52 protein-coding genes and 4 pseudogenes (1 of these 56 running past the window's edge) are annotated in these 56,723 nt (G+C 69.0%); 39 read left to right on the top strand and 17 right to left on the bottom strand.

Annotated elements, in window-relative coordinates:
* From ACFWP5_RS20255 to ACFWP5_RS20245, 3 genes are all read left to right on the top strand, one after another.
* Positions 1–117: the 3' portion of an STAS domain-containing protein gene (locus tag ACFWP5_RS20255; protein WP_384158008.1), read on the top strand. The gene continues 276 nt to the left of window position 1, outside the view; the window shows 117 of its 393 coding nt (coding positions 277–393); its start codon lies off the left edge, out of view; its stop codon occupies positions 115–117.
* 182 nt (positions 118–299) lie between these two features.
* On the top strand, positions 300–620 hold the full coding sequence (locus ACFWP5_RS20250) for a hypothetical protein (RefSeq protein ID WP_384158005.1): 321 nt from the start codon (positions 300–302) through the stop codon (positions 618–620).
* Between the two features lie 466 nt (positions 621–1,086).
* Positions 1,087–1,620 (top strand): hypothetical protein, encoded by a 534-nt coding sequence (locus ACFWP5_RS20245; RefSeq protein ID WP_384158002.1) that lies wholly within the window; start codon positions 1,087–1,089, stop codon positions 1,618–1,620.
* 23 nt (positions 1,621–1,643) lie between these two features.
* Here the strand turns inward: ACFWP5_RS20245 and ACFWP5_RS20240 are convergent, their stop codons facing one another.
* Positions 1,644–1,910 (bottom strand): hypothetical protein, encoded by a 267-nt coding sequence (locus ACFWP5_RS20240; RefSeq protein ID WP_384157999.1) that lies wholly within the window; start codon positions 1,908–1,910, stop codon positions 1,644–1,646.
* Positions 1,911–2,190: 280 nt separating this feature from the next.
* Here ACFWP5_RS20240 and ACFWP5_RS20235 point away from each other — a divergent pair, with 280 nt between their 5' ends.
* From ACFWP5_RS20235 to ACFWP5_RS20220, 4 genes are all read left to right on the top strand, one after another.
* Entirely contained in the window at positions 2,191–2,457 is a 267-nt protein-coding gene (locus ACFWP5_RS20235) for a transposase family protein (protein ID WP_384158035.1), read from the top strand.
* Positions 2,458–3,493: 1,036 nt separating this feature from the next.
* Positions 3,494–4,714: an ice-binding family protein gene (locus tag ACFWP5_RS20230; RefSeq protein WP_384157996.1), complete on the top strand. Its 1,221-nt coding sequence runs from the start codon at positions 3,494–3,496 to the stop codon at positions 4,712–4,714.
* Positions 4,715–4,806: 92 nt separating this feature from the next.
* A complete protein-coding gene (locus ACFWP5_RS20225; RefSeq protein ID WP_384157993.1) occupies positions 4,807–5,586 on the top strand; it encodes a DUF5819 family protein in 780 nt (259 codons plus the stop codon).
* Complete coding sequence (locus ACFWP5_RS20220) at positions 5,576–6,715, top strand: HTTM domain-containing protein (protein WP_384157990.1); 1,140 nt, start codon at positions 5,576–5,578, stop codon at positions 6,713–6,715. Before ACFWP5_RS20225 ends, ACFWP5_RS20220 begins: the two co-directional genes overlap by 11 nt.
* 284 nt (positions 6,716–6,999) lie before the next feature.
* On the opposite strand, the gene ACFWP5_RS20215 is transcribed toward ACFWP5_RS20220, so the two are convergent.
* The gene (locus ACFWP5_RS20215; RefSeq protein ID WP_384158038.1) at positions 7,000–7,857 is read right to left on the bottom strand and encodes a hypothetical protein; all 858 of its coding nucleotides are present in this window, start codon (positions 7,855–7,857) and stop codon (positions 7,000–7,002) included.
* On the opposite strand from ACFWP5_RS20215, the gene ACFWP5_RS20210 reads away from it, so the two are divergent.
* Positions 7,822–8,043, top strand: coding sequence for an STAS domain-containing protein (locus tag ACFWP5_RS20210; RefSeq protein WP_384158032.1), 222 nt, complete (start codon positions 7,822–7,824; stop codon positions 8,041–8,043). The genes ACFWP5_RS20215 and ACFWP5_RS20210 overlap by 36 nt on opposite strands.
* Here the strand turns inward: ACFWP5_RS20210 and ACFWP5_RS20205 are convergent.
* Both ACFWP5_RS20205 and ACFWP5_RS20200 read right to left on the bottom strand, forming a co-directional pair.
* Positions 7,986–8,333 (bottom strand): helix-turn-helix transcriptional regulator, encoded by a 348-nt coding sequence (locus ACFWP5_RS20205; RefSeq protein ID WP_384157987.1) that lies wholly within the window; start codon positions 8,331–8,333, stop codon positions 7,986–7,988. The two genes, ACFWP5_RS20210 and ACFWP5_RS20205, sit on opposite strands and share 58 nt — an antisense overlap.
* Before the next feature lie 339 nt (positions 8,334–8,672).
* On the bottom strand, positions 8,673–11,522 hold the full coding sequence (locus ACFWP5_RS20200) for a cation-translocating P-type ATPase (RefSeq protein ID WP_384157984.1): 2,850 nt from the start codon (positions 11,520–11,522) through the stop codon (positions 8,673–8,675).
* Positions 11,523–12,127: 605 nt separating this feature from the next.
* Between ACFWP5_RS20200 and ACFWP5_RS20195 the strand changes: the two genes are divergently transcribed.
* The 5 genes and pseudogenes from ACFWP5_RS20195 to ACFWP5_RS20175 all read left to right on the top strand — a co-directional run.
* Complete coding sequence (locus tag ACFWP5_RS20195; protein WP_384157981.1) at positions 12,128–12,979, top strand: slipin family protein; 852 nt, start codon at positions 12,128–12,130, stop codon at positions 12,977–12,979.
* A 166-nt stretch (positions 12,980–13,145) separates the two neighbouring features.
* A pseudogene (locus tag ACFWP5_RS20190) lies at positions 13,146–13,543 on the top strand (sensor histidine kinase); the annotation flags it as partial.
* Between the two features lie 424 nt (positions 13,544–13,967).
* A complete protein-coding gene (locus ACFWP5_RS20185) occupies positions 13,968–14,138 on the top strand; it encodes a Tn3 family transposase (RefSeq protein WP_384157978.1) in 171 nt (56 codons plus the stop codon).
* A gap of 251 nt (positions 14,139–14,389) precedes the next feature.
* Complete coding sequence (locus tag ACFWP5_RS20180) at positions 14,390–14,851, top strand: hypothetical protein (protein ID WP_384157975.1); 462 nt, start codon at positions 14,390–14,392, stop codon at positions 14,849–14,851.
* Positions 14,852–14,970: 119 nt separating this feature from the next.
* Positions 14,971–15,315, top strand: a pseudogene (locus tag ACFWP5_RS20175) (nuclear transport factor 2 family protein); the annotation flags it as partial.
* 422 nt (positions 15,316–15,737) lie between these two features.
* On the opposite strand, the gene ACFWP5_RS20170 reads toward ACFWP5_RS20175, so the two are convergent.
* Positions 15,738–16,211, bottom strand: a complete 474-nt coding sequence (locus tag ACFWP5_RS20170; RefSeq protein WP_384157972.1) for a MarR family winged helix-turn-helix transcriptional regulator — start codon at positions 16,209–16,211, stop codon at positions 15,738–15,740.
* Between the two features lie 72 nt (positions 16,212–16,283).
* Between ACFWP5_RS20170 and ACFWP5_RS20165 the strand changes: the two genes are divergently transcribed.
* A complete protein-coding gene (locus tag ACFWP5_RS20165) occupies positions 16,284–17,162 on the top strand; it encodes an alpha/beta fold hydrolase (protein ID WP_384157969.1) in 879 nt (292 codons plus the stop codon).
* A gap of 99 nt (positions 17,163–17,261) precedes the next feature.
* On the top strand, positions 17,262–18,167 hold the full coding sequence (locus tag ACFWP5_RS20160) for an NAD-dependent epimerase/dehydratase family protein (protein ID WP_384157966.1): 906 nt from the start codon (positions 17,262–17,264) through the stop codon (positions 18,165–18,167).
* Positions 18,168–18,343: 176 nt separating this feature from the next.
* Here the strand turns inward: ACFWP5_RS20160 and ACFWP5_RS20155 are convergent, their stop codons facing one another.
* Positions 18,344–19,612: a recombinase family protein gene (locus tag ACFWP5_RS20155; protein WP_384157963.1), complete on the bottom strand. Its 1,269-nt coding sequence runs from the start codon at positions 19,610–19,612 to the stop codon at positions 18,344–18,346.
* A 165-nt stretch (positions 19,613–19,777) separates the two neighbouring features.
* Between ACFWP5_RS20155 and ACFWP5_RS20150 the strand changes: the two genes are divergently transcribed.
* The 15 genes and pseudogenes from ACFWP5_RS20150 (at position 19,778) to ACFWP5_RS20080 (ending at position 36,390) form a co-directional block, all read left to right on the top strand.
* Positions 19,778–20,128, top strand: coding sequence for a DUF4326 domain-containing protein (locus tag ACFWP5_RS20150; protein ID WP_384157960.1), 351 nt, complete (start codon positions 19,778–19,780; stop codon positions 20,126–20,128).
* 140 nt (positions 20,129–20,268) lie between these two features.
* Positions 20,269–21,711 (top strand): adenylosuccinate lyase, encoded by a 1,443-nt coding sequence (purB, locus tag ACFWP5_RS20145; RefSeq protein ID WP_033283481.1) that lies wholly within the window; start codon positions 20,269–20,271, stop codon positions 21,709–21,711.
* Positions 21,708–21,806, top strand: a pseudogene (locus ACFWP5_RS20140) (mismatch-specific DNA-glycosylase); the annotation flags it as partial. The gene purB and the pseudogene ACFWP5_RS20140, both read left to right, overlap by 4 nt.
* Positions 21,807–22,161: 355 nt before the next feature.
* Positions 22,162–23,253 carry an integrase core domain-containing protein gene (locus ACFWP5_RS20135; protein ID WP_384157957.1) on the top strand — a complete coding sequence of 364 codons (1,092 nt, stop codon included), beginning with the start codon at positions 22,162–22,164 and terminating at the stop codon, positions 23,251–23,253.
* A gap of 1,065 nt (positions 23,254–24,318) precedes the next feature.
* Positions 24,319–25,185, top strand: a complete 867-nt coding sequence (locus tag ACFWP5_RS20130) for a phytanoyl-CoA dioxygenase family protein (RefSeq protein ID WP_384157954.1) — start codon at positions 24,319–24,321, stop codon at positions 25,183–25,185.
* A 51-nt stretch (positions 25,186–25,236) separates the two neighbouring features.
* Positions 25,237–25,857 (top strand): hypothetical protein, encoded by a 621-nt coding sequence (locus tag ACFWP5_RS20125; protein ID WP_384157951.1) that lies wholly within the window; start codon positions 25,237–25,239, stop codon positions 25,855–25,857.
* Complete coding sequence (locus ACFWP5_RS20120) at positions 25,850–27,205, top strand: glutamine synthetase family protein (RefSeq protein ID WP_384157948.1); 1,356 nt, start codon at positions 25,850–25,852, stop codon at positions 27,203–27,205. Before ACFWP5_RS20125 ends, ACFWP5_RS20120 begins: the two co-directional genes overlap by 8 nt.
* On the top strand, positions 27,205–28,311 hold the full coding sequence (locus ACFWP5_RS20115; protein WP_384157945.1) for a Zn-dependent alcohol dehydrogenase: 1,107 nt from the start codon (positions 27,205–27,207) through the stop codon (positions 28,309–28,311). Before ACFWP5_RS20120 ends, ACFWP5_RS20115 begins: the two co-directional genes overlap by 1 nt.
* The gene (locus ACFWP5_RS20110; RefSeq protein WP_384157942.1) at positions 28,311–29,084 is read left to right on the top strand and encodes a gamma-glutamyl-gamma-aminobutyrate hydrolase family protein; all 774 of its coding nucleotides are present in this window, start codon (positions 28,311–28,313) and stop codon (positions 29,082–29,084) included. Before ACFWP5_RS20115 ends, ACFWP5_RS20110 begins: the two co-directional genes overlap by 1 nt.
* 16 nt (positions 29,085–29,100) lie before the next feature.
* Positions 29,101–30,609, top strand: coding sequence for an aldehyde dehydrogenase family protein (locus ACFWP5_RS20105; RefSeq protein WP_384157939.1), 1,509 nt, complete (start codon positions 29,101–29,103; stop codon positions 30,607–30,609).
* Between the two features lie 31 nt (positions 30,610–30,640).
* A complete protein-coding gene (locus ACFWP5_RS20100; RefSeq protein ID WP_384157936.1) occupies positions 30,641–31,513 on the top strand; it encodes an NAD(P)-dependent oxidoreductase in 873 nt (290 codons plus the stop codon).
* Positions 31,510–32,520 (top strand): NADP-dependent oxidoreductase, encoded by a 1,011-nt coding sequence (locus ACFWP5_RS20095; RefSeq protein ID WP_384157933.1) that lies wholly within the window; start codon positions 31,510–31,512, stop codon positions 32,518–32,520. The genes ACFWP5_RS20100 and ACFWP5_RS20095 overlap by 4 nt, the downstream gene beginning before the upstream one ends.
* Positions 32,521–32,570: 50 nt before the next feature.
* Positions 32,571–33,608 carry a dihydrodipicolinate reductase gene (locus ACFWP5_RS20090; RefSeq protein WP_384157930.1) on the top strand — a complete coding sequence of 346 codons (1,038 nt, stop codon included), beginning with the start codon at positions 32,571–32,573 and terminating at the stop codon, positions 33,606–33,608.
* Between the two features lie 53 nt (positions 33,609–33,661).
* On the top strand, positions 33,662–34,810 hold the full coding sequence (locus ACFWP5_RS20085; RefSeq protein WP_384157927.1) for a saccharopine dehydrogenase family protein: 1,149 nt from the start codon (positions 33,662–33,664) through the stop codon (positions 34,808–34,810).
* A 20-nt stretch (positions 34,811–34,830) separates the two neighbouring features.
* Positions 34,831–36,390 carry a class I adenylate-forming enzyme family protein gene (locus ACFWP5_RS20080; protein WP_384157924.1) on the top strand — a complete coding sequence of 520 codons (1,560 nt, stop codon included), beginning with the start codon at positions 34,831–34,833 and terminating at the stop codon, positions 36,388–36,390.
* Between the two features lie 298 nt (positions 36,391–36,688).
* On the opposite strand, the gene ACFWP5_RS20075 is transcribed toward ACFWP5_RS20080, so the two are convergent.
* The 3 genes and pseudogenes from ACFWP5_RS20075 to ACFWP5_RS20065 form a co-directional block, all read right to left on the bottom strand.
* Positions 36,689–37,561, bottom strand: a complete 873-nt coding sequence (locus tag ACFWP5_RS20075) for a carbohydrate ABC transporter permease (RefSeq protein ID WP_384157921.1) — start codon at positions 37,559–37,561, stop codon at positions 36,689–36,691.
* Positions 37,558–37,923, bottom strand: a pseudogene (locus tag ACFWP5_RS20070) (carbohydrate ABC transporter permease); the annotation flags it as partial. The gene ACFWP5_RS20075 and the pseudogene ACFWP5_RS20070, both read right to left, overlap by 4 nt.
* A gap of 46 nt (positions 37,924–37,969) precedes the next feature.
* Positions 37,970–38,797 (bottom strand): SDR family NAD(P)-dependent oxidoreductase, encoded by an 828-nt coding sequence (locus tag ACFWP5_RS20065; protein WP_384157918.1) that lies wholly within the window; start codon positions 38,795–38,797, stop codon positions 37,970–37,972.
* Positions 38,798–39,080: 283 nt separating this feature from the next.
* Between ACFWP5_RS20065 and ACFWP5_RS20060 the strand changes: the two genes are divergently transcribed.
* Positions 39,081–39,410, top strand: coding sequence for a hypothetical protein (locus ACFWP5_RS20060; protein ID WP_384157915.1), 330 nt, complete (start codon positions 39,081–39,083; stop codon positions 39,408–39,410).
* A 94-nt stretch (positions 39,411–39,504) separates the two neighbouring features.
* Positions 39,505–40,296, top strand: coding sequence for an enoyl-CoA hydratase/isomerase family protein (locus ACFWP5_RS20055; protein ID WP_384157912.1), 792 nt, complete (start codon positions 39,505–39,507; stop codon positions 40,294–40,296).
* Positions 40,297–40,350: 54 nt separating this feature from the next.
* Here ACFWP5_RS20055 and ACFWP5_RS20050 read toward each other — a convergent pair whose 3' ends face one another.
* Positions 40,351–41,280 (bottom strand): acyl-CoA thioesterase, encoded by a 930-nt coding sequence (locus ACFWP5_RS20050; protein ID WP_384157909.1) that lies wholly within the window; start codon positions 41,278–41,280, stop codon positions 40,351–40,353.
* Positions 41,281–41,769: 489 nt separating this feature from the next.
* Between ACFWP5_RS20050 and ACFWP5_RS20045 the strand changes: the two genes are divergently transcribed.
* Positions 41,770–43,236, top strand: coding sequence for an MFS transporter (locus tag ACFWP5_RS20045; RefSeq protein WP_384157906.1), 1,467 nt, complete (start codon positions 41,770–41,772; stop codon positions 43,234–43,236).
* A gap of 205 nt (positions 43,237–43,441) precedes the next feature.
* Complete coding sequence (locus tag ACFWP5_RS20040; RefSeq protein ID WP_384157903.1) at positions 43,442–44,524, top strand: MBL fold metallo-hydrolase; 1,083 nt, start codon at positions 43,442–43,444, stop codon at positions 44,522–44,524.
* A gap of 44 nt (positions 44,525–44,568) precedes the next feature.
* Here the strand turns inward: ACFWP5_RS20040 and ACFWP5_RS20035 are convergent, their stop codons facing one another.
* Positions 44,569–44,961 carry an ArsR/SmtB family transcription factor gene (locus ACFWP5_RS20035; protein WP_384157900.1) on the bottom strand — a complete coding sequence of 131 codons (393 nt, stop codon included), beginning with the start codon at positions 44,959–44,961 and terminating at the stop codon, positions 44,569–44,571.
* A gap of 183 nt (positions 44,962–45,144) precedes the next feature.
* Here ACFWP5_RS20035 and ACFWP5_RS20030 point away from each other — a divergent pair, with 183 nt between their 5' ends.
* A complete protein-coding gene (locus ACFWP5_RS20030; protein WP_384157897.1) occupies positions 45,145–46,605 on the top strand; it encodes an NAD-dependent succinate-semialdehyde dehydrogenase in 1,461 nt (486 codons plus the stop codon).
* 79 nt (positions 46,606–46,684) lie between these two features.
* Here the strand turns inward: ACFWP5_RS20030 and ACFWP5_RS20025 are convergent, their stop codons facing one another.
* From ACFWP5_RS20025 to ACFWP5_RS20000, 6 genes are read right to left on the bottom strand one after another with little or no spacing between them, the layout of a single operon-like run.
* Positions 46,685–47,191: a DoxX family protein gene (locus tag ACFWP5_RS20025; RefSeq protein ID WP_384157894.1), complete on the bottom strand. Its 507-nt coding sequence runs from the start codon at positions 47,189–47,191 to the stop codon at positions 46,685–46,687.
* Positions 47,192–47,193: 2 nt separating this feature from the next.
* A complete protein-coding gene (locus ACFWP5_RS20020) occupies positions 47,194–48,372 on the bottom strand; it encodes an acyl-CoA dehydrogenase family protein (RefSeq protein ID WP_384157891.1) in 1,179 nt (392 codons plus the stop codon).
* 44 nt (positions 48,373–48,416) lie between these two features.
* Entirely contained in the window at positions 48,417–49,526 is a 1,110-nt protein-coding gene (locus tag ACFWP5_RS20015) for an acyl-CoA dehydrogenase family protein (protein ID WP_384157888.1), read from the bottom strand.
* Positions 49,523–50,593 carry a DUF2889 domain-containing protein gene (locus ACFWP5_RS20010; RefSeq protein ID WP_384157885.1) on the bottom strand — a complete coding sequence of 357 codons (1,071 nt, stop codon included), beginning with the start codon at positions 50,591–50,593 and terminating at the stop codon, positions 49,523–49,525. Before ACFWP5_RS20010 ends, ACFWP5_RS20015 begins: the two co-directional genes overlap by 4 nt.
* 29 nt (positions 50,594–50,622) lie before the next feature.
* Positions 50,623–51,771 (bottom strand): thiolase family protein, encoded by a 1,149-nt coding sequence (locus ACFWP5_RS20005; RefSeq protein ID WP_384157882.1) that lies wholly within the window; start codon positions 51,769–51,771, stop codon positions 50,623–50,625.
* A 3-nt stretch (positions 51,772–51,774) separates the two neighbouring features.
* The gene (locus ACFWP5_RS20000; RefSeq protein WP_384157879.1) at positions 51,775–52,194 is read right to left on the bottom strand and encodes a Zn-ribbon domain-containing OB-fold protein; all 420 of its coding nucleotides are present in this window, start codon (positions 52,192–52,194) and stop codon (positions 51,775–51,777) included.
* A 282-nt stretch (positions 52,195–52,476) separates the two neighbouring features.
* Between ACFWP5_RS20000 and ACFWP5_RS19995 the strand changes: the two genes are divergently transcribed.
* From ACFWP5_RS19995 to ACFWP5_RS19980, 4 genes are all read left to right on the top strand, one after another.
* Complete coding sequence (locus ACFWP5_RS19995) at positions 52,477–53,697, top strand: CaiB/BaiF CoA transferase family protein (RefSeq protein WP_384157876.1); 1,221 nt, start codon at positions 52,477–52,479, stop codon at positions 53,695–53,697.
* A gap of 229 nt (positions 53,698–53,926) precedes the next feature.
* Positions 53,927–54,226 (top strand): hypothetical protein, encoded by a 300-nt coding sequence (locus ACFWP5_RS19990; protein ID WP_384157873.1) that lies wholly within the window; start codon positions 53,927–53,929, stop codon positions 54,224–54,226.
* Positions 54,227–54,238: 12 nt separating this feature from the next.
* Positions 54,239–55,735 (top strand): class I adenylate-forming enzyme family protein, encoded by a 1,497-nt coding sequence (locus tag ACFWP5_RS19985; protein WP_384157870.1) that lies wholly within the window; start codon positions 54,239–54,241, stop codon positions 55,733–55,735.
* A 129-nt stretch (positions 55,736–55,864) separates the two neighbouring features.
* Entirely contained in the window at positions 55,865–56,647 is a 783-nt protein-coding gene (locus tag ACFWP5_RS19980; protein WP_384157867.1) for a TetR/AcrR family transcriptional regulator, read from the top strand.
* Positions 56,648–56,723 lie beyond the last annotated feature (76 nt).

Here is a 56,723-nt window from a genome sequence, read left to right as displayed (position 1 = left end):
TTCCTGCGGATCCTGCGCCACGCCGTTCTCGGCGGCGTCTTCGAGATCCATACGCGGCTGTCGCACGCCCTGGCCTCCACGCCCGAGCCCGACGACGTCTGCGCCACAGCTGGCTGAACGGCCCATCAGGGCCCGGGACGCGGTGCCGACGTGGCACCCTGCAAAGCCTGTTCGGCCGCCCATGCCACGCCGCGTTCCCGACTGACACCTTCGTGGTGGTGACCACGACGAGGAGATGCGGATCTCTGAGCAACGGCAGGCATGTGAAGAAGCGGCTGTGGCGGCTGCGGAGCAACCCGTTGCTCCGACACGACGACATCGTCGAAGCCTGGATCGTCCTCGTCGTGTGGGCGGTCGTCGCAGTGGGTCGCGCACTCGCTGGCCTGGTGACGTCGCACGCCTCCGACGAGGTGTTCGCGACGCAGCGCGCCGAGCGACACTCGGTTCGGGCTGTCCTCCTCACGGACACCCCGTCCCCCACCTCGACGGTCGGCGGGGCCGGCAACCAAATCCAGGCGGAGATCCGCTTGACGACCGCTGACGGCACCCGTCGTACGGGCAGCACATTGAAGATCCACCATCTTGGAGTTGCTGGTCACAGAGCTGGTGTGAGTCGTTGATCGTGTGCTCGTGCTGGTCACGGGCAGTTGTCGAGGCTCAAGATCGTCCGACATGTCGGTGAGTACGGATGCGCTCACGGCCAACCATCGTCGTCATCTAACCGGCCAAACCGGCCTGCTCCGTAGTCGAGGCGCTGCGCCTCCTTGACCAACGACGCCAGCGGGTCGCACCCAGCGTGCCATCGACACCGGGCACGACGGCGCCTCCACGTGCGGAGACGGGTGAGCCACCTTCGGACCGTGGACTTCGTCAACGGGCTTGCCTCTCCAGGAAGTCGGTGCGCGTCGGCGCCCGGCAGTCGGCTGCGCCAGCAAAGCGCCATGGCGCGCCACCCCTTCCGCCACGTAGAAATATGCACCACCATGAGAGCCGCGAATCCGGTCACACCACCGGAAATTCGCACAATCTTGCGCTCTGTCAAAGGTCCCGCTCCCCCCGCACGCCGCCCCCCACAGAGGAGAGCCGTTGAGAAAACACGCCCAGCAAGCAGTGGAATGGCTCGCCGCCGCCGCGATCGACCCCCGCGCCTGCAAGCGGGAATGGCACTCGGATACCGGCACCGCAGTACTGGCTGCCGGCCGGTTCTGGGACGTGCTGAGCGTGCCGGAGGAGCTGGGCCTGTTCGCCCTCGACGTGCTGCTGCGCTCCCCGCGCCACGAACCCGGTCCCACCCTCGCCGACTTCGCCTCCCACCGGCTGGGGTTCTTCCTGCCGCCGGATCCGCGCACTCGCTGGGTCGGCGATGGTGTTCGCTACGCGAGCCATGGCGCTTGGATCGCCGTCCCGTCGCCTCAGCGGGCCACCGGCGTTCTGCGCTGGCTGGTGCCGCCGGACGGCAGCGGCACCCTCCATACCCCCGCCGCCGTGGAAGTAGCACTCCAACAAGCCGCCGGGATACTCGCCACCCTGCTCAACCCGGCCTCACCCCACGGCCCCGGCGCGCAAACATCAGCCACCGAGGCCCGAGCCCGTACGCATCACCTGCGCCGGCCGGGCTGACGGCCTGCGCCGCTGAGGACTGCTCAGCCTGCGCCGGCCGGCGCGATGGTCACGCGCTCCCAGCACGCAGTGCCGATTCCGGACTCCATGCCGTCAGGCGTCCCGGTCGTGGGCGGGGCGGCCAAGGTGGCCCACTGGGCGTCGTGCCAGCCAGGCACTATGCGCCCCCTCACCCACCACTCGGCCACCAGGGCGGCGTAGATCGGCGGGTTCATCTCGTGCGCGTCGGCGAGCTCGGCATCCGGCCGGTGGTGCAGGAGGCGCCCTGTCGCGGTAGATGTGCGGTCCATGCCGTCGCAACGTATCCAGTACGCCGGTGGTACGCCAGCGCTTACGGATGCAACCGCATGGGGTGAGTATGCCTCCCCCGATCGGGGCCATGTACTTGTCGGATAACCGCGGTGGTGGGTCATGACGGGCCACCACCGCCGAACCAGGACCGGGCGTTGGGCATAGAACACTGACCAACCCGGGAACGCGGGGACGCGATCGTCGCCCGATCTGGCCGGGGGTGACTCAGCCCATCCAGGCAACCGATAGGGCAGCAGCGGCGATCGTGGTCGCGGCGTCATCGGTGACCTCGGATTCGTCGGCCTGGACGACGATGTGAACGACTCGGTGGTCATCACCGGCTACAAGGCCGCCCGCACCAAACCCCTCACGTCAGCGAAGAAGCAGGCCAACAAGCTGATCGCGTCCGTCCGCGCGGACTGCGAACATGCCTTCGCCCACCTGAAGAACTGGCGCATCCTCGCCAAGCTGCGGTTGTCGCCCCGTTACGCGGCCACGCTGCTGCGGGCACTGCTCGTGCTGACCCGCACCAAAGTCACCCCCTGACAGACGATCTTGAGAGAAGGCAATCGCCCACGACCAGCACGAGCACAAGATCACTGACTCACACCAGCCCCAACGACCTGCAGGTTCGAAGTTGGTGGATCTTCATTGGTGGAGACGGGGCAGCAAGCCGGATCCGAGATCACGGTCTGGCTGGACGCCGCAGGGGCAATCTCACCACCGAACCGCCGAGCCCGACCGAAGCGACTCTCGAATCCGCCTTCCTGGGCTTGACCGCCTCGCTCGCCTTCGCCGGTATGGCGTTCGGCACCGGGGCCGTCGCACGTTATCGGCTGGAACGGCGCCGTATCGACTCCTGGGCACGGAGTGGAACCCGGTTGGGTCGACGACGCTGTCGTTACGCCACTCGCGGGCGCTGGCTGCATGAATTATGGTCTCTCGCTGAGCATTGCTCCGCTCGCCTCGTAGCGCTTTCCGATCTGGAGGCCTCCACGGCCGAGCGTCGACATCTCCCGGGCACAAACACGCCGGAGCCACTCTTCCGGGCGGTTGCACGGGAGAGTGAACCTACCCGCAGTCAATATTACTGCGCAAATTCAGCTCAGCCGTATCCCGAGTGGTGCATGGATCGCACTCTTTTCTTCGACTGCCAAGCACCGAATTCCGTAGTGTGCCCGCGTGATCGTGCCGGGTGCATCGCCTGCGACACGTCTAGCGTGATCACGCCTTCAACGGTCAGATAACTGCAGGCAGTGGCCAGATTCTGGTCGCGGACCCCAAGATCATGAAGCTCTCCCCCCTGGGTTATGCGCGCGAGGGCGGCCGCCTTCCGAGGCGCGCGTGCGTGATCTTCTTGCGATGGCCTTCTGTTCCGCCGGCCGTGCCATGTCGTCACACCTGGCGAGAAATTATGGTTTTGCAACCACCCGGCCCATTAAGCATTTCTACGCATTACGCGGTACCCCTCGCAGAAATCATCGATTGGCACACTCCTCAGTAATATGCCAGCGCCAGGTACAGGCGATTCTGTGCGACCGGGAACCGCCAAAACCACCCGCTCAAAGGAGTTGGCCCCTCGATGACGCTGAATATCCCTGAAGCGCCGCTACGGCGCACCATGTCGGTCTGGTTCGCGGCGCTGACAGCCGTGGTGATCGCCGCTGTGGTACTCGCGATGACGCCGACACGTGCAAGTGCCGTTGCCACACCCGTACCTCTCGGTACGGCGACCAGCTTCGCCGTACTGGCCGGTTCACAAGTCACCAACACCGGGCCCTCGTCGATCACCGGTGATCTCGGTGTGTCGCCGGGAACGGCCATCACCGGATTCCCGCCCGGCACCGTGATCGGAGCCCAGCACTCTGCGGACGCGGTGGCCCTCCAGGCCAAGAGCGACCTGGTCACGGGATACAACAATGCCGCCGGTCAGGCGCCGGACGTCACCTACCCCACTGCTCCCGACCCCGTGGAGCTCGGTGGCAGGACGCTGGATCCGGGCGTCTACAAAGCACCCATCTCCGCAGGCATCACCGGCACGCTCACGCTCGACGCGCACGGTGACCCCAATGCCGTATGGGTCTTCCAGATCGGTTCGACCCTGACGACGGCATCCGGCAGCAACGTGTCGCTCGTCAACGGCGCCTCGCCGTGCAACGTGTACTGGCAGATCGGCAGTTCGGCCACCCTCGGCACCAACTCCACGTTCGTGGGCACCATCATGGCCCAGGAGTCGATCACCGTCACGACGGGAACGACCATCGCCGGCCGGGCGCTGGCCCGTACCGGCGCCGTGACACTGGACAACAACACGATCAACCGCGGTACGTGTGCCGCCGGCGGAACCACCGGTGGTCTGATCACGGGTGGCGTTGTCGCCGGTGCCACGTCGGGCGGCGCCACAGCGGGCACGACGGGAAGCACCACGGTCGGCGTCATCGGCGGCGTGCCGACGGGTGGCGGAACCGGCGGTCTTCTCGGCGGTGTCCTGACGTCGGGTGGAACCACCGGCGCGGTGGGCGGTCTCATCGCGGGCGCCACCACAAGCGGTACCACGGGGGCCACCACAAGCGGCACCACGGCCGGTACGAACGGTGGTGCGACGGGCGGCTCGACCGGTGGAAACGGCCATCACGATCACGGCCACAAGCCCGGCGGCCATGACCATGGCGGGAAGCCCAACGGCCACGACCACGGCGGAAAGCCCGAAGAGCACGGCGGTTACGGCGGGCATGAAGGCAAGCCCGACAAGCCCGAGGGCTATGGCAGCGATCACGAAGGTCACCACAAGAAATCTGCCTAGCTCCAGCTCCCCTTGAGCGAGCAGGACGAGCGGCGCGCGACGGATCGTTGTCGATCCCGCCCCGCGCCGTTGGCGAAATCTCAGGAGAGACAGTGAGAGAAGCCAAGATGGAAAGGCCGGGTGGGGCCGTGCCGGACGGCATCGAAACGGTGGACGTCGACGAACCGGACCGGATCGGCGCCGAGCCGACAGGGCAGGCGGGGCAGACAGACCGGGGCGGGACAACCCTTCCCCGCCAAGGGCCTTCGGGGCCTCCGCCCATCCTGCTGAAGGTGGGGACGAACGCCGCCGTGGCCTTGTGTCTGGCGACGGCCCTGGTCCACGTTCTCCTCGTGTTTCTGCACGTGGCGCCCCCGAATCCCCTCTCCCGGCAGTACAGCCGGCAGGTCAACGCATGGGTCTTCCCCCTGTTCGAGCAGAACTGGCGCCTCTTCGCACCGGATCCGGAGTCGGTCAACCGGCAGATCTCGGCAAGGACCATGCACACCGCCCCGGACGGCAGGGTGCACGTGAGCAGCTGGGTCGATCTGAGCGGCGTCGACAACTCGGCGGTGAGGCATGACGTCTTCCCGAGCCACACCGCGCAGAACATGCTGCGGCGGGCCTGGAGTTCGTACCTCGAAACCCATGGTGGCGACGACCGGCCCCGCTCGGAGCGGGCGCTGATGATGCAGAAGTACCTGACCGACATCGCGGCGGACCGCATCACCGACCACCGAGGCGGCACTTTCGAGTCCGTCCAGCTGCGGGTGATCACTGTGCCCATCGCCGCGCCGGCCGACGGGCCCGGCCCCGGTTCGACCGCTGCCGCGCCGAAGTCTGTCGAAACGCGGTATCTGCCCTGGTGGAAGGTGGCCTCCCATGGAAACTGAGCAGGCACTCGCTCCGCACCGACGTACCCCACGTATCCCCGACGGGTCGGACGCCGGCCCGCCGCGCCGCGGACCGGAGCGGATCGGTGCGTTTCTCACCGTCCTGACCGAGCAGCCGATTTCCCTCTACGCCGCGGCCGTTCTGCGCATCGGCTACGGATTCCTCTACCTCGTCTTCCTGCTGCGTGAGTTTTCGTACCGCGACGAGATCTGGGGGCCCGGGTCACCGTGGACGCCCGAGCTGGCAAGGCAACTGTTTGACCAGACAGGGTGGTTGAGCATCCTCACCCTTTCCGACAGCCGGCCGTACTTCGAGACCTGCTACGCGCTGGCCCTCGTCACGTCCGCGCTGTTCTTGCTGGGCTGGCGGACCCGGGTGGTGTCCGTGCTGTTCGCGGTCGTGGTGGCGTCGTTCCACGCCAGGGCGATCTTCATGACCGACGGAGGAGACAACCTCATCCTCCTGATGGCCCTCTACCTCGTCCTCACCGCATGCGGCCGACGCTGGTCCCTGGACGCGCGCAGAACCCGTCGCCGAGCCTCCGCGAGGAAGGGGGAAAGCGGCTCGACAGACTCAGGAGCAGGCGAGTTCCGGCATCAACTGGCCATGTCCCGCCGGACCTTGACGGCAGTACTCCACAACTGCGGCATGTTCGTCATCGCGGCCCAGGTCTGTTTCCTCTACGGATCCGCGGGCCTCTACAAGGTGCAGGGCGGCTCCTGGGGCAACGGCACCGCCCTCCACTACGTCCTGAACCTCGACCTGTTCCGGCCCTGGCCCGAACTCTCCCTCCTGGCGGACGAGCACGACGTGCTGATCGCCATCGCCTGCTACCTGACCGTGCTGGTACAGGTCGCCTTCCCGTTCGTCCTGTTCGGACGGCTCAAATACCCGGTCCTGACCATGCTGTTGGGCATGCACCTGGGCATCGCCGTCCTCATGGGCCTGCCGCTCTTCTCCGGCGCGATGATCATCGCGGACGCCGCGTTCCTACCGGACCGCTTCTACCGGTCGCTGGGCCAGCTCTTGCGGCCCGTTGGCCGATGGGCGCATGTCGGGGAGGCGGGGGCTTCGGCCGGTGGAGGGGAGGCACTCGTACCGCCGCAGCCGACACCGTCGAGCCAGTGAGGGGCCCGTTCTGTGAGCGCGTCGGTCAGGCGGATGGTGACTTCGTCGAGGGCGCCGGAGCTGGGCAGGGGCCGCCGGGGTCAATGGTGCCTCGGCGGGGCTTCAGCCGGCTCGGCCGGCGGTGCGGCAGGACGTGCGCCTCTCACCGGCGAGGCCCAGCACGGAGGCGAGCAGGACCAAGGGAGCAGTAGCTGGAACGATCAGCGCGTACTTGTGGAAGGAACCGCATACGACACAGTCCCGCTCGCCCACGATCTGGGTGAGCGGAACTGCGTGCCTCGTTGTCAGTTTTCGTCGGCCGCCTCCAATGCGCGTTCGATCTGTTGGTTCGCGCGCTGCTGGTTGCGGTGGATGGCCTTGGCGTAGAAGCGGAACAGGACCGCGATGCTGTGGCCTGCCCGGCGTGCGAATTCGGCCGGGGAGTCGCCGGGCTCAAGCCACAGCGAGACGCCCATATGCCGGAGGGAGTACGGCACGTCAGCCAGTGGGGAGGCTGCCTCAGATTCCGACAGCGCTGCGAGGCGGGCTGCCTTCCGCACCTCCCCGCACTCCTTGGACAGGAGGTGACCCCCTGGGCCGCACGAAACAGCCGGCCGTCCTCGGCCGTACCGAACTCCTGGATGTGCTTGCGGACCAGGCGCACGAGAACCGGCGGAATCGGTACCGGCCGCGGCGCCTTGCGGGCCCGCTTCTTCAGGCCGCACGTATCGAACTACTCGCCCGTGTGGGTCCATCCGGAGCCGACTCCGGACATGCTCGTGGAGAAACAGGACTTCACCCCAGCCCTCTTCGGTAAGGGTGAAGTCGTTCTCGCGGAGACTGGCTGTCTCACCAGGGCGGTTGGCCGCGTAGTAGAGGCAGCCGAAGAACGCCATCAAGTGCCGCCCGCGCTCGCCCTGTTCACCGACAGCATCGATAAACGCCCTTGCCAGCTTGGAGCCGGGGACGAACCGGAAGTCGATCTCGTCGTCGGTCTCAGGCGCGGTCCAGTCGACCTTGTCGAGGGGCAGGGTCGTCAGCAACTCCCGCTCCACCGCGTACCGGAGACAGTTGCTGAAGACCGTCCGCTTGCGGTTCACCGTGTTCTCGGCAGCGGCCGTACCGTCCTGCTTCAGCATCAGCGCGTCGAGCGCCGTCCGCACCACCGTGACTCAGCCGGGCTGAACGCACTGCTCGGAGTCTGGCGGCAAGCGAACGAGAGCAGGGCCGTGCTGGTACTGGCGCGCGTGCCCGAGCCGTTGCGGCGGATCCTTGAGATGACCGGGGCGGATCAGTTCCTGCGGGTGTATGACACTGTCACCGAGGCGGAAGCCGTCTTCGGCGGCTGAGCCTCACTGTCGACAGCGAGTCCAACGAGGTCGCCGATGCGGAGGCCGTCTTCCGCCGGGTGACGGAACGGCTGGTCGAGGTTGAGGGTGTACTGGTTGCGCCGTCCGGCCCGTTGGCGGTGCAGATAGCCCGCCTGTTCGAGGTCGGAGACGATGGCCTGGACCGCTCGTTCGGTGATCTGGCAGGCATCGGCGAGGGTTCGCAGCCGGGCGGTCGGGTCCCGGACGATGGCCAGCAGCACCCTGGCGTGACTGGTCAGAAATGTCCACCGCCGCTCTGGGTGATTCATCGCTCAACAGCCCCCTCCGCTTCGGTTCGGCGAACACGCGTTGAGGAATACCAGAAATCCTCTTCCCTCATGGTGGCAGGGACTGCCGGTGCGAATCCACGAGTGCCGGATGCGTGTCCTTGAGTGCGACGAGAGACTGAGGGGTGACGGCAACGACGGCACACACAGACCCAAGGTCACGATCGCCAGCGATCAGTCCGAAGGCAGGCGGAGCCGCCGCCCAGCACCTTCGCCGTCAAGGTCGGCCTGCTCCCCGTACAGGTGTTGATGCCGCGCCGATACGCAGCCAGCCCCGCCGGACTGCGCGCCGTCACGGCCGTCGTCACCTTCAACAGCGGCCTACAGCCGGGCATCGTGCACACGCTTGTGCAGCGGACCGTTCAGTTCCTGTCCCTCCTGGTCTGGCAGGCCCTCCCTCTGCAGGTCGGCAACTGCCGTGTGGTCAGGACCGGCAACAGAGCTGACGGATGTGGCTTCAGGACGGCGTCGGTGCCGGCGGCGTAGTTCGTCAGCGCCCCAGACGATGAAGGGGAACGGTGCGACCAGGGCCCATTGGCCCGCGGACAACGCTTCCGTGCCCAGCACGGTGTGGGCCATGGGGATGTACACCCCGGCCACGGCGAAGGCCATGGCGAAGCCGAGGGCGGCCAGGAGGGGTTTGTTGGTGAACAGGCCGACACTGCGCAGTGAGGCGTGTTCGGTACGCACAGCCATGGCCGTGCCGAGCTGGCAGGCGACGATCCCGACCCAGGTGATGGTGGTGGCCTGCCGGTAGGCGTGGTGGAGGGGACTGCCCGCGCCGACATCGTCGCCCGGGTGCCAGCCGGCGCGCAGCAGGACGATGAGGAAGGCCGCCATGACCAGCGCGGCGGAGATCAGTCCGAGGAAGCCCCAGGCGCGGGCCAGCATGGCACGGGTGATGACGTTCTGGGAGCGGGGACGCGGGGGACGTTGCATGGCGCCGGGTTCGGCGGGTTCCCGGCTCAGTGCGAGCGCAGGCAGGGTGTCGGTCCCCAGGTCGATCGCGAGGATCTGCATGACGGTCAGCGGGAGCGGGATCGCCCCGCCGGAGAGGGCGAAGACCAGGAAGGGAACGACTTCGGGGACGGCGTGGGCGAAGATGTAGAGGATGAACTTGCGGACGTTGTCGTAGATACGGCGGCCGGCCTCGATGGCCGAGACGATGGTGCTGAAGTCGTCGTCGGTGAGCACCATCGTGGAGGCTTCCCGGGCGACATCGGTGCCGGAGCGGCCCATCGCGATCCCGATGTCGGCCCTGCGCAGCGCGGGTGCGTCGTTGACACCGTCGCCGGTCATGGCGACGACCTGGCCCTCGGCGCGCAGCGCGTCGGCGATGCGGAGCTTGGCTTCGGGTGTGCTGCGGGCGAAGACCACTTCGCCTTCCGAGGCCAGGAGTTGGTCCAGCTCCGGTTCCGAGAGCTGGTCGAGTTCGGTGCCGGTGATGACGTGCGGCTTGTCGTCGCCGATGCCGACCTTGCGGGCAATCGCCGCGGCGGTCACTCCGTAGTCACCGGTGACGACGTGCACGCGGATACCGGCCTGATGGGCACGGGTGATCGCGGCCGCCACCTGGGGTCGGGGAGGGTCGGTCATGGCGACCAGGCCGAGCAGGCACAGGTCGAGTTCGGCCTCCTCGCGCTGGGCGGGGACCGGTGCTCCGGCGGGCAGTTGGCGGACAGCGACGGCCAGGACGCGCAGCCCGGCCTCCGCGTAGGCGTTCATGGCCGAGGTCACGGCGGCACGGTCGTCGGCCGTCAACGGGCGTACGCCGCCCGGATGTTGGAGGTAGGAGCACCTGGGGAGCACCTCTTCGGGTGCGCCCTTGGTGTGCACCGTAAGGACGGCACCGCCTTCCCCGTCGTGCTGCTCGACCACGGTGGTCATGAGCTTGATCCGTGAGTCGAAGGGGAACAGGATCCGGCGCTGCAGGGCGCGCTGATCAGGGGTGACCGGACGGCCGAGGGCTGCGGCCAGCTCCAGCAGGGCGAGTTCCGTGGGGTCCCCCTTCGCCTCGGCCGTAGCGCTCCCGGGCAGTTCGGCGTTGGTGCACGCCGCGGCAGATCGCACCACGAGGTCGGTCTGCGGCGTCGGCACCTGTGGGTCCGCGGAACCCTCGGATGTCCAGAGGGAGGTGACGCGCATGTGGTTCTCGGTGAGGGTGCCGGTCTTGTCGGTGCAGATCACCGTCGTCGAGCCGAGTGTCTCCACCGCGCTGAGGCGTTTGACGACGGCGCCGCGCCCGGCCAACTCCCGGACGCCCACGGCCAGTGCCAGGGTGATGGTGGGCAGCAGCCCCTCGGGCACGTTGGCCACCAGCAGGCCGATCGCGAAGCTGATCGCCGCGCTCCAGCCCAGTCCGGCCAGCAGGCCCAGAGGCAGGAAGCCGACCCCCACTCCGACGGCGACCGCGGCGATCAGCCAGGCGACCCGTTTGACCTGGTGTTCCAGCGGGCTGTCCTCCCGTGACACGCGCGCGGTGAGGGCGGCAATACGGCCCAGTTCGGTGTGCATCCCCGTCGCGGTGACCACCGCGAGAGCCTCTCCGCCCGTGCACACCGTCCCGCTGAACAGGACGTCGCGCGCCTGAAGGAGTGGAACGTCGGTGTCCATGGTCTCGGCGGAGCGGGCGACCGGCTCGGACTCCCCGGTAAGCGTGGAGATGTCGACCTGCACCGCACCGCTGAGCAGCCGGGCATCGGCGCAGATGCTGTCGCCCTCGGCCACTACCATCACATCCCCCGGGACCAGAGCGACGGCCTTCTCTTGTCGCGAGCGACCGTCACGCACTACCCGGGCGTGAGAAGGGAGGAAGGCCGCGAGTGCCTCTACGGCCCGCTCCGCCTGTACCTCCTGGAAGAACGCGAACGCCGCGTTGAGCACGATCACGGCCGTGATCGCCACCGCCAGGGTCGGACTCCCGCTGACCCATGCCAGTACCGCGGCCACCGCGAGGACCAGTGCCAACGGATGGGTGAACTGCCGCGCGAGCTCGGCGGGCCAACGGGTCCCGCCACGGCGAACCAGTTCGTTCGGCCCGTAGACCTGCAGCCTCCGCGCCGCCTCCCGCTCCGACAGTCCCCCGGCCGAACTGCGCAGATGTTGCAGCAGCAGAGTCAGCGGCTCCAACGGATCGGCAAGCCGTGACCCGGCCCCGTCACGTTCCGCCACGGGATCACGTACGACATGCTCATGGACCACTGCGCCCACCGCCTCCGGAAATTGGCAGCACGCCACGCTCCGGCCCTCGAAGACGTTCCTCCTCGGCCCGGTCGGCGCATGCTGCTGGTGTGCCGCGGCTCATGGCATCTGCCGTACGGGCCGCGCTCTCGGTCTCATTGACACGCGGGACCCACCACGCCAGAAAGGGGCCACTCGGTCATAGGAAGAGCCGGCTGGTCCCGTCGTGGTCACCGAGACCGGCCGCCTTGGTCGCCGACAGCATCGCCGACCGTGTGATCGCCAGGCTCCGTGCGGCCTGCGCCCAAAGCGCCCGGGACGCCCATGCCACCGCTTTGGGCATCACGCCGAGTCGACCCTGGAGGGGAGAGTCCCTCTCCGCCGGCATCGGCTGAACTTCCTCGGGAATCCCCGTGGCATGTCGGGACCGTTCGGCCCAAGCGGCAGACGTACGCGGCGAGCAATGCTGGACACACGGCGGCCCGCGGTCCGCACCGCGTCCCACGCCCCGCTCACGTGGCAGCGTGGCTCACGCGCCGCCGACCCATCACCGGGACCTCGCGACAACGACGTGGTCCTCATCCGAGGAGCAGCACATGGAAGTTCTGGTCTTCCTTCTGATCGTCGTCGCCGTTCTTGCCGTCCTGGCACTCGCGATGGCCGTGAAAATCGTCAAGCAGTACGAGCAAGGAGTGCTGTTCCGCTTCGGTCGCCTGGTCGGAACCCGGTCTCCAGGACTGCGGATCATCATCCCGTTCGTCGACGTCCTGCACCGGGTGTCCCTGCGGATCGTCACCATGCCGATCCAGTCCCAGGGCATCATCACCCGGGACAACGTGAGCGTGGACGTGTCGGCGGTCGCCTACTTCCGGGTGGCCGACGCGGTGAAGTCGGTCATCGCCGTCGAGAACGTCCATGCGGCGATCAACCAGATCGCCCAGACCACACTGCGGAAAGTCGTCGGACAGCACACGCTCGACGAGACGCTCTCCGAGACCGACCGCATCAACCTCGACATCCGCGAGATCCTCGACGTCACCACCGCGGACTGGGGCGTTCAGGTCACGCTGGTCGAACTGAAGGACATTCAGCTGCCCGACACCATGAAGCGCGCCATGGCCCGCCAGGCCGAGGCCGAGCGGGAGAAGCGAGCGAAGATCATCAACGCGGAGGGTGAGTCCCTGGCCGCCGCCGCGCTCGGCGACGCCTCCGACACGATGATGGCCCACCCCCTGGCCCTCCAACTCCGCAACCTGCAGAGCCTGGTGGAGATCGGCGTCGACAAGAACACCACCGTCGTCTTCCCCGCCCCCCTCATGAGCACCATCGGCGAACTCGGCTCCTTCCTCGCCCGGGAAACGGCCGCGGCCACCTCACCGGCACTGCCCGCCGACCTCACCAAGACGATCCCGGCCCCCACGTCGAACGGCGTGCCAGAGACCGTGTGACCGCCGTACACCGAGGTTGCCCATGCGGGTGGAAACCGAGCGCAAGATATCCAACTCGACATCGAGCCCCGAGCGGAGCCGCCTTCTCAGCGCGCCAAGCGGCAGGTGCGCCAGCCTCGTCCGTCGCGCGCCAAGACCCCGCGTTCCCCTTCGAGGTTTTCGAGGTGGTACCCGACCGACGATGTGCTTTTCGTCCCCTTCCCTCGCCGACCTCCACCAGCTGATCGGCGTCAGCGGCATCGAGACCGAACTGGAGACCGACCTGCCCGACGGACTCCCGCCCACCCTCCAGCGCGCCGTCTATCGCACGGTCCAGGAGGCACTCACCAACGTCCGCGAACACGCCCCCGGCGCCACCGCGACCGTCCGCATCCACCACCGCGAAGGCGCCCTCCACACCAGCGTCACCAACACCGCCCCGCACTCCCCCTGCTCGGCGCCCACTACGGCCTCGTCGGCCTGGGCCAACGCGCCGAACTCCTCGGCGGCACCATCGCCTCCGGCCCGACGACCGACGGCGGTTACCGACTCAACCTGGAACTGCCTGTCGACGACTCCTCCTGACCTCCGCGCCTTCGAGCGCATCGCCTGCGAGAGCGAGTCCACGAGCATTAGGCGTCGTTTCCTGAAGCCGCCTGTCGCACTCACGCGCACGATGGCACTGGCCTACGGGCCTCTCCTCGTGTCCGTCACCGGTCAAGGCCCTTGATTCCCGGCCGAGCTCCTACCGCACGTCTTCGACCGCTTCACCCGCGTCGAGACGAGCCGCCGGCACCCCGATCGGGTCTCAGCCGCGGGCTCGTCGCCGTCTCGCACGACGGGAGCGCCCGCGCCAAGAGCAGCACGTCCGCCGTCGTCACGCTCGACATCGCCTGCTGAGGCGGCCGGCGTCACACACAAGTCGGTGTCATGCCGTGCGGAGCGGCGGTGGACGAGGCCAACCGCCGCTCCGGCGGCGAGCAGAACCGCGAGTGCCGCGTAGCCGTGGGTGATCTTCCACAATGCCCTGGACATCGCGGAGATCGTCCGCCAGCTCTTTGAGGAGGGCTGGGAGATTGACCCGGAGGACTTGGCGCATATCTCGCCGTACCTGACCGAACACATCAAACGGTTCGGCGAGTATTCCACCCACGAACTCGGCATCCAGCCCGACGTGTAAGACCCGAACCTGAACGTCGACTTCACTCAGCTCCGCAAACAGGAACCGACCGCCTCCGGCTTCGGCGCAGCCGCCTGACCCGGCAGAACACGGGCCGGTCCCGGCGCCAGCGCAGGGCGACGGGGACGAAGCAGGGCGTACATCCCCGGCCGCGCCACTCAGCCAGGACGCAGCACAGAGTGGCGCCGCGGGATGCTCAAAAGAGGTGACCGGCGACCTGGTGCCAGGCGTCGACCACCTGAGCGAGCTGGGTGCTGAGCCCGCACCCGCTGGGCGAGCGGATCCGGCGAGACGGTGAGATCCGTACCGCCGCCGGTGACGGTCGGCTGGGGTGGATCGACGTGCGGGACATCGCGGCAGCCGCCGCGGCCCTGCTGACTGATCTTGACGCAGTCCCCGGCGATCAGCATGACTACCTGCTCACCGGCCCGCAGGCGCTGAGTCACAAGGAGGCGGCGGCGATCATCACCGTCGGCACCGGACGGCCGGTCCGGGTAGTCCACGCGAGTGCGGACCAGCAGGCAGCCGATCGGCGGGCCGCGGGCATACCCGCAGGGTTCGCCGCGATCCTCGCCGACGCCGACGCCAGCGTCCGGGCCGGCCGGGAAGACGAGCTCAGCACCGCGGTACTCGATCTGACGGGCCATCCGCCCCGCACCTTCACCCAGTTCGTCCAAGAGCACGAGGCCCGATGGGCAGCACCAGCCACTTGAGTTCGGGGATCAGCCCAAACGCCAGCCGTCGCATCGCGACCAAAGCAATATAAAACGCTTCAAGGTCTGCGGCCCGACAAGGAAACCCTGAGAACGAAGCTGCACACGCCCTCGGCACCCGCTTCTACTCCGCCCTCCACGCGGGAGACTGGCCCGCCATCCACGCCCTCCTGCACGACGACGCGACCTGGACCCTCCCGGGCGACCAGGACATCTCCGGCACCACCGCCGACGCTGTCATCGCCCAACTCCAGAAGGTCGCCGGATACGGCGTCCGTTCCGAACTGCTGAACATCCTGACCAGCCAAGAGAACATGGTCCCGTACCAGCACAACACCGCACGCCGTAGTGAGCTCGACCCCGACGAGCACCTCGCCACGGTCTGCCGCCTGCGCGACCGGCGCATCGCCGAGGTCGACACCTTCACCTCCGACGGCCCGGGAACGAACGCCTTCTTGATCTGACCCACCTGCTTCGCGCCGCGCTCCCAGATCCCCGACAGGCACAGCGACCGCCGCTCGGTGACGCAGCCACGCCGGCCTCCCGGCGCTTGGCGGAACCGTCGACCGGTGGTCGCTGTGCGTGCTTGACCTTCGAGTCCACGTCCAGATGAATGCGGGACGAGGTCCGCCCCGGCACACCTGATCGTCGAAGACGTGCAGCCACCGCTCCATCTCGTCCCCGTTGCCCAGCCGTTGGAGGAAGCAGGCGCACAGCTCGACCACCAGCCATTCCGTCAGCAGCAGGGATCCACGTGGCCGTCTACGCGGCGGTCACGGTCCGCTCCCGCAACGCTCGCAGCTCGATCCGGCGGAGGGTCTGAAATCGGCACTGTCGTCGACCGTCGGTATGGCGCGGCTGCCGGGGGGAGGCCGGAGGGCTGCTGTCAGCGCCGGCCCTCGGCGAGTTTGGCCAGTGTTTCGGCGATGCCCGGCAGGAGGTCGGCCGGGATGTGGTCGAGGACTCGGCGCCGGGCGCTGGCCAGGTGCGTGGGCTGAGCTGCGTGCATGGCTTGCAGTCCGGTATCAGTGAGGACGGCTTCGCTGCCGCGTGCGTCCTCGCTGTGGCGTTCCTTGCGCACCAGGTCGTGGCGGGACAGGCCTTCGATGATGCGCGTGATGCGCGGCGGGGTGACGCCGGAGGCCTCAGCGAGGGCGGACATGCGCATACGGCGGTCGGGCGCCTCGCTCAGCAGTAGCAGGACGGCGAACTCGGTCATGGTCACGCCGGTGCGAGCCATGTCCTGCTCCAGCGTGCGCGGCAGGGAGTGGACCAGGCGTCCCAGGCTCTGCCACAGCAGCAGCTCATCGGCGGTCAGTGGATCGACGGGGGGAGTGGTGTCGGTGGCGGTGGGCTCCATGCGTCCACTGTATTTGACTAGTTAAGCAAGCGATGTGATGCTTGCTTAACTAATTAAGTAAGAGGTGGTTGCATGTCTCCCCGAGCACCCGCACCCGACGGATTCCAGCACGATGTCGCCGATGTCGGCGGTGTCGATGGCGTCCAACTCCACTACGTGGCCGGCGGATCCGGCCCCGCCGTCGTCCTCGTGCACGGCTGGCCGTTCAGCTGGATCGAGTGGCGGGCGCTGCTGCCCCTGCTCGCGGCACGAGGCTTCACGGTCATCGCGCCCGACCTGCGCGGATCCGGCGACTCACAGATCCCGCCCGGCCACTGGACCAAGCGCGAGGAGGCCGAGGACCTCCACCTCCTGCTGCGGCACCTGGGCCACGACCGGGCCTTCGTGGTCGGCACCGACGTCGGCACGATGACCGCGCACGCATGGGCCCAGGCCCGTCCCGACGACGTGGCCCGGCTGGTGCTCAGCGAGGCGTTCCTGCCCGGCTACGGCCTGGAGGAGCACATGAACCCCGCCACCGGCGGTTCATGGCACTTCGGCTTCCACGCCCAGAGCGACCTGGCCGCGATGCTCACCGCCGGCAAGGAGGAGCAGTACCTGTCGGGCTTCTGGTCGATGATGACCGGCGGCGGCATCACCGACGCCGACCGCGCCGACCTGCTGCGCGCCCACACCCGCCCGGACGCGATGCGCGGCGGCTTCGAGCACTACGCCACCCTCGTCCAGGACGGCGAGACGGCCCGAGCCGGCGACCGCCTGACCATGCCCGTCCTCGTCCTGAACGGCGAACACGGCCTGCCCCAGGACGTGTTGCTGGCGGGCGCCCGCGCAGCCGCGACCGACGTGCACCACGACACCGTCCCCGGCGCCGCGCACACCTTCGCGGCCGACAACCCGGACTGGACGGCCGACCGGCTCGCCCGGTTCTTCACCACCACCCCCGCCACCTGAACGCCTCGCCTGAACCCCTCAGCTGAACTCCCCGCCCGAACCCGTCACTTGACCCCGCCGCCCGACGCGCGGCACGACACAGCACCCGGAGCACTTCTCATGCAGATCCTCGTCATCGGCGCCACCGGCTACGCGGGCCGCCGTGTCTCAGCCGCCCTCGCCCGCGCCGGACACACCGTCCTGGGCCTGGCGCGCGACATCTCCGCGCCCGCGGCCCGTGCTCTCACCGCGGACGAAGTCACCCCCGTAGAGGGCGACTTCACCAAGTCGGACACCTGGCGCGACCACCTCGACGGCACCGACGCGGTCGTCCACCTGCTGATGGACTTGAGCGACCCCGTCGGCGGCGACCAGCGCCTCTTCGCCGAGCTGCTCGCCGCCCAAGAGGGGGACGGCCGTCGCCGCCATCTCGTCTTCACCACCGGCATCTCCTCCTACGGCCGCACCGGCCTGCCCCTCATGGACGAGAACACCCCCGGAAACCCCGAGAGCCCGATCGGCTTCCGCTTCGCGCTGGAACGGGAGTTGGCCGCGTCCGGCCTCGCCCACACCGTGGTCCGCCCCGGGTTCATGTACGGCGGCCCCGCGACCACATCCATGACCGCCCAGTGGTTCGCCGCCGCCGAGGCGGGCAACCCCGTCTTCTACGGCGACCCCGCCAAGCGCTGGAGCTGGGTCCACGTCGACGACCTCGCCGACGCCTACGTCCGCATCCTCGACAACCCCGCCGCCGTGGACGGGGAGACCTTCGTCATCGCCGACGACCAGCGGCTGACCGCCCTGGACATGCAGCGCACCGCCGTACGGGCCGCCGGCCACGCCGGCGAGATCGCCCTGGAGAGCGCGGAGGCGGGCGGCATGATGCAACTGGCCGCCGACCAGGACGAGTTGGTCACCAGCGCCAAGGCCCACCGCCTCCTGGGCTGGATCCCACGCCACACCTCCTTCACCGACGACCCCGCCCGCCACTACCGCGCCTGGAAGGCCGCCCGCCCCGCCGCATGACACGCACCCGGGTGCGGGTAACGCGTTCAGCGCCCCGCACTCCGGTCCCCGTCTCTCCCGCCGCACGGACCTCGCGTACCGAGCCTGGGCCCAGAGCCACCCCGCCTGACCCGAGAACGACCCGAACGAGCATCCCCGCTGACGTGTCGGCTGGCCGGGTTCTGCGCGGGATCGAGCTACTGGCCGCCTGTCGTCAAACGAACGAATGACGACAGGCGCGGCGCGCGTCCAATGAACCCGGACTTTTCGGGGTCTGTCGGCGGCGCGGATCCAATCCCATCCGATGGTGATTGCTGACAGGGTTTGACGACAGGCAGGGTCCGATCCTCAGCACGGAAGGGGCCCCTCAGTGGCGAACCTGGTCTACAAGCGGGTCTCGCCGGGCGGGGCCGGCGGCCGACAATCTCCCGTTCGAGTGCATCGGCGTACGCGGACACTGGGGCCGGACAGATGCCGCTCGCCCGCCGCTTCTCGCACTTGTACGAGAGCCCACGGAAGGTCATCGCGCGCTTGCACCCGTCACAGCGCAGCAGGTCCGTGAGGAGGTGAGACTCCTTGCCAGGGCCCGGAGTTCCTTCGCCGGCCAGCGAACGGATCTTGCCCGCCGCCACGCCCTGTGCATGCCGCTGGCCAGCCTCATCCACCAGCCCCGTGCCCAGGCTGACGCGCTCACCTGGCTCATTCCGGTAGGCGACGAGCCGCCGCCCCTCCTTGATCACCTGCCATCCCGCGTACGCAGGGTGCGAGATGGTCCGGCTAATCGCTGCGTGCTGCCACGCGCCCCCAGACGGCCCCGGTATGCCTCGCGCGTTCAGGTCACCGGAGATCGTCCGCGCAGATTCGCCGGCGCTCACCCGCCGGAAGATCTCCTGCACGATTTTGGCTGGGGCAGGATCAGACACGAGCTGACGGCGTTTGCCGATGATCTCGACGCGGTAGCCGTACGGGGGCTGAGCCGTAACCCACTGCCCGTCTTCCCGCTGCTGCTGCTTGGTGTCCCTCGTACGCGCGGAAAGCTGATCGCTGTATTCCTTGGCGTCCATCGCCCGGTTCAAGATCCAGCGCTTGTCTCGCTCGTTCGCGGAGTCAAGGTTGTCGTACTCAAAGATCAGGCGGCCGGGCTCGGTGCCGTCTGCCGGGTCGATCACGTCGAGGACAGCACGGGCACCCTGGCGAGAGAACCGGTCCACCATGTAGCACCACAGCGCCGAGGTCTCACGGTTCCGTAGCGCTGCTAGCGCCTTGTGGAAGTCGGGACGCTTGGCATCCGCCTTGTAGCCGGACGCCAGGTCTACCCACACATGACGGACGGTGTAGCCGTTGCGGTCGGTCCAGCGACGCCCGGAGGCCTCCTGCGTGTCGGTGGACTGCTCTCGGCGGTGATCGTCCTCCCGCAAGTCTTTACTCTTGCGCAGGCAGAGGTCTATGAGAGGCTTGGCGGCCATCGAGGGTGGTGCTCCTTGGTGCTCGGATTGCGCCGCCCCCCTTGCCGTACGCGCCCCCTGCCCTACGTGAAGGGAACCTGGGCGGGTGTCACACCGTCCGGCGACGGCCGCTCCCCCAAACACCCGGACCTGCTGCCCTACGGGGGCCCGGCGGCGTAACTCCCCATGACCACGCGGGTGATCAACATCAGGGGCCACATCCACGAGTACGGCCCCCGCCTGGAACTCGCCCCGGAGGAGATCGTCTACGTAGGCCGCCGCTGGACCCTCGGCGGCTGGGACCTCCCCCGCCACCCGCTCTACAACCCCTTCGCCTACGACACCCCCACGCGCCGCCGGGACGGCACGCGCGCGGAGGTGATGACGAGGTACCGGGCGTATCTTCTGGAGCGGCCTGATCTGCTGGACCTGGTGCCGGCGCTGCGGGGACGGGTACTGGCTTGTTGGTGTGCGCCGCTGGTTTGCCATGCCGGGGTGTTGGCTGAGCTTGCGGATGGTGGGGAGTGCGGGGCGTGAGGTGAGTCCTGTGGGCGGAGATCCCGGCCGCGGCGTGGGTCTCGTAGCCGAGGATGTCGGACCGTGACGTGGGTCTCGTAGCTTCCGCCGAACCGATCTCTGGCGCTGGCCTGCACGAATCGCCAGTAGAATCCGTACACGTGACTTCCGCTCCCGCCAAGCCCCGCATCCCGAACGTCCTCGCCGGACGTTACGCCTCCACCGAGCTCGCCACGCTCTGGTCTCCCGAGCAGAAGGTGAAGCTGGAGCGGCAGCTCTGGCTCGCTGTGCTGCGGGCCCAGAAGGACCTCGGGATCGAGGTGCCGGACGCGGCGATCGCGGACTACGAGCGTGTGCTCGACCAGGTCGACCTGGCCTCGATCGCCGAGCGCGAGAAGGTCACGCGGCACGACGTGAAGGCGCGGATCGAGGAGTTCAACGACCTCGCCGGGCACGAGCAGGTGCACAAGGGCATGACGTCCCGGGACCTGACGGAGAACGTCGAGCAGTTGCAGATCCGGCTCTCGCTGGAGCTGATGCGCGACCGTACGGTGGCCGTTCTGGCGCGTCTCGGCAAGCTGGCCGGTGAGTACGGCGAGCTGGTCATGGCCGGCCGCTCGCACAACGTGGCCGCGCAGGCCACCACCCTCGGCAAGCGCTTCGCGACCGCCGCCGACGAGCTGCTCGTGGCGTACGGCCGGGTCGAGGAGCTGCTCGGCCGCTACCCGCTGCGCGGCATCAAGGGCCCGGTGGGCACCGCGCAGGACATGCTGGACCTGCTCGGCGGCGACGCGGCGAAGCTCGCGGAGCTGGAGCAGCGGATCGCCTCCCACCTCGGCTTCTCGCAGGCGTTCACCTCGGTCGGCCAGGTGTACCCGCGGTCGCTGGACTACGAGGTCGTGACCGCGCTGGTGCAGGTCGCGGCGGCGCCCTCGTCGCTCGCGAAGACGATCCGGCTGATGGCCGGGCACGAGCTGGTCACCGAGGGCTTCAAGCCCGGCCAGGTCGGTTCCTCCGCGATGCCGCACAAGATGAACACCCGCTCCTGCGAGCGCGTCAACGGCCTCATGGTCATCCTGCGCGGCTACGCCTCGATGACGGGCGAGCTGGCGGGCGACCAGTGGAACGAGGGCGATGTGTCCTGCTCGGTGGTGCGCCGGGTGGCTCTCCCCGACGCGTTCTTCGCGCTCGACGGGCTGCTGGAGACGTTCCTCACCGTGCTCGACGAGTTCGGCGCGTTCCCTGCCGTCGTCGCGCGTGAACTGGACCGCTATCTGCCGTTCCTCGCGACGACCAAGGTGCTGATGGCCGCGGTCCGCGCGGGTGTCGGCCGCGAGGTCGCGCACGAGGCCATCAAGGAGAACGCCGTCGCCTCCGCGCTGGCGATGCGTGAGCAGGGCGCCGAGCGGAACGAGCTGCTGGACAAGCTCGCCGCCGACGAGCGCATCCCGCTCGACCGCGCCCAGTTGGACGCGCTGATGGCCGACAAGCTGTCCTTCACGGGCGCCGCGGCCGACCAGGTCGCCGTCGTCGTCGCCCGTGTCGAGGAGCTCGCGAAGCAGCACCCGGAGGCCGCGGGTTACACCCCGGGGGCGATCCTCTGACCCGCTTCACCCAGGCCGAGCTGGAGGCCGCCCGCGACCGTCTCGTACCGGACGTCGTCGCGGACGGCCTCGGCGTGCTGTTCTGCGGCATCAACCGACATCTAAAAATACAGCGCTGACCTGCACAGGAACACGATTCTAAAGATCAACTGGGAAAAGATTGGGAAACGGTGAGCGTTTCCGCGATCCGGAACTCCATTCCCGGTGTCACGTTCGCATACACGCCCTCTACTCCCCCGATCTCGGCGGTGCTGGAACGCCAACTCGGCCGGGATCGGATGCGGTTCGCCCCGAGTGACCGGGGGTTCCTGGCCGCGCTGCTGCACCGGCTCTGCGGGTGCCGATAAATCATCCGCCCAGGTGGTGGCCTTGATCACTGATCTCTGGCCATACCGGCTGCTCGCCCCGCTGTCTTCCCCTGGGCGCGGCGCCGCGGCATCATGATCCGTCGTGCTGCTGCGCCTGGCCTACCTCGCCGTGACCAACACCTTCACGCTCCTGCGACTACTGCCGATGAGCGACCGGGACAAGGACATTGAGATCCTCGCGCTCCGGCACCAGCTGCTGGTCCTGCAGCGTCAGGTCGGCAAGCCCGCGTTCACCGACACCGACCGCGCGCTGCTCGCCGGTCTGCTCCACCACTTCCCGATAGACAAGCTGCGCCAACTCCCGCTGTTGGTACGCCCCGACACGATCTTGCGCTGGCACCGCGACCTGCTCAAACGGCGCCACGCCGCAACGTGCGTTCCAAGGCGTCGAGGGCGCCCGCCCACCATCCGATCGATCCGCATCCTGGTGCTCCGCCTGGCACGCGAGAACACCTCATGGGGGTACCGGCGCATCCACGGTGAGCTCGCGGCGCTCAGCATCAACGTCGCCGCCTCCACCGTCTGGGAGATCCTCAAGGAACACGGCATTCCGTCTGCACCCGAACGCGAGGGCACGACCTGGGCCGATTTCCTGCGCAGCCAGGCCGACGCGCTCCTCGCCTGCGACTTCTTCGAGACCCGCACGCTGGCCGGCGCGCGCCTGTACGTCTTCGTAGTCATCGAGCACTCCACTCGCAGGATCCGGATCCTGGGCGCCACCGCACTCCCCGCCGCGGACTGGGTGGTGCAGCTCGGGCGCAACCTTGCCATGGATCTCCAGGACGCGGGCAGCAATGCGAAGTTCTTGATCCGCGACCGGGATTCGAAGCTCACGAAGGCCTTCGACGCCGTGATGGCCGACGCCGGGCTGGCGGTCGTCCTCAGCGGTGTCCGGATGCCGCGGATGAATTCGATCACGGAGCGGTGGATACAGACCTGTCGGCGCGAGTTGCTGGACCGCACCCTCATCTGGGATCAGCGCCATTTGCTCCATGCTCTGCGCGAGTTCGAGTCGTTCTACAACCGGCATCGCCCCCATCGGGCTCTGGGGCAAGCGGCTCCGCTCCGCCCACTGCCCGAACCGACCATCGAACCGGGACAGATCAAGCACTTGGGGATCCGCCGACGAGATCGACTCGGCGGAACGCTCCACGAATACCAACATGCAGCCTGAGCAGGGCGGATGATTATTCGGCACCCGCACCGCTCCCTCTTCTGCGACCTGCGGCGCGCACCCTGTTCCTGGAGTAGGACGCCGTGGCGCGTGACACCGTCGCCGTAGTGCGCCTCGCGCACGGCCACGAGCGCCATGTCCCCGGACCGCGGCGCTGATCGATGAGCTCGCCGAGCTGGGCGCCTCAGCACGTCGGCCTCCCGGGGAACAGGCCCAGGCCCCTCCACCACCTCGTGGCGGGCCGGATGCCCCTCTCGTACCCGAACTTCGAGGTGCAGGACGCACCGAGTCGGATCCTGCTCGTCCGTATCGGCGAGCCTGGTAGCGCACCGAGCACCAAGTACAGCCAACGATCGTTTCGTCCGAGCTGACGGGAGGGATGCGTCCCGCTCTGGGCACCCGGTCATCGCTGGACAGCCGCCGGGCTGGTGCCTCCTGGACGACTGGAGTCTCAACGTCTCTGCCCAGCAGGGGGAGTTCGTCACCGCCCGCCTGACCCGAGCCCGCGCGTGATCGTCTGCCGGAACCCCAGACCATCAGCCTCGGCTCGTCCGCGACCGACGACCGTCCGGAGCCAGGACCGCCCAGGCGGCGGCCCGTTCGGGCCAAACGTCCACCGTCACCGACTCCGCCGCCACCAGAACGCCACCACGGTGCCCTACTCGGCGAGTGCGCCGGCCGTGGCGGCGACCAGCGTGCGCAGCAACTCGGACCCCAGCCGGGCCCGCTCCCGAAGCAGCAGGTATTTCGCGGGGAACCGCGAAGGTCAGCGGCCGGGCGGTTAACGGAGGGCGCAGTAATCCGCAACGCCCCCGAAACCTCTGCTCGACCAGCGACCTTCACCTCCCGTACGGGTCGTCGTCGGCGATTCGCAGCGAGCCATTGACACGCCCCAGGCCGTGAATCATTCTGGTCATACGATCTGGTCATTTGATCAGGAATCGTCGGCGTACACCGCCGGGGCGGCCCCGACCTGGCAGCGGACCCGGTCACACGGGGGCCGGCTCCCCCAAGTCACACCCATCAGACACACGCCCACCTCAGCGCGAAAAGGGATGATCAGTGATGAGTGCTACCACGACGAATGTCACGCTGCGGTCGGTGCCCAACAGCACCCCCATCGAGGAGATCCTCGCGATCGTGGCCGATGACGGCGGCGTGATCATCAAGGAGTTCCTCACCCCCGCCCAGGTCAGCCGGTTCAACGCCGAGGTCGAACCCGCGATGCAGGCACTGACCCCCGGCACCAAGAACGAGATGGAAGGCATCGCCGACTTCCACGGCACGAACACCAAGCGGCTGACCAACCTCGTCAGCCTGAGCAAGACGTTCCGCGAAGAGATCATCGACCACAAGCTGGTCAAGCCCCTCGCCGACGCCATGTTCAACGAGGAGTCCGGCTCGTACTGGATGACGACCGCCCAGGTCATCGAGATCGGCCCCGGCAACAAGGCGCAGCCGCTCCACCGAGACCTGGAGAACAACTACCCCTTCATCAGCATGGGTCCGGCCGGCCCCATGGTCATGATCAACTTCCTGATCGCACTGACCGACTTCACCGACGAGAACGGCGCCACCCGCGTCATCCCGGGCAGCAACCACTGGCCCGACTACGAGGACCGCGGCACCCCTGAGATGACCATCCCCGCCGAAATGCAGGCCGGTGACGTCCTGTTCATCAACGGCAAGGTCTCGCACGGCGGCGGACCCAACCGTACGACGGACTTTTACCGGCGTGGTGTGGCCTTCGCCCTTCAGCCTGGCTTCCTCACCCCCGAGGAGGCGTACCCCTTCATCGTCGACCAGGAGCTCGCCCGTTCGCTGCCCGAGCACGTGCAGCGCCTCATCGGCTTCCGCTCCCAGTACCCCACCGGCTCCCCCGGCCTCTGGCAGGTCGACTACACCGAGCTCGCCGACTACCTCGAGCTCTGACTCCCCCATCGGCAACAGGAACCAGAGATCAAGACGATTGGAGAGTCGGCCGTGACCGACCCTGCTGTATCGGTGGTACTTGAGGACGACCCGACCCCGCTCGTGCTGTCGGTGGGCCGCACGCTTCGGGCCGCCGCGCGTGACCCGGAGTCGTTGAGTGTCATGGCCTCCCTCCGGAAGACGGTGGTCGTCAAGTCGAAGGACGACCCCCAGGCAGTCACGATCCGGTTCACGGAGGACCGGGTGCGGGTCGATCACGGCATCCCCTCCGACGCGCACGTCGCCCTCACCGTGGACCTGGCCAACCGCTTCGCCGTCCAGTCGGTCGACGGAGACGAGCCGGACGCGCCACTCGTGACCGCGGTACTGCGGCTCCTTGAACCCGACCTCCCGCACTGGAGGGACGCTGCCTCGCGCTTCTGGGCGATGACCTCCCAGGATCCTGGGATGCCCCGGGAGCTCGTCGTTGTGTGCGAGGAGGAAGAGCTTGTCCTCGGTGCGGGCCGGCCGCGCTACGTCATCAGCGGCGAGGCCGAGAAGCTCACCCGGGTGCTGACGGGGGCCGACGTGTTCCTCGACGAGGTCTACACCGGCTCCCTCGCTGTCCGGGGAACCATGACCCAGCTCTCCGTCATGGCGGGCGCATCGTTGAAGGTGAGGTTCCATGGCTGAGGACATCGACGCCTGGCTCGAAGAACACCGCATCGAGTCGATCCGTATCGAGGGCACCAACCTCGAAGGCGCGTTCATCGGCAAGAACGTCTCGCCGCGGAAGTTCAGGTCCGGGCTCAGGTCCGGCTTCGCCTTCGCCGACGTGGCGTTCGGTCTCGATCTGGGGAACGCACCGCAGTTCGGGTTCGCCATGCCCTCGTGGCGGGGCGACCTCGCCGACATCTTCCTGCACGTCGACCTGTCGACTCTCGTCAAGTGGGCGCCGGGGCGGGCGTCGGTCATAGGCGGATTCTGGGACCCGGAAGGCAATCCGGTCTCGGCGTGTCCCCGCAACGCGCTGCAGCGGATGACCGACCGGCTCGCCGAACGGGGGTACGAGGCGAAGGTCGCCGTGGAGATCGAGGCAACCGTCTTCGAGGAGTCGATCCAGGAGGCCCGGAGCAAGGGTCATCGCGGGCTCACCCCGCTGGGCGGCAGCGCTGGGTCGGCCTACCACCTCGCCAAGTCCAAGGACTGGGAGGACTACATGCTGGCGGTGGCCCGCCGGCTGGAGGAACTGGGCATTCCCTGGGAAGCATGGGGTGACGAGGCCGCCTCGGGACAGATCGAGTTCAACGTCGCCCCGGCCGATCCGGTCACTGCGGCGGACTATTGGGCCCGTACCCGCCAGGTCATGCGCGAGGTCGCCTTCGAGCAGAACCGATGTGTGACGTTCATGGCCAAGTGGTGCGACGAGTACGGGCAGGCCTCGCACATCAACGTCTCGCTGGAGCGGGACGGCGAGAACGTCTTCTACGCCGAGGCAGGCCTCTCGGACGTGATGAGCCACTTCCTGGGCGGCGTCATGGCCACCCTGGCTCCGGCGACCTCGTTCGCGCTTCCCGCGATCACGTCGTACCGCCGCCTCCAGGAGCTGGAAGGGCCGCCGACGACGATCGCCTGGGGCGTGGCCAACAAGACCACGGCCGTACGTGCGGTCGTCGGTCACCCGAAGTACTCGCGCCTGGAGTACCGGACCCCGGGCGCCGACGCGAACATCTATCTGGTGCTGGCCGCGGTACTGGCCGGCGGAGTGGCCGGCCTCGACGGCAAGATCGATCCGCCCGAGCCGTTCGACGACATGGCCTGGTCCCTCCCGCCGGGGATGCCGAAGATCCCGAACACGATCAGCAAGGCCGCCGACGCCCTGCGGGCCGACACCCTCCTGACCGATGTCCTGGGGCAGGAACTGGTGGACTACTGGCTCGGCACCAGGCAGTGGGAATGGCTGCAGTTCCACACCACCGGCGGTGACCCCGACGCGGGTCTCACCGAGTGGGAGTCCAACCGCTACTTCGAGCTGCCGTGATGGGCGCGACGATCGAGGCGGCGGTCCTCAACACGGCACCCGGCGCGCTGGAGATCGAGAAGCTCCAGCTGGATTGCCCCGGACCGGATGAGGTGCTGGTCCGGGTCGTCAACGCCGGTCTGTGCCACTCGGATCTGCACGAGATCGACGGCACCTTCGACACCGAGCCGCCGATCCTCCTCGGCCACGAGGCCTCCGGGATCGTGGAGGCCACCGGCTCCAACGTCATCGGGCTGCGCACGGGCGACCACGTCGTGACCTGCCTGTCCGTGTTCTGCGGACGATGCCGGTACTGCACCAACGGCCAGTTGACGCTGTGCGAGAACCGCAACGGGCTGTCGCACGACCGTCCCCGGCCCCGGCTCCTCAACGCCGCGGGGCGCCCGGTGCGCCCGACGGCCGGTATCGGGGCCTTCGCCCAGGCCATGGTCGTCCACCAGAACGCGCTGGTGGCCATCCCCCGGGACATGCCCCTGGCCACCGCGAGCATCCTGGGCTGCGCGGTGACGACCGGCCTCGGCGCGGTCTTCCGCAGTGCACGCGTCCAGCCCGGAGCCAGCGTCGTGGTCATCGGCACCGGGGGCATCGGCATGGCGGCGATCCAGGGAGCCCGGATCGCGGGCGCCGCTCAGGTGATCGCCGTGGACATCGTCCCGGAGAAGTTGAAGGCCGCGGTCCGGTTCGGCGCGACGCACACCGTGAACGGCCGAGAAGTTGATCCGGTCGAGGCGGTGCGTGAACTCACCCGCGGCGGTGCCGACTTCAGCTTCGAAGCCGTCGGAAACAGTGTCACGGCCGGGCAGGCGTTCTCGATGCTCGGGCCCGGCGGCCTCGCCACGGTCGTGGGCATGGTGCCGGACACCGTACCGATCGCCATCAAGGGGTCGGAGCTGTATCTGCAGGAGAAGCGGCTTCAGGGCTCCTTCATGGGATCCAACCAGTTCAAGGTGGACGTGCCCCGGTATGTCGACCTCTATCTGCAGGGGCGTCTGCTGCTCGACGAGATGGTCTCCGAGCGCGTCACCCTGCGCGACATCAACAGCGGCTTCGCGTCGCTGAGTTCGGGCAGCGCGACCCGCGTGGTCGCCGACATCGGGGAGATCTGATGCGACCGCTGGTGGGAATCACCGGACGCCGGCTGAGCGCGAGTCTGACCCAGGGCATGGACAAGAGATTCGCCGGGCGTCATGTCGACTCCTTCTTCTCCGACTACGCGCGCTGCGTCGCCGACGCCGGCGGCATTCCCGTGCACCTGCCCTTCGAGGCCGGGACCGCGGAGGCCGTGGAACGTCTGGACGGCCTGATCATCACGGGTGGCCAGGACGTCCACCCCGGACGATGGGGCGGGGACGAGAGCGCGCTGCCGGCCGACGCCGACCCGCGGTGCAGCACCATGGCCCACGACGTCGAGCGCGACGCCTACGAGGCGGCGCTGATCCACGCCGCGGTCGACCGCGGCGTGCCGGTGCTCGGGGTCTGCCGGGGGCACCAGTTGCTCAATGTGGCGCTCGGCGGCCGGCTCGTACCCGACCTCCCGGCGAGCGAGGTGGAGCACTACTCGCTGAACGAGGCCCTGACCGACGGTGATCCCGACCACGTGGTGACGTTCACGCCCGGCTCGCTGGCCGCGTCGGTGTACGGCGCGAACAGGCAGGTCAACTCCTGGCACCACCAGGCCGTGAACGTCCTCGGTGGCGGGCTCGTCGTCTCCGGGCGGGCCGCCGACGGTGTCGTGGAATCGATCGAACTGCCGGACCGGCCCGTCCTGGGCATCCAGTGGCATCCCGAATGGCAGGCGACCACCGACCCCGCCTTCGCCTGGCTGACAGCCGCCGCGTCCGGCACACACCGACCCGCCGGTCCGTCCGCGGCTCGTTGAGAGGAAAGCAATACCCATGAGCAGCACACGCAAGCCCGCACCCACGACGAAGGACGAATGGCTCGACCTGCTCCGGTCCATATCCATACCGCAGGGAATGTGGGTGGACGGCGACTGGGCGGGCGCCCGCACCGGGGCGACCTCTCCCCTGGTGTCACCGCGTGACGGCCAGGTCGTCGCACACCTCCCCGCCGCCGACGAAGCCGACATCGACGCCATCGTCAAGAGCGCGCACCACACCTTTCGCAGCGGACGCTGGTCGCGGCTCCAACCGCGCGAACGGGGCGAGGTACTGATCCGCTGGGCCGACCTCCTGGAGGAGCACCGCGACGAGTTGGCGCTCCTGGTCGCACTGGAGATGGGCAAGCCCATTACCGACGCCTGGGCCGTCGAGATGCGGACCGTCATCGGCCTCATCCGCTGGTACGGGGAACTCGCCGACAAGATCATGGACGAATCCCCTCGCGGCCGGGAGAACGCCCTGGCCTTGGTGACCCGCGAGCCCCTCGGGGTGATCGCGGCCATCACACCGTGGAACTTCCCCATGACCCTGTCGACGTTCAAGGTGCCCGCCGCCCTGATCGCCGGGAACAGCGTCGCCCTGAAGCCCGCCAGCCAGTCGCCCCTGTCGATGCTGCGCGCGGCCCAACTGGCCCACCAGGCAGGCCTGCCCGCCGGAGTGCTCCAGGTGGTCACCGGCAGCGGACCGATCACCGGCGCAGCTCTCGGCCGCCACCCCGACGTCGCCACACTGACGTTCACCGGATCCACCGACGTGGGCAAGCAACTCCTCACCTATGCGGGCGAGTCCAATGCCAAGCCGGTCTGGCTGGAGCTCGGCGGCAAGTCCCCGAACATCATCTTCCCCGACGCACCCGACATGGCCGAGGCGATCAGGACCGCCGCCTGGGCGATCGCGTTCAACTCGGGTCAGATGTGCACGGCGGGGTCCCGGCTGATCGTGCACGATGACATCCACGACGAGGTCGTCGCCGGTGTCGTCGAGCACCTGTCGGCCCTGCGCATCGGTGACCCGCTGGACCCGGCCACGCAGTTCGGACCGCTGGCCGGCAGGCGCCACCGTGACGACGTACTGGCCGAGATCACCAAGGGAACGGAGACCTCCGCCAAGCTCGTCCTGGGCTCCGACCAGCCGCTCGACCGACCTGGGTGGTACATCGAACCGGCGGTCTTCGTGAACGTCCGGCCCGACGACCGGCTCGCCCAGCACGAGATCTTCGGGCCGGTGCTCTCCGTCCTCACCTTCTCCGACGAGGACGAGGCCGTCCGCATCGCCAACAACTCCGACTACGGCCTGGGTTCGTCGGTATGGACCGGCGACCTGGGCCGCGCCCACCGGATGTCCAGGGCCATCGAGGCCGGCCTGGTGTGGGTCAACTGCTTCGAGGAGGGCGACTACTCGGTTCCCTTCGGCGGGCGCAAGCTGTCCGGCCACGGCGCGGACAAGAGCATCCACGGGCTGGAGAAGTTCACGGCTCTCAAGACGACTTGGATCGCGCTGTGAGGGCGTGTCCCGGCAGTGAGGAATTTCCGACATGACGCGCGTCAGTGTTCTCGGCATGGGCCTCATGGGGTCCGCGGTGGCGAAGGCCTTCATCGATGCCGGACATGAAGTGGCCGTATGGAATCGCACTCCGGCCAAGTGCGTGGCACTCGCGAACTACGGTGCCCGGACCGTATGGACGCCGAGTGAGGCCGTTGCCTGGGGAGAAGTGACGGTCGCCGTGCTGTCCGACTACCGGGCGGTCGGGGAAGTCGTCACGTCGATGGCCCCGGGGTGCGCAGCCTCCGGGTCGGTGTTCCTCAACCTCACCACCGGGGACGCATCCGCCGCTACGGACATGGAGAAGACCTTCGCGTCGACGGCCATGACCTACCTGGACGGAGCGGTTCTGGCGTACCCCAAGGACGTCGGCGGTACGGCGGACATCCTGGTCTCCGGCCCCGAGGCCACCTGGCACACCTGCCAGGACGTGCTCTCCGCGCTGGGTTCAGGAACGGTCCACACCTCGGAGGCCATCCACGAGGCGAATGTCATCGACACCGCCGCCACGGGCGGGTTCCTCTGCACCGCCCTCGGTGCCTTCTACGAGGCGAGCGCCTACGCCTCCCACCACGGGGTTCCGGCGGACCGGCTCGCCGTCCACGCCCTGCGGTTCCTCGATCTGCTCCGCACGGAGATCCCGGAGGGCGCGCGGCAGATCACCTCCGGTGAGTACGAGACCGATCAGGCCACCATCGACACCTACGAAGCCGCGGTGGACCTGATCACCGACACCATCCGTGCCATCGGCCAGCCCGCGCACATCAGCGCCGGATTCCTGGCGAACCTCAGGGCGGCGCAGGCCGCCGGGCTCGGTGACAAGTCACTGGCCGCCACCCACGAGGTCCTGGGGAGGTCCGCATGACGCTTGTGACGCGTGAGATTCATCTGGCCTCCCGCCCGGCCGGCTGGCCGGCCCACGACGATTTCCGGCTGGTCGAGACCGAGATCGGCGAGCCGGGCCCGGGGCAGGTCCTCGTCCGCAACACGGTCATGTCGGTGGACCCGTACATGCGGGGCCGGATGAACGACGGCAAGTCCTACATCCCACCCTTCGCGGTCGGCGCGCCACTCGAAGGCGGGGCCGTCGGCGAGGTGATCAAGTCCTGTGACGACTCGTTCACAGTGGGCGACACAGTCGTCCACGACCACGGCTGGCGCGAGCACGCCGTGGTCGACGCCGCCCGCGCCAAGGTGATCGACACCGGCCGCGCCCCGGCGTCGGCGTACCTCGGTGTGCTGGGCATGACCGGCCTCACCGCCTATACGGGCCTGGTACGCAGCGCCGAACTGGAGCCCGGCGACATCGTCTTCGTCTCCGGAGCCGCGGGTGCCGTGGGCAGCGCCGTCGGCCAGATCGCCCAGAACCTCGGCGCCGCCAAGGTGATCGGCTCGGCGGGCTCACCGGAGAAGGTCCGCTACCTCCTCGACGAACTCGGCTTCGACGCCGCCTTCGACTACCGCGACGGACCGGTCGCCGAGCAGCTCGCCAAGCACGCCCCGGACGGCATCGACGTCTACTTCGACAACGTCGGCGGCGAGCACCTCGAAGGCGCGCTCACCCACATGCGGGACTTCGGCCGGCTCGCGTTGTGCGGCTCCATCGCGTCGTACAACGACGACAGCGCGATCCACGGGCCCCGCAATCTGGGGCTCGCCATCGTGCGGCGGCTGAAGCTCCAGGGATTCATCGTGTACGACAACGACGACCTCGCCGAGGAATACCAGGCACTGGCCGCCGAATGGCTGGCGAACGGCCGGCTGACCTATCACGAGACCTACGTGGACGGCCTCGACCACGCGGTGGACGCACTACTCGACGTCTTCCGCGGCGCCAACCTCGGAAAGATGCTCGTGCGCCTGGCGCCCTGAATCACGCTCTTCCTCCACCCCAAATCGCAGGCATTCCAAAGGAGTTCGGCATGCGGAGAATTCGAGCAGTCGTGTACGGTGCCGGCGCCATGGGTGCCGTGGCCACCAGGCTCATGACCGAAAAGGGCGTCGAGATCGTGGGCGCCATCGCACGAAATCCCAGTAAGGTCGGCCGCGACCTCGGGGAGTTCGCCGGAATCGGACGGCTCAATGTTCCGATCGAGGCGGATGCCGAGCAGGTACTGGCCACCCGCAGGCCGGATGTCGTCCTGCATGCGACGCAGAGCTTCCTGCCGGAGATCAAGGACCAGTTGGCGTTGTGCGTCCGCAGTGGCGCGAATGTGGTGACGATCTCCGAGGAATCCCTCTACCCCTGGTCCTCCTCGCCCGGCATCGCCGCCGAGCTGGACGCGCTGGCGAAGAAGAACGGCGTGACGATCACCGGCTCCGGCCATCAGGACTCCTTCTGGCTCCACCAGGTCAGCGCACTGCTGGGCACCGCGCACCGCATCGACTCCGTCTACGGCAAGGCGACGTGGAACGCCGATGAATACGGCGCGGAAATCATCCAGAGCAAGCACGTAGGCGAGACCCTGGAGCAGTTCCAGGAGTCCATTCACTCCGAGCACCGCCCGCCGACCTTCGGCGGCAATCTGCTCTCGGCGCTGGCTCAGGCCACCGGCCTGACCCCGAAGGAATGGAAGACCGAGGTGAGCCCGGTCGTCGCGGACGAGGACCGGTACTCGAACAGCATCGGCGTCACCCTCTCCAAGGGAACGGTGATCGGCTACTCGGATATCGACGTGATGAGCACTGTGGAAGGGCCCACCTTCACTTTCGAGATGTCGGGCTACGTCTTCCGGGAAGGCGAGAGCGACATGAACAAGTGGGTCGTCAAGGGCGAGCCCGACCTGTACCTCGACAACGGGAACGTCCCCAGTTACACAACCACCTGTACGCAGTGGGTGAACCGGATCCCGGACGTCATCAACGCTCCCGCCGGCTTCGTGACCCCCGACCAGCTGCCCCCGCTCCGCTACCGGGCCCTGCCGATGCACCACTACGTCACCCCCGGCACCCTCGCCTGACCCGCAAGCGGCTTGGACCGTTCCGACACGAACTCACCCATGAGGAGACAGACATGACGCGCACCATCGCCGTGGTCGGGCTGGGGCAGATGGGCCGCAGCGCCCTGGGCATCCTGCTCGACCAGCTGCCCGACGCAAGGTTCGTCGCGCTGGACCGGTCGGAGGAGGCGGTGAAGCACGCGGAGTCGCTGGCCCCGGAACGAGTGACCGGGCGACTCGCCGATGTGTCGAAGGGCGAGGTGGACCTGACGGACGTCGACGCCGTCGTCAACCTCACGGGCCCCTTCTTCGCCGGCTCCGACGCCGTCGCGCGCGCCGCCCTGGCCGCGGGAGCCGCGTACGTCGACATCTGCGACGACGTCGAAGGGACCGAGGCCATTCTGGCCCTGGACGCCGAGGCGAAGAAGGCGGACGTCCCTCTCATCACCGGGGCCGGCCTGTCTCCCGGCGTCTCCAACTGGATGGCCAGCCGTCTGTTGGACGCCCACCCCACCGCCGACGGCGTCCAGGTCGTCTGGCTCGTCCACGAGAGCGATCCCGGCGGTCTGGCCCCGCTGCGGCACATGCTGCACATGGCCGTGAGCACCTGTCCGGTCTGGCGGGACGGGAAGTGGGAGCAGTCGCCCGGGTTCGTGCCTTCGACCGCCGCGTCCTACGGATTCCCCGAGCCGCACGGCGTGATCGAGGCCTACGACACCGCGCACCCCGAACCGGTCACGCTGTCGCGGCACTACCCGCAGCTGACGTACGCGAGCTGCAAGGGCACGCTGCGGCCCGACTGGGCCAATGGCGCCTTCTCCACGCTCGGCCGGATCGGCTTCGGTTACACCGATGTGCGGGTCGACGTCGACGGCGCGCAGGTGGAGCCCGCCGAGTTTCTGTGGAACCTGATGTGGGCCCGCTACAACCGCAAGCCCGCGAAGCAGCCGAGCGCCTCGTCGGCGGTCCTCGTCCAGGCTCTGGCCGGCCAGGAGGTCCTCGACTCCCTCGTGATCACCGACGACGCCCCGATGTCGCGGACCACCGGCCTGGGCGCCGCGGTGGCGGCGGTCGTACTCATGGACCACGGTGCCCGGGCAGGCGCTTGGGGACCCGAGGAACTCCGCTGGGACGTGGCGCTCCCGCTGTACGAAGAGATCCTTGTGTCGCTGGCCGGCGAGGGCGCGCGCATCACGCGCATGCAGCCCAGGCCCGCGGCCTAGTTCAGAGGGTGCCGCCATCCATGCCATCCATCCAGACAGAGATTCGGAGCGAGCCGGTGCGGACCCTGCCCGCGGCCCTGCGAAGCTGGGCGCGCGAGACCCCGGGCAGCGTGGCCCTGCGTCACGGTGCCGAGCTGCTCACCTACGCCGAACTGGACGCGAGCGTCGACCGCGTCACCTTGGCCCTCGCGGCGCGCGGCGTGGGCAAGGGCGACCGGGTTGTCCTCATCGGCTTGAACAGCGTGGCCTGGGCCGTGGTGTACCTCGCGTGCCTGCGCCTGGGTGTCGTGGTGGCCCCGGCCAACAACCGTCTCAATCCTGAGCAGTTGAGCGACCAGTGCGATCTGATCGAGGCGAAGGCCGTCCTGTACGACCCCGCCCACGCGGACCTGGCACGGGGCAGTGCGCGGTCGGGCCGCGAAGTGATCGAACTCGGCGACCTGCTCCGGTGGTCCCGGGAGAGCGGACTCCTTCCCGGCCCCGCCGACCCTCCCGTCGCCTCCGAGGACCTCGCCCTCATCAGCTTCACCTCAGGCACCACGGGCGTCCCTAAGGGTGCCATGATCAGCCACGAGGCCCTGTACAAGGGAGCCCTCGCGGTCGCCGAGTTCCATGGGAGCACCCGGGACGACAGCACGCTGGTCCTCGTACCGATATTCCACAACACTGGATTCAACGACCAGTTCGGCCACATGCTCGTTGCGGGCGGCTGCACCCACCTGCTGACGAAGTACCGTACGGCCGACGCGATCGCCGAACTGCGGGAGCGACCGGTCACCTTCCTCGCCGCGGTCCCGAGCATTCTGCGGCTGCTCATGATGTCCGACGAGGCCGAGCACATCTACGGCCCCGCCTCGAAGCTGTTCTTCGGCGGCAGCCCGATGCCCGCGGCATGGATCGACGAACTCCTCGACCGCTGGCCGCACTTGCGTCTGACCCACGCCTATGGGCTGAGTGAGTTCACCTCGATCGTCAGTTTCCTGCCCCATGAACTGGTGGCGGCCAAGGGCGAGTCGGTGGGGGTGCCGGCGCCGCGCGTACAGCTCAAGGTCGTGGACGACGAGGGGCGCGCTCAGGCACCGGGCCGGACCGGCGAGGTGTGGGTGGCCGGCCCCACCCGGATGACCGGCTACTGGCGCCAGCCCGAGCTGACCGAGCAGAAGTTCCGCGGACAGTGGCTCCGGACGGGAGACCTCGGCTACCTCGACGACGAGGGCCTCCTCTGGCTCACTGGACGGATCGACGACGTCATCAACCGCGGTGGGGAGAAGATCCTGCCGTCCTTCGTCGAGTCGTGCATCGCACAGCGCCCCGATGTCGGTCAGGTCGTCGTGTTCGGCATCGAGGACCCGGTCCTCCAGCAGCGGGTTGCCGCAGCCGTCGAGCCCCGCCCGGGCACCGGGTTCGACGAGCGCGCCGCCCGTGACCACCTCGCGGAGCGCCTGCCCGACTACGCGGTCCCCGAGCGGTGGGTGATCTACGCCAAGCTGCCCCTGACCGCCTCGGGAAAAGTCGACCGCCGCGAGGTCGCGCGACGGTTCCCCCTGGATGCCGCCTCGGGGGCGCCCGACGTGCGGTGAGCGCGCGAAGATACGACATTTTGTCTCCTCAACCGGCTACTGCCACACCAGTTGACGACCGCTGGCTGATCAACATGCCGGGGGCGATGAATCGAATGGCACGCTGATCGGCCGGGCGACGGCAGGCGGTTCAAAGGGTCGGACACGCAGAAGACGTACGCGTACACGCTGGTTGATGGAGCCGAAGGACCAGCGGGCCCACCGCAAACGACGTGACGGCAGGGGCGGCCGGCCCGTCGGCTTCGGCAGCGAAACACCGTCAACCGGCTCAAGAACTCCCGGGCCGTCGCCTCCTCGCTCAGTCCTTGACGGCGCCGGTGGCCAGCCCGCTCTGCCAGTAGCGCTGCAGAAGGAGGAACGCCGCGACCAGGGGGAGGACCGAGACGAGGGAACCGGTGACGACGATCGAGAAGAGGGCGTGGGCGCCGCCCAACCCGCTTGCCTGGGACTGCCATTGGGCGAGTCCGATGGTCACCGGGTACAGCTTCGGGTTGTTGAGCATGATCAGCGGCAGGAAGTAGTTGTTCCAGCTGGCGACGAGCTGGAAGAGCAGGACCGTGACGAATCCCGGCAGCATCAGCCGGAACCCCACCTGCCAGAAGGTACGCAGGGCCCCGGCGCCGTCCATCCGTGCGGCGTCGAGGAGGGTGTCGGGCACCGCCCCGTCCGCGTACACCCGCATCAGGTAGATGCCGAAGGGGCTCAGCAGCATTGGGATGATCACCGCGAGCGGGGTGTTGACCAGGCCGATCTTGCTGAACAGCAGATACGTCGGGATGGTCAGCACCATGATCGAGCCCAGCACGATGGAGAAGAGCAGAGCGCGGCCCGGGAAGCGGAACTTGGCGAAGGCGTAGCCGCCCAGCGCCGACAGGAAGGCCGAGCCCACGGAGCTGATCCCGGCGTAGAGCGCGGTGTTGAGCAGCCACCGGCCGTAGATGCCGCCGTCGTAGGTGAAGACGTCGTGGAGGTTGCCGAACAGGTGGAAGCCGCCGCCGAACCAGAGCCCGAACGTGGAGAAGAGGGACCCGTTGTCCTTGGTGGCGGAGACCACGAGCCAGAACAGCGGCAGCAGGAAGTACACCAGACAGGCCAGCATCACCAGGGTGAGGACATTGCTGCGGCGGGGCGTCGAGGAGGACGCGGAAGCGGGAGTGGTGTTGCTCGTCATGACCGGCGGGCCTTCCGTTGGGACGCGAGCTGCACGGCGTAGGAGACGACCACGATCACCGCGCCGAGCAGGAAGGAGACGGCCGAGGAGTAGTTCACTTCCTGGTTGGTGAACACCAGCGTGTACGCGTACATGTTCGGGGTGTACGAGGTGCTGATGGCCTGCGGCGCGAGCGCGGACAGCAGCTTGGGCTCGTTGAAGAGCTGGAAGGTGCCGATCACCGAGAAGATCACGCTGAGCAGCAGGGCCGGCCGGATCGCGGGGATCTTGATGTACCAGGCGACCCGGAACGCGCCGGCGCCGTCCACGGCCGCCGCCTCGTACAGCGTGGGCGACACCGACTGCAGGGCGGCGAACATGATGTGACGGCCCGGGCGGCCCGGGCAGGCCGCCAAGGGGGCCGGGTGTTCACTCGGGCGGTTCATAGCGGCCGTCGACGGCCGTCCACCCGCCGTCGACGGTGAGCATGCTCCCGGTCACGTAGCTCGCCGCGTCGGAGGCCAGGAACACCACGGCACCTGCCATCTCCTCGGACTGGGCCCAGCGGCCGAGCGCGGTCTTCGCGGCGTAGGCGTCGTACCGCACGGAATCGGACTGGGCCCAGGTCGTCATCGGCGACTCGACGACCCCGGGGGCGAGCGCGTTCACGCGCACGCCCAGCGGACCCAGCTCCGCGGCGGTCGTACGAAGCAGGGCGACGAGGCCGGCCTTCGTCGCGGAGTAGATGCCCTGGGCGGACTCGACGGTGACGGCGCGGATCGAGGAGACGCCGATGATCGAGCCGCGGCCGCGTGCGCCCATGGGCCTTCCGAAGGCGCGCAGGAGGTCGAACGGCGCCCGCAGGTTGAGGTCGACGATGCGGTCGAACTCGGCGTCGGAGTAGTCGACCAGCCGTCTGCGGACGTTCGTCGCCGGGGTGAAGACCAGCACATCGACCTCACCCAGCGCGGCGGGAGCCGCACGCACGGCCTCGCGGTCGAGGAGATCCAGCCGGTAGGGTTCGGCGCCGATCGCGGTGGCGGTGCCGGTGGCCGCGGCGAGGTCGAGGTCGGCGCAGACCACGGCGGCGCCATGTGCGGCAAGGGCCTGGGCGCAGGCGGCACCGATGCCACTGCCCGCGCCGATCACCACGGCCCGCCGGCCGTCGAGGCGGAAGAGGCGCGCAGGTCCGTCCGACGACTGCGTGTGTCCGCTCACTCCGTGCGCGGCGGGCCGGTCCGTGTACTCCGTCGTCATGACCCTTTCCTCCCTGAACAGGTGTCGAGCACCATCGACTCGATCTTGCACAGGCCCGGAACGCCGAGGAAGGCCCTGCTTTCCCCGGTACGCCACACCTGGGAACAGGTGTCCGAGAATCTGTCGGGCTCCCGGAGAGCCCGCTGCACCCCCTCCACCGAACGCCCCGCATACGTCGTCCACCGCGTCGCCCGTGCTCGCGGGAACCAGGGGTTCATTGACGAGACAGCAGGCCCCCTTTAGATTTGCGTCGATACATTGATGTCCATCAAAGGATGCAACGGTGACACGCAAAGCCATCCTGCTCGTCCACACCAACGCCGCCGGCCCCGAACACGAAGCCGCGTTCGACACCTGGTACGAGCAAGTGCACATCCCGCAGTTGCTGGAGCGTGTACCGGGCATCGTGAGGGCCACCCGCTTCACGACCTCCCCGGCCGGTCCGCCCACCGAGTACCGCCACCTGGCCCTGTACGAGATCGAGGCCGAGGACCCGGGCGCTGTGCTGGGTGCCATCGGGGAGGCGGCGGCCGCCGGTAAGCTCGACATGTCGCCGGCGATGGACAGCCGACCTCCAGTGATGACCTTGTACGAGTCGGCGCGGAGCGCCTGAGCGGGCGCGGCACCGCAGCCGGGCCGGTGGACCCGCCTCCCCGGACAGCGACGCGTCCACCTGCGGGACACAACCGCGAGAAAGCAGAGTCGAGATGAGCTCGAACGACGCCGTGCTTCTGGAAGAGCCGGCGCCAGGCGTACGGCTGATCACGCTCAACCGCCCAGACGTGCGGAACGCCATGACCGCCGAGGTGACTGCGGCCTGGTCGGCCGCACTGGCCGCGGTCACCGAGGACGATGGTGTGCGGGTGCTCGTGGTCACCGGAGCCGGGAGTTCGTTCTGCTCGGGCGCCGATCTCTCCTGGCTCGACCAGGGAGCGGCGCGGGACAACACGCCGGACCGGATGAGGCAGCGGATGCTGCCGTTCTACCGGACCTGGCTCGCGCCCAGGGAACTGCCCTTCCCCGTGATCGCCGCGGTCAACGGGCCCGCCGTCGGGGCCGGGCTGTGCCTGGCCCTGGCGTGCGACCTACGGTACGCAAGCACCTCCGCCAGGTTCAGCACTCCGTTCGTCTACCTGGGAACCCATGGTGGTATGGCCGCGACCTGGCTGCTCCAGGAGGCGGTCGGCGTGCCGCGCGCACGCGACCTCCTCTACACGGGGCGCGAACTGCGGGCCGACGAGGCCGCCGCGTGGGGGCTGGTCACCGAGGTGGCGGACGACGCCCTGGCCCGCTCCCTCGAGGTGGCCCGGCGCATCGCGAGCGCCGCGCCGATCGCGACCCGGCTGACGAAGGCCGGGCTTGAGCAGTCGGCAGGCGGGCTTGCCGCGTCGCTTCAGTGGGAGGCGCTGGCCCAGCCGGTGACGATGGCGACTTCGGACATTCACGAGGGGATCCGGGCCAAGAGGGAGCACCGCAGTCCCCTGTTCATGGGCGACTGAGGGTCCTGCTCCGGCCGTTCGGGACGCGGGCCAGTGCCCGGCCTGCCGGACCGGCTACGGACCGACGCGGATCAGGCCTTCCTGCGCGACCGTCGCGACAAGGGCGCCGCGGCGGTCGAAGACCGTACTGCGGCACAGCGCCCGGCCGCCGCCGGCCCACGACCCCTCCTGTGCGCAGAAGAACCAGTCGTCGCCGCGGAAGGCGCCGTCGTGGAACCACACGGTGTGATCCAGGCTCACCGCCAGCATCCCCGACGTGCCCATCCGCAGACCGTGCGGGGGCAGGGCCGCGGCGAGGAGGAACAGGTCCGACGCCAAGGCGAGGGTGCAGGCGTGCAGGAGGGGATCGGCGCCCAGGGGATCGCGCGCCCGGAACCACACGCCGTGGCGCGGCGGAGCAGTGGTGCCGGCGGCCACTCCCGGCGGGGCGCCGACGAAACGCATGTCGAAGGGGAAGCGGGCTCGGATGCCTCGGTACCACTCCCGCCCCCGGGCGTCCGGGAGCGACTCCTCCGGAGTGGGCAGCGACTCCGGGTCGGGTACGTCGAGCACCGCCGTCTGGTGCGTGAGCCCTGACTCCGGCCGGTGGAAGGAGGCGGTCAGCTGGAGCAGTTCCGTCCCCTGCTGGACGGCGACGACCCGCCGGGTGGCGAACGTGGAGCCGTTCCGCACGATCTCCACCTGGTAGTCGACCGCGCCCGAGGTATCGCCGACGCGCAGGAAGTGGGCGTGCACACTGTGCGCGCTGAACTCCTCGGGGACGGTTCGTCCCGCCGCGCAGAGTGCTTGTGCCACGGTCTGGCCGCCGAACAGCCGTGCTGTGCCGATGTTGGTACCGACGGCACGGAAGCCGGACGGCGACGACCGATGCAGGTCGAACAGGCCGGCCAGGTCGGGCGGATGACCGTCGGCCTGCTCCGCCGGGCGATCTGACGGGGCGTGGACCATGTCGGTCAACTGTGCAGCGGATCCGGTTTCCTTCATGGGAACTCCTCTCCGGTCGTCCGCGCGTCACAGCCGCACCGGCTGATCCTCCGGCAGGCCACGAGCCGGGACCAGCTGATTCGTCGGAGTTATCGGACGCCTTGCGGTAATGCGCACGACACTAGCGCGTCCGGCTTTCGTGGGCTAATACTGTGCCCACCGACGTAAATATCTCGAAGTATCGAAATGATGTAGGGATGTCCGATCCCTCTCTGTGCGGCATCCCTGCACGGAGCCGGTGATCTCACCGAACACGCGGCGCCGAACGAGCTTGTCCTCACCCTCCGGGCGCGCCCTCCCCTGCCGAGTCGTCGCACCGCAGCCCACCCGGCCCGAACACCCCGCGACCGACCGCGCTTGCCCACACCACGCCACACCCCCCGCCAAGAGGACCGTCCACCCCCGGGGAGACGGCCCTCCTCAGCGGAATCCGCTGTCCCGTACGGCCCGCCGCTACCGTCCGCACCGCATGTACTCAAAGGAGAGGCCATGACCGATGTCGGCAAACTGACCCACCCCGACGTGGAAGATCCCCCCCAGCCGAAACAGCGATCCACAGCGCACTATGTGCTGGTCACGGTTGCGGTGATGCTGATGATGGAGGCGACGGTCTTCTCCGCCGTCATGTTCATCAACATCCTGCACAACATGATCCCGCCGTTCACCCCGGGCCAGCTGCCGTGGATCGTGACCATCACCTTCCTGGTCGGCAGCGCGCTCCAGCCGCTCGCCGGAAAACTCTCCGACGTGTTCGGCTACAAGCGGCTCTTCATGGCGGCGGCGGTGCTCTTCCTCGCCGGCTCGCTCCTCGGGGCGCTGACATCCTCGTTCCCGCTGATGATGGTGGCACGGGTCCTCCAGGCTTCCGTCATCGCGATGCCCGGCGTCAACTACGCGTTCTTCCGCGAGTACCTGCCCAAGCGGATGGTCCCCATCGTGATCGGCCTGAGCGCGACGGGGATCGGCGTGGCCGTCGCCATAGGGCCGATCATCAGCGGTGCCCTGGTGGGCTCGTTCAGCTACCACTCCGTCTTCTGGTTCTGCTTCCTCTACATGCTCGCCCTCGCACCCGTCCTGTACTTCGGCGTACCCGACGTCGGACGCCGGAACAAGCGCGGGATCGACGTCGGGGGCGCGTTCCTGCTCACCCTCGGCATCGGCATGGTGCTGTTCGGCTTCACCCAGAGTTCGAGTGAGGGGTGGGCGTCGGTCGGCACGCTGGTGCCCTTCGCGATCGCGGTGCTCTCGTTCGTCGGGTTCGTCATCCTGGAGAACCGCTTGTCCGAACCGCTGATCGACATGAAGCTGCTGGCCAGTCCGGCGCTGCGGACCTCGCTGCTGATCGCGCTCTTCGCGTCGGTCCCCGCGTCGTCCTCCGGATTCCTGATCCCGCAGATGCTGGAGAGCCACGCCGGCGACGGGGTGTCGTACGGAATGGGCATGTCGTCCTTCCACACCGGCCTATTCGGGTTGTTCACAGGTGTCGTGACGATGATCTGCGGACCACTCGGCGGTTATCTGTGCCGACGCTACTCGCCGCGACTGGTCGTCCTGATGTGCTCCGTGATCGGGACCGTCGCGTCGGTGGTCGTCGCGTTGGCGCACGATCACCTGTGGGAGTACGCAATCAGCATGATGCTGTTCGGGGTCGCGTCGGGCTTCTACTACGCGGGGACGGTGAACCTGGTCATCGAGGCCGTTCCGCCGCGCCTCACCGGTGTGAGCGGCGGGCTACAGGCGACCACGTCGGCGCTCACCTCGGGTGCCGTGCCGGTGCTGGCCACCGTGGTGCTCGCGCTCTACATGGTGGGGGGCGCCGGCCCCGCCTACGCCGGGAAGGGCTACACCTACGTCTTCCTGAGCGCCGCGGTGTTCGGCGTGATCGCCGTCGTGCTGAGCGCGTTCATGCGGCACGGCCGCGCGCAGGCGACGGGCGGCGCGGCGGTGACCGACTGACGCCTGCCCGCCCGGCTCCTTCGCTGCCGTCCCGGTCCGACAGCCGGGACGGCAGCGAAGGCTGTGACGCAACAGACAGGTCGGGCGCGCTCCGGCAGCGTGGACGGAAAGCCTTACGGTAAGTATGTTGATAGGAAACTGTGCGGCGTGCTTCCAGACGAGTTCCGCGATCTGAAGTCCGGCGTACCGAGCGAAGGGGTCGCGCGTGCCGCACGAGCCGGACAGCGTCACTGTCACCGGAAAGGTCCAGCGCCAGGCTTGGCTGGACCGCGTTCTGCCTCCCGTGGAGCAGGTCAGGCCGGGCCTGTGGTCGATCCCGACGGTGTTTCCGAACAACCCGCTGCGCTATGTGCTGAGTTACGCGGTCGACTACGCCGGCGGAGTCGCGCTCGTCGACACCGGATGGCCGTGCGAGGACGCCTGGGACGGACTGGTGGCGGGCCTCGGCGAGGCCGGCTGGGACATCGGCGATGTCCGGGCCGTGCTGGTCACCCACGGGCACGCCGACCATTTCGGTCTGGCCCGCCGGGTCCGCGAGGTCAGCGGAGCGTGGATCGCGATGCACGAGGCGGACGCGCGTCCGCAGCGGGAGTTCGCCGAAGCCGGCGCCGGCGCCTTCGACCGGGCCCAGAGCACCTGGTTCGCCCGCAGGGGCATGCCCCTCGACGAACCGGCGAGCGCCGAACAACCGCGTCCGGAGATTTTCGAGCGGTTCGACGTGGTGCCCGACAGGCTGATCCAGGACGGCGATCGGCCGCTGGGTCCGGGGTCCTCGCTCTCGGCGATCTGGACCCCCGGCCACACGCCGGGGCACGTCTGCTTCTTCGACGCGGAGCGGAACGTGATGCTCACCGGGGACCACGTCCTGCCGAGGATCACCCCGAACATCAGCCCCCTGCCGGGCGACGAGGACGACGTCCTGGGTGACTACCTGTCCTCGCTACTGCTACTGGCCGAGTACGACGACGCCGAGGTGCTGCCGGCGCACGAGTACCGGTTCGCCGGTCTGAACCGGCGCGTGCACGACCTGAGGCGCCATCACGGCGACCGCCTGGCCGAGGTGATCGACGTGGTCCGCGCCGAGCCCGGCGCGGACACGGCCGCCGTCACAGCCGGACTGCGGTGGAGCCGGCCCTGGCCGCAGATGCAGGGCACGGCCCGCCGCTTCGCGATAGGCGAGGCCTACGCGCACCTCGTCCACCTGGCTCGCACGGGGTTCATCGTGAACAAGGGGGTCGACGCCGACGCCTGGCACCTGATCCGCGACACGCCGCCGGAACTCGGCTGAGCCGCCTCGGGGCCGTGGCGTCCGCGGTGCCGATCCGCGCTGCGCTACCAGGTCGGGAGCGCCCCGTCGGACTCGTGGCCGGCGGAGGTGGCCGAATCGGGAACCTGTCCGGCACCGGGCCCGGAAGTCAGCGCCCGCATGTCCTCGATGAGGGCATGCAGCACGTCGTCCCGCAGGGTGTAGTAGAAGCTCCGGCCCTCCTTGCGGACGGCGAGCAGGCCCGCCTGCACCAGGATCTTCGTGTGGTAGGAAATCGTGGGCTTGGACACCTCAAGGGTGTCCTCCAACGTGCTGGCGGCGAGTTCGTCGACCGCGGCGGCCTGCGAAACGATACTCCAACGCACCGGATCGCCCAGGGCCTTGAAGACGTCCGCGGGACGAAGCTCCGGCGACGCCGAGGCCTGCCGCAACCGACTGGTTCCGGCGATCCTGGCCATGGGTGCCGCCCTTCCCTTCCGTCGTTTCCGCGGCCCATGGTACCGCCGGGCGCAGCGCCGGAATCGCCGGTGGCGGCCGTCCCCTCTCGTGCCGGACCGCGCATCCCGGCAAACGCAGAAGTATCGAATCATTCTGGCCGGCTGATCCGGCCGGACACGTCATTCCTCACGGAGGTCCTCCAGATGCCCGACGACGCCGTGCCCTCAGCCAGCACCCTCTATCTCGACGGCACGTGGAGTGCCGCCGACTCGGGCGAGGAGTTCGCGGTGACGAACCCCGCCGACGGCACCACGCTCGGGCGCGCCGCCGACGCAGGCGCCGCCGAGACCCGCCGGGCGATCGAGGCGGCGAACCGTGCGTTCCCGTCCTGGTCGACGGCGACGGCCTACGAGCGGGCAGCCTTCCTTGAGCGCGCGCACCGCGCGATGACCGACGACACCGAGCGGCTGGCCCGGCTGATGACCCGGGAACAGGGCAAGCCGATCCGGGCGGCCCGCAACGAGGTGCGCTACGCCGCGGATTTCCTGAGCTGGTACGCGGAGGAGGCGAAGCGGGTCTACGGCACCACGATCCCCTCGTCCCGGGCCGGCCACCGGTTCCTGACGATGCGCCAGCCGGTCGGGGTGGTCGCCGCGATCACACCGTGGAACTACCCGATATCCATGATCACCCGCAAGGTCGCGCCGGCGCTGGCCGCAGGCTGCACAGTCGTACTCAAGCCCGCCGAGCAGACCCCGCTGTGCGCCGCCGCTGTCGTCGGCCTGCTGCACGAGGCCGGCGTTCCGGCTGGCGTGGTCAATCTGGTCACCACGAGCGACCCGGGTCCCGTGGCCGACACCCTGCTGGCAGCCCCGGAAGTGCGCAAGCTGACGTTCACCGGGTCCACCGACGTCGGCAGGATGCTCAACGCCAAAGCGGCTCGAACGGTGAAGCGGGTCTCGCTCGAACTGGGCGGCCACGCGCCGTTCATTGTGTTCGGCGACGCGGATCCCGCACGGGCCGCGAAAGGGCTGAGCCTGGTCAAGTTCCTCAACACCGGGCAGGCGTGCATCTGCCCGAACCGCGTCTTCGTCCACCGTCCGCTGCTCGACGACTTCCTCGATGTCCTGGTGGAGCGGGTGCGGGCGATGCGAGCCGGCAACGGGCTGGCCGACGGCGTCACGGTCGGACCGCTGATCGACGCCGCCGCGATGGCGAAGATGCAGCGCCAGGTCTCCGACGCGCTGGACAAGGGCGCCAAGGTCGTCGCCGGCGGCGAGCGGCTGTTCGACGACGGCCTGGCCGGCGGGCAGTTCTTCGCCCCCACCGTGCTCACCGGGGTCTCGCCCGACATGGATGTCTACTACGAGGAGACGTTCGGCCCGATCGCCCCGGTGATTCCGTTCGACGATGAGGACGAGGTGGTCGCGATGGCGAACGACACCGCGTACGGCCTCGCCGCCTACGTGTACACCAACGACCTGTCGCGCGCCCTGCGGGTCTCGGAGGCGCTGCGGTTCGGGATCGTGGGCATCAATGACATCAACCCGACGGGTGCCGCGGCGCCGTTCGGCGGGATCAAGGAGAGCGGCCTGGGTCGCGAGGGCGGCCCGCAGGGAATCGACGAGTACCTCGACACCAAGCTGGTCGGCATCTCGTTCTGATCGGGTTCCTCCGCTGGTCGGCCGGCACACCGGGACTCACGTCGGCGCCGCCCCTGAGGGGCGGCGCCGTGGTGGTGCGTCAGTGTGCGTCGCCGCCCCGAGCGGGCCTCCAGGTCAGCGCGAGCAGCGTCGCGGTACCGAAGATGCCCAGCAGTACGGCGACGCCACCGCCGCCCCACCCGGTCAGTTCCGTGCCGATCAGGTGGTCCACCGACGCGGTGCCCGGTCCCAGTGCCGCCAGCGCGACTGCCACCACGGCGATCAGCAGGACGTATTCATATCCCTCCTTGAACACGAAGAAGCCGTTCGCCCGGTGTGCGAGGAGACCGGCGATCACCATCACGCTGATGACCGCGCCGCAGGCGAAGGGGGTGAGGAATCCCGCCGCAATGGCTGCCCCGGCTCCGATTTCGGTGACGACGCTGGCCCACGCCTGGAGCTTTCCGTGCCGCAGTCCCAGGCCTTCGAACCAGCGGGCGGTGCCGGCGATGCGACCGCCACCGCGCCAGTGGTTGTACCCATGGGCGATCATGATGACGCCCAGCACCAACCGGACCACGACGAGCGCCACTTCCTGGGCGTCCATGGTCACACCCGTGCGGGCTCGGCCGACGCGGCCCGGGCCTCGGAGCGTGCCGCACGGCCGACCGCCGGTCCTGCGGTGAGGCCAAGCAGCGCGGCGAGTTCTCCCCGGTGGTGGGCCGAGTCACCGAACAGCAGCTCTGCCGACTTGATCCGGCGCAGGTACAGATGGGCAGGATGCTCCCAGGTGAACCCGATGCCTCCGTGGACCTGGATGTTCCGCTCCGCCGCCAGGGTGCACGCCTCGCTGGAGTACGCCTTGGCCAGCGCGGCGGCCTGCGCCAGCCCCTCCGGGTCCTCCGCGGCCACGCGGGCCGCGTACCGGGCGACCGCGAGGGCGGACTCGGCGGTGACGAAGATGTCGGCGCACAGGTGCTTGACGGCCTGGAACGACCCGATCGGCTTCCCGAACTGCTCGCGGAGTTTGGCATAGTCGACGGCCATCTCCAGCACCTTCTGCGTCGCTCCGGCGAGTTCGGCGGCGATGCCGACCGCCCCGAGCGCCAGCACATGGCGCTGCCCCGAGGCGAAGTCGCCCCCGATCCGGCGCACCTCGACGTCCGTGAAGCGGACCCGGGCGATCTCGCGCGTCAGGTCGAGCCCGGACAGCGGCGTGCGCTCCAGCCCGGAGCTGTCCGCCGTCACGGCGAACAGTCCGAGCTGGGCACCGACCGGGGCGACGACCAGGAGGACATCGGCGGCCAGTCCGTCGAGCACCGCCTCGACCTGACCGTTCAGCCGCCACGTCCCTTCGGTGAGCCGGGCGGCTGCCGTCGACTCGCCGGGCCGCCCGGTCAGCCCTTCGGAGAACGCGACGGTCGCGATCGTCGTGCCTGCTGCGATGTCCGCCAGCAGCTCGGAGGCAAGGTCGTCGTCACCGGACGCCGTCAGCGCTCCGACGGCAAGGACGGCGTTGGAGAAGAAGGGGCCGGGCAGCAGGCTTCGGCCCATCTCCTCCAGCACGACGCCCATTTCGACGAACGAGGTGCCCTGGCCGCCGAGCGCCTCGGGGACGAGGAGGCCGTGCAGGCCGAGTTGCTGCGCGAGCTGGTCCCAGACCTCGGCATCGCGGCCGAGCCCCGCGTCGACGACCCTGCGTACGGCGCTCTCCGGCGCCTTGCGTTCGAGGAACGCCCGCACGGTGCGACGCAGCTCACTCACTTCGGGGGCGAGTTCATGATCCATCGGTTCTCCGTAAGGTGTGGGACGGCCGGCGGGGCCGGGCGTGGTCAGGACGGCAGACCGAGCACGCGCTGGGCGAGGATGTTCTTCATCACCTCGGTGGTGCCCCCGGCGATCGTGGAGGCGCGGGCGCGCAGATAGTCCGTCATGAGTGCGTCGTCCAGGCCGGCAACCGCGCCGAGGCCGCCCAGGGCCAGCTGGGTCTGCGCGAGCCGCTGCCCGAACTGGCTCCACTCCAGCTTGATGATCGACTGCTCGGGTCCCGGCTGGCCTGTGGCCCTGATCGACGCCAGGGACCGCTGCCCCAGGACGCCCACGACCCGGCCCTCCACCCAGCGCCGCACCAGTTCGTCGCGCAGCAACGGGGAGAGCTCCCGCCCGGTCCGGTCGAAGCGCAGCGAGTCCACTACGGCCTCCACCTGCCGCTGGACCTGGGAGGCATGCGTCACGACGCCGCTGCGCTCGTGGCCGAGCGTGGTCATGGTGACGCCCCAGCCCTGGTTGAGCGGCCCCAGCAGGCTGCTGACGGGGACTCGCGCCCCGGTGAAGTACACCTCCGCGAACTCGGACTCCCCGGTGATCTGCCGGATCGGATTGCGCTCCACGCCAGGGGTGTCGAGCGGGATCAGCAGCGCGGAGATGCCCTTGTGCTTCGGCACGTCCGGGTCGGTGCGCACCAGAAGTTGCATGTGTGAGGCGCGCACACCGTCCGAGGTCCAGATCTTCTGGCCGTCGATGACGAACTCGTCGCCGTCGAGGACGGCCCGGGTCCGGAGGCCTGCCAGGTCGGAACCGGTGCCGGGTTCGCTGAACCCCTGGCACCAGATCTCGCTGCCGTCGAGGATGGCGGGCAGGTGGCGGCGCTGCTCCTCGGTTCCCCACTGGGCGATGGTGGGGCCGACGTTGGCCACTCCGTAGATGCCTGCGGTGCCGGGGGCCCCGTACTCCGCCAGGACCTCGCTGCAGGCCAGGGCCTCCACGACGTCCAGGCCCCGGCCGCCGAACTCCTCGGCCCACTGGGGTGCCACCCAGCGGTCCTTCTGCAGTATGCGCTGCCAGGCCAGCTTCCCCTCGAACTCCGGTTGCTCGCCCCACTGTTCGCGGAAGGCGGGCAGGTGGACGTCGAGGTAATGGCGCAGCTCGTCTGTCGCGGTCACGACGCGGACTCCTTCGGTCGCTGGTTCGGTTCCCCGCGCGTGGCACGGAAGAGGGCGGTCATCGGCTCGACCAGGCGGAGTGTCCTCAGCAGGTCGTTGAGATGGGTGCAGCCGTGCGGGCCGACGAGCCGCCGGCGGACCTCCGGTTCGATCTCGTCCAGCGGAACTCCGTGCAGGCTCACGGCCGTTGCGGCTGCTGCCGGGCATTCCGGGAACGGCAGGGCGCCGGGACGTGCCGTCAGTTCCCGCACCACCGGGAGGCCGCCGACCCCGGCCGCGACGGTCGCCGTGATCTCGTACTCGTGGACGACGACCTCGATGCCGTCCGGGCGGCAGTAGGTGTCGCGGAAGTATCCGTACACGCCGGTGACCGTGTCGGGGCTCACCTCGATGAGGCGCCGCCGCCGCATCCCCGCCCGGGGCGGAGGGGGGTCGGCGTGCCAGACCCGCTCGTTCCCGCCGACTAGGTCGGGAGCGGGCGGACGCGACGTGAGCATGTCGGGAAGCGCCTCGTCGGAGGTGGCCGCGGTGCCGTCGGCGGCCCAGCCCACGCACACCCCGATGGCTAGGGAGGGCCGCTGGTCGTCGGGGCGCGCGGGTGCGTGTTGCTGCAACTGGGCGTAGCCGGAGATGATCCGCATGCCCGGCAGGTCGTCGAGCAGGGCGGCCTGGAGGCCGGCGCCGCCGACCGGGCCGAAGTGTGCCGTGAGCGCGCGGCGGAACCCGCGACGGGAGTCGATCCCGACCAGCTCGGCCGGCAACCGGCTGCCGCCCGCGTCGCCGGTGGTGTCATCGGTGTCCCGCAACGTGCCGTCCTTGTCCACCCGGGCGCGGAACCGGTGGGTGGCGTGTTCGCGGGTGTGTCCCCGGCCGTCGGCGATGAGGTCCCTGCCCCGTGCGTCGACCAGTGTTCCCGCGCGCCAGGTGCCGTCGGGGCGCGCGTCGACGGTGGTGGTGCGCCGGATCGAGCCGCGGCTGATCGGCGCCGGACTCCCCGGCGCGGAACGGCCGTCGGGCGCGCCCGCGGAGCCCGGCGTCCGTCTGCCCGTTTCCGAACCGAACGGCATGACTCGGCCTCCTTCTTCGTCGGTCACCGTCAAGAGGTGAGAACCATGGCCCCGCACTGCGGTCCGTGCGCGTTGGCGACGACCGCCACGTCGGCGCCGGTGACCTGGCGGTCGCCGCATTCGCCGCGCAGCTGGAGGACCGCCTCGTTGAGGAAGCTGAGACCGTGCAGTCGGCCCTCGGCCAACTGGCCGCCATTGGTGTTGAGCGGCAGTCGGCCGCCCGGACCGATGGTCCGGCCGCCGTCCACCCAGTCGCCGAACTCGCCGATGCCGCAGAGGCCCAGGGCCTCCACCCAGGAGATGGTGATGTGGGTGAAGCCGTCGTAGAGCTCGGCCACCTTGACGTCCTGGGGTGTCACCGACGAGCGTTCCCACAGCCGGTTGCCGCAGCCGACGGTGCCGCCGAAGACGAGGTCGTCGGCGAAGCTCCAGCTGGGCCGGGAGCCGGTTCCCTGGGCCATCGCGTCGACGACGACCGGCTTCCTGCGCAGGTCCGCGGCGCGCTCGGCCGACGTGATCACCGTGGCGCAGGCACCGGTGACCGGGTAGTCGCAGTCGAACAGGCGCAGCGGCTCCGCGATGTAGCGCGAGGAGAGGTAGTCGTCCATGGTGATCGGGGTCCGCAGGACGGCCCGCTCGTTGAGGGCGGACCAACGGCGGGCGTTGACCGCGATGTGACCGTAGTCCTCCTCGCTGCCGCCGAAGTCGACGAAGCGCCGGTACTTGCGCATGCCCATGGACGGGATGACCGCGCCGTAGTCGCCGTACGGTGCCAGGAACTGGGCCGGGCCGTCGGCCGGCGGGAACTCCGCCTTGCCGCTCTGCTGGCCCCACTCCCGGGTCACCGACCTGAACACCAGGGCGGTCTCGCAGGCGCCGGACGCCACGGCCATCACGGCGTTCTGCGCCGCCGCGAGGCCCGAGGGGCCCGAGGCCGAGTTGTCGCCGAACACCGCGAGGTCGCGGATGCCGAGCATCCGCTGCATCTCGACGGCGATCTGGGTGCCCTGTCCCGGGTACTCGAAGATCCCGTCGATGTCAGCGGTCGTCAGCCCGGCGTCCCCGATCGCCTGCTTGGCGGCTGTCACCGCGAGCGGCCGGGAGTCGACCCCCGTCTCACGGTGGATGGTGGAGTAGCCGACACCGACGACGGCGGTGGCACGGGTTCCGAAGGCCACGGTTCAGGTTCCGTTCTTCTGGACGGGGCGGAACTGGGGCAGTGTGATGTCCCCGCGTTGTTCGTAGACGGCTTCGAGCGGATCACCGGCTTTGAGGTCGGCGATGTCGGCCTCGACGATGTTGGTCTGGAGGCGGATGCCAGGTGCGTCGTCGAGCTGGACCTGGGCGATGACGTAGGGCAGGGAGTCGTTCCAGGCGGGGTGGAAGGCCTGCCGGACCACCGTCATCGCGTACAGGGTGCCGCGGCCGCTGACCGGTTTCGCCGTCAGGGACTGCGACTGGCAGGTCTCGCAGACCGCGTTGGGCGGGAACTGCACATGGCCGCATTCCTCGCACGCCTGGACCGTCAGGCGCCCCTGGGCCGCGTTCTCCCAGTAGAACGCGCTGTACCGGTCCGGGACCGGAGCCTGCTTGTCCGTCATCGCCACCTCCGACATCGCACCCGCGGCCACCGGGGCCGTAGTGCACAGGGCCGCAAGTTTTACATACCGTAACTCTTACCGCAATGCTTTCGATGTAGTTGCGGGGCCCTGCCCGACACCCGGCCCGGACCGCGCCCCACTACCTCCGCCGCTCTGGCGATTCTCTTACAGTAATGCTTATGGTAATACCTTCTCCGGGCGGTGGATTCGGCTGATAGCCGCTTCTCCCCGCCGAACGGCCGAGTGGCCGGTCACTGAGCAATCGCAGAGGGAAGGACTCCAATGACGGGAATCCTGAACGGCATCAAGGTCGTCGAGCTCGCTTCCTGGGCCTTCGTGCCCGCTGCGGGAGCGGTCCTCGCCGACTGGGGCGCCGACGTCGTCAAGATCGAGGACACCCGCGGCGGCGACTCCACACGCAGCCTGGTGGTCGGCGGCCTGCGGCGCGAGAACGCCGCGGTCGACGCCGACTACATGATGGAGATCACCAACCGCGGCAAGCGAAGCATCGGCCTGGACCTGAAATCGGACAAGGGCCGGGAGTTGTTCGCCCAGTTGATCGCGTCGGCCGACGTGTTCCTGACGAACTGGCTTCCCGGCCCCCGGGCCCGGGCGCGGCTCGATGTCGAGGACATCCGCGCGATGAACCCGAAGATCATCATCGCCCGCGGCTCCGGCCAGGGCCCGCGCGGCCCCGAGAACGACAAGGGCGGCTACGACGCCTCCAGTTTCACCGCACGCGGAGGCGTCGCCTACGCCCTCACACCCCCGGGGGCCGAGTTCCCGTTCTCCCAAGGGGCGGCATTCGGTGACCTGCCCAGTGGCATGTCGCTCGCGGGCGGGATCGCCGGCGCGCTGTTCCACCGTGAGCGCACCGGGGAGCCGAGCGTGGTCGACGTCTCGCTCCTCGCACAGGCCATGTGGACCATGGCCCCGGACATCCTCGCGGCCGAGTTCTTTGGCGTCGACAGGACCCCCGTGCCGCCGCCCGGCAGCGCGCTGAATCCGGTCACGAACCGGTACCAGACCAAGGACGGGCGCTGGATCCAGCTGGTCTTCCTCCAGCCGGACCGTTTCTGGCACGACTTCTGCGTCCGGGTGGGACGCGCGGACCTGGCCGACGACGAGCGGTTCACCCCCTCTCAGAACCTGATCGCGAACGCCGCCGAGGCGGTGCGCCTGCTCCGGGAGACGTTCGCCGCACAGGACCTCGACCACTGGACGAAGGCACTCGCCGACGAGAAGGGCGTCTGGTCGGTGATCGCCAGCCCGCAGGAGGTCCTGGCCGACCCGCAGGCGATCGCGAACGAGTACCTCGTACCGAACAAGGACGACCTCGGACGCGAATACCACGTGGTGTCCAACCCCGTGCAGTTCGACGAGACCCGGCCGCAGTCCGCACGCGCCCCGGAGTACGGCGAACACACCGAGGCGCTGCTGGTCGAGGCCGGCGTGAGCTGGGCCGAGATCGCCGAGGCGAAGGAGCTCAAGGCGATCCTCTGAGCGCCGGGCGGCCCATGCCGGAGCGGGTCCGACCCCGGCTGATCCGTGAACGCGGCACGACCGTGGCCGCGCCCTCCTCAAGGGCGCGGCCACGGTCGTCCAAGGTCGGCGAAAGACGCGCCGACCTTCCTATAGTAGCCCTTACGGTATACATTACTGCAAGAACCTCGGTCCGCCGTTGCCACCTCCGTGCCACGGCACCGGTCCTATCGGGCGAAGGAGAGACCTCATGCCACTGACCGTCGGCAGCCAGCTCCGCAGTACAACCTCGACGTGTGAGGTCGTGGTGGTCCGCGCACCCGGCCTCGAAGGCGCGGTGTACTGCGGCGAGGCGGAGATGACGAGCGACGCCGCAGGCCGGCCCGCCACCGGGTCATGCGACGGCCCCGCGGTCGTGCTGGGCAAGCGCTACGAGCACAAGCCGTCCGGGCTCGAACTGCTCTGCGTCAAGCCGGGCCCGGGGCCGCTCACGTTCGACGGAGTGGAACTCGTGCTCAAGTCCGCCAAGCCGCTGCCCGCATCCGACTGACCGGAGGACCCCGTGGATCTCTTGACCCTGCTCGACATGGTCGCCACCGGAATGGGCGACCGTGTCCTCGTCGGCGAACGACAGGACGGCCTGACCGGAGCACAGTTGCGCGACCGCGCGGCGACAGGCGGCCGTCTCCTCGCCGGAACGGGTGCCCGAACCGTCGTATACCTCGGGGGGAACGGCCCCGCCTTCCCCGTGGCACTGTTCTCCGCCGCGGCGGCGCACGTGCCCTTCCTACCGCTGAACTACCGCCTGGGCGACGACCAGTTGCGCGAGATCCTGGCACGCCAGGAAGACGCTGTCGTGGTCACCGACGCCTCGGAGCGGGCGGAGCGCCTCGCTCCCCACCTGACGGTGCTCGACCTGGGCGGGTTCCTGGACCGCTGCGCCCCCACCACGCCGGACGCGACCCTGGTCAGCGGCGGCCAGGAGGCCGTCGCGGTGCTGCTGATGACGAGCGGAACCACGGCAGCACCCAAGAGCGCGGTCCTACGGCACCGCCACCTGACGTCGTACATCCTGGGCTCGGTGGAGTTCGCCTCGGCCGAGGAGACCGACGCCACCGTGGTCAGCGTCCCCCCCTACCACATCGCCGCGGTCGCGAATCTGCTGTCGAACCTGTACGCCGGGCGCAGGATCGTCTATCTGGACCACTTCACCGCCGCCGAGTGGCTGGAGGTGGTCCGCACGCAGGCCATCACCCACGCGATGGTCGTCCCGACGATGCTCAGCCGCATCGTGCGAGAGCTCCAGGAGTCCGCGGCCACCGCACCGCCTTCCCTGCGCTCCCTGTCGTACGGCGGCGCCAAGGTGTCCGCGAAGGTCATCGCGGACGCCCTGCGGCTGTTCCCCGAGACGGGCTTCGTGAACGCGTACGGGCTGACGGAGACCTCCTCCTCGATCGCCGTCCTCGGTCCCGACGACCACCGCGAAGCGCTGGACGGCGACGACCCTCAGGTACGGCTGCGACTGGGCTCCGTCGGCCGCGCCCTGCCCCACGTCACGATCGAGGTCCAGGACGACCATGGCGAGCCGTGTGCCCCTGGGGTTGTCGGCGACATCGTGGTCCGGGGCGCGCAAGTGGCCGGCGAGTACGTGGAGGGCGGCAGCCGCCTCGACGAACGGGGCTGGTTTCCCACCCGCGACCTCGGCTACCTCGACCAGGACGGTTATCTGTTCGTCCAGGGCCGGGCCGACGACACCATCATCCGCGGCGGCGAGAACATCGCTCCCGCCGAGATCGAGGAGGCCGTAGCCACACACGAGGCGGTACTCGACTGCGCCGTCGTCGGCGTCCCGGACGAGGAATGGGGCCAGCGCATCGCGGCGTTCGTCGTGGTCAAGCCGGAGCACCGGTGCACCGTCGAAGAGATCCGGACCCATGTCCGGACCCGGCTGCGCGGATCCAAAACGCCCGACCTGGTGAGGTTCATCGAAGAACTCCCCGTCACGGCGACCGGCAAGGTGCTGAGGCGGAACCTGGTCGCCGACTTCGCTGTCCGCTAGGAGTGCCGCGTCCCGGGCCGCCGGAGACGGAGCCGGGACCTCGTAGGTACGGGCACGCAACGGAGCGCCCGTCAGACGAAGGCCATACTATAAAGCCGACGTCGATATCAGTATGGGATGGGCTACCGTATGCCACACGCGACCAACAAGGTGAACGCCCCGACGAAGTCCGGCCGCCGGCCCCGGGGGTCGCTCAGCAGCGAAGCCATCCTGGATACCGCCTTCGCGCTGGCCGAGGAGGACTCCCTCGACGCCCTGAGCATGCCGAAGGTCGCGTCTCGTCTGCGCGTCGGCGTGACCAGCCTCTACTGGTACTACCGCTCCAAGGAGGAACTCCTCGACGCCATGCTCGTCGTGGCGTCCGGGAGGTTCCTCGGCCAACTGCCCGACTACGCCGGGCTGCCCTGGGACGAGCACTGCCGCTCCTACTTCGGGGAGATGCGTCGTATCTTCCACGACAACCCCGTGCTGTGCGACTTCCTCATCTTCCGGAACCAGCTCAGCACCGTCCGCCCGCGGACACTCTTCCTCGACCGGATCGACCGCGAGGTGTCGATCCTCCTCGACGCCGGTTTCGACCCCGCGACGGCGGCGCGCGGCTACATGGCCATGTCCGTCTACACCCAGGGGTGCGTGCAGAAGACGCGCCTGTTCGAGCGCACCGGAGAGCAGGAGAACCGGTTCGCGTGGCACGGCTCCGATCCCATCTGGGCCTCGCAGAGCCCGGAAGAGCAACGTACCTACCCCGGCATGGAGCAGACCCAGGAGTACTGGAGCGTCAGCTTCGCGGCGGACGCGGATTTCGAGGCCGGGCTCGAATTCATCATCGACGGGCTGCGGGGCAGGCTCAAGCGGCCCGAAAAACCTGCCCGGAAGCGTGCCGCTCCCCGGAAGCAGAAGACCGAAAGCTGAGCGGGCGGCGCGCTCCGGGACCCTGGCCGGCGAGACCTCGCCGGCCAGGAGAGCCCGCCTGCGAAACCACCAGCGG

Source organism: Streptomyces sp. NPDC058469, from assembly GCF_042721125.1.
Lineage (GTDB): Bacteria > Actinomycetota > Actinomycetes > Streptomycetales > Streptomycetaceae > Streptomyces.
This window is presented reverse-complemented; position numbering and strand designations above follow the sequence as displayed.

Bases quoted from the DNA above. Each gene is read 5' to 3' on its own strand.
- ACFWP5_RS19980 (WP_384157867.1), top strand. From the start codon at position 55,865: ATGCCACACGCGACCAACAAGGTGAACGCCCCGACGAAGTCCGGCCGC.
- ACFWP5_RS20150 (WP_384157960.1), top strand. From the start codon at position 19,778: ATGACCACGCGGGTGATCAACATCAGGGGCCACATCCACGAGTACGGC.
- ACFWP5_RS20095 (WP_384157933.1), top strand. From the start codon at position 31,510: ATGACGCTTGTGACGCGTGAGATTCATCTGGCCTCCCGCCCGGCCGGC.
- ACFWP5_RS20115 (WP_384157945.1), top strand. From the start codon at position 27,205: ATGGGCGCGACGATCGAGGCGGCGGTCCTCAACACGGCACCCGGCGCG.
- ACFWP5_RS20035 (WP_384157900.1), bottom strand. From the start codon at position 44,961: ATGGCCAGGATCGCCGGAACCAGTCGGTTGCGGCAGGCCTCGGCGTCG.
- ACFWP5_RS20155 (WP_384157963.1), bottom strand. From the start codon at position 19,612: ATGGCCGCCAAGCCTCTCATAGACCTCTGCCTGCGCAAGAGTAAAGAC.
- ACFWP5_RS19995 (WP_384157876.1), top strand. From the start codon at position 52,477: ATGACGGGAATCCTGAACGGCATCAAGGTCGTCGAGCTCGCTTCCTGG.
- ACFWP5_RS20240 (WP_384157999.1), bottom strand. From the start codon at position 1,910: ATGGACCGCACATCTACCGCGACAGGGCGCCTCCTGCACCACCGGCCG.
- ACFWP5_RS20130 (WP_384157954.1), top strand. From the start codon at position 24,319: ATGAGTGCTACCACGACGAATGTCACGCTGCGGTCGGTGCCCAACAGC.
- ACFWP5_RS20075 (WP_384157921.1), bottom strand. From the start codon at position 37,561: ATGACGAGCAACACCACTCCCGCTTCCGCGTCCTCCTCGACGCCCCGC.
- ACFWP5_RS20230 (WP_384157996.1), top strand. From the start codon at position 3,494: ATGACGCTGAATATCCCTGAAGCGCCGCTACGGCGCACCATGTCGGTC.
- ACFWP5_RS20220 (WP_384157990.1), top strand. From the start codon at position 5,576: ATGGAAACTGAGCAGGCACTCGCTCCGCACCGACGTACCCCACGTATC.
- ACFWP5_RS20105 (WP_384157939.1), top strand. From the start codon at position 29,101: ATGAGCAGCACACGCAAGCCCGCACCCACGACGAAGGACGAATGGCTC.
- ACFWP5_RS19990 (WP_384157873.1), top strand. From the start codon at position 53,927: ATGCCACTGACCGTCGGCAGCCAGCTCCGCAGTACAACCTCGACGTGT.
- ACFWP5_RS20170 (WP_384157972.1), bottom strand. From the start codon at position 16,211: ATGGAGCCCACCGCCACCGACACCACTCCCCCCGTCGATCCACTGACC.
- ACFWP5_RS20000 (WP_384157879.1), bottom strand. From the start codon at position 52,194: ATGACGGACAAGCAGGCTCCGGTCCCGGACCGGTACAGCGCGTTCTAC.
- ACFWP5_RS20025 (WP_384157894.1), bottom strand. From the start codon at position 47,191: ATGGACGCCCAGGAAGTGGCGCTCGTCGTGGTCCGGTTGGTGCTGGGC.
- ACFWP5_RS20085 (WP_384157927.1), top strand. From the start codon at position 33,662: ATGACGCGCACCATCGCCGTGGTCGGGCTGGGGCAGATGGGCCGCAGC.
- ACFWP5_RS20010 (WP_384157885.1), bottom strand. From the start codon at position 50,593: ATGCCGTTCGGTTCGGAAACGGGCAGACGGACGCCGGGCTCCGCGGGC.
- ACFWP5_RS20090 (WP_384157930.1), top strand. From the start codon at position 32,571: ATGCGGAGAATTCGAGCAGTCGTGTACGGTGCCGGCGCCATGGGTGCC.
- ACFWP5_RS20195 (WP_384157981.1), top strand. From the start codon at position 12,128: ATGGAAGTTCTGGTCTTCCTTCTGATCGTCGTCGCCGTTCTTGCCGTC.
- ACFWP5_RS20110 (WP_384157942.1), top strand. From the start codon at position 28,311: ATGCGACCGCTGGTGGGAATCACCGGACGCCGGCTGAGCGCGAGTCTG.
- ACFWP5_RS20165 (WP_384157969.1), top strand. From the start codon at position 16,284: ATGTCTCCCCGAGCACCCGCACCCGACGGATTCCAGCACGATGTCGCC.
- ACFWP5_RS20205 (WP_384157987.1), bottom strand. From the start codon at position 8,333: ATGAATCACCCAGAGCGGCGGTGGACATTTCTGACCAGTCACGCCAGG.
- ACFWP5_RS20120 (WP_384157948.1), top strand. From the start codon at position 25,850: ATGGCTGAGGACATCGACGCCTGGCTCGAAGAACACCGCATCGAGTCG.
- ACFWP5_RS20080 (WP_384157924.1), top strand. From the start codon at position 34,831: ATGCCATCCATCCAGACAGAGATTCGGAGCGAGCCGGTGCGGACCCTG.
- ACFWP5_RS20065 (WP_384157918.1), bottom strand. From the start codon at position 38,797: ATGACGACGGAGTACACGGACCGGCCCGCCGCGCACGGAGTGAGCGGA.
- ACFWP5_RS20020 (WP_384157891.1), bottom strand. From the start codon at position 48,372: ATGGATCATGAACTCGCCCCCGAAGTGAGTGAGCTGCGTCGCACCGTG.
- ACFWP5_RS20045 (WP_384157906.1), top strand. From the start codon at position 41,770: ATGACCGATGTCGGCAAACTGACCCACCCCGACGTGGAAGATCCCCCC.
- ACFWP5_RS20055 (WP_384157912.1), top strand. From the start codon at position 39,505: ATGAGCTCGAACGACGCCGTGCTTCTGGAAGAGCCGGCGCCAGGCGTA.
- ACFWP5_RS20030 (WP_384157897.1), top strand. From the start codon at position 45,145: ATGCCCGACGACGCCGTGCCCTCAGCCAGCACCCTCTATCTCGACGGC.
- ACFWP5_RS20050 (WP_384157909.1), bottom strand. From the start codon at position 41,280: ATGAAGGAAACCGGATCCGCTGCACAGTTGACCGACATGGTCCACGCC.
- ACFWP5_RS20100 (WP_384157936.1), top strand. From the start codon at position 30,641: ATGACGCGCGTCAGTGTTCTCGGCATGGGCCTCATGGGGTCCGCGGTG.
- ACFWP5_RS20160 (WP_384157966.1), top strand. From the start codon at position 17,262: ATGCAGATCCTCGTCATCGGCGCCACCGGCTACGCGGGCCGCCGTGTC.